The following is a 57,671-nucleotide window of genomic DNA, read 5'->3' on the forward strand; positions in this document are numbered from 1 at the left end:
CTGCAGCAAATGCGGAAAGATCAAGAAAGAATTGTCACTGTCAGAACGGATCTATGAATGTGGGTGCGGGAATCGGATGGATCGGGATGTGAATGCAGCGATCAATATCCGAGAAGAAGGAAAAAGAATTTTATGCGCATAACTGCGGCTGAAATATGCCCGTAACCGGGCAGAAAAGAACCGCGGGGCACGCGGAGATAGCTTATTGATACTTAGCCCTATCGGGCTATTGAGTAAGAAGCCCCTACTTCAAAGCTTTAGGGCTTAAGTAGTGGGAGCATGTCACGAATTCTTGTTGCTGTTCTTTTTGCCAGCTTTCGAATTGAGAAAGCAGATGTTTGTGCATATGGATTTCTTGTAAAAGTGCTTCTCGCGTGTGTAAAAATGGGAATAGAGTGTGCAAATTATTTGACATAGGCAAATCCTCCTTGGTAAAAAATAATATTGTTTGTTTCATCATTAGCGGGTTATTGCCTCGAAAGGGAAGCACCGAAAATGAGATGCCTTACGGCGAGAAAAATAGCAGGTAGAATCCTGCTGTGTTTTGATAAAGTTAGAATAGCATGAGTAGATGGAAAGTGCAAGATATACAGAAAAGTAACAGCTGGAAAAATACAGCTCTCCGCATTGAGTGCTTGTGATTCTTTTTCAAGTATGTTACCATTATTTATGGAAAAATCATGAAACACTGGGGCAAGTTTAGAATATGAAATATTTAGCACATATAAATGCCAAACATGATGAGCAATTGTTAAAAGAACATTTAAAGAACACAGCAGAGCTTGCTGGGAAATTTGCAGATAATTTTGGTGCATATGAATGGGGATATTGCTGTGGACTTTTGCATGACATAGGAAAATATTCCCTAAAATTCCAGGAAAGACTTCATGGTAATGAAGAAAAGGTAGACCATTCTACGGCCGGAGCAAAAGTGTGTTGGGATAAAAAAGGAGCACATCAGTTTTTGAGTTATTGTATTGCGGGACATCACGCAGGTTTGCCTGACACGGGTGGCATTAGTGATATGAGTACACAAGGAACAATGCTGGGGAGACTTAAAAAGAGTCTGGAAGATTACCAGAGATTTACGGAAGAAATTGAAATCCCCGAATTAAAGAATTTGCCTTTTCAACCAGTTGAAGGAGAAAATCTGGATTTCTTTGCAAGTATGTTGATAAGAATGATTTATTCCTGTCTTGTTGATGCGGATTATCTTGATACAGAACGATTTATGGATGGGGAAAGTATCAGAAATAATGGGGAGCCTATAGAAAAGTTATTTGAAAAGCTGGAATCACATATTTCCGGATGGCTTGATAACGATGATTTAAACACAATAAACGGGAGAAGAACAGAAATTCTAAAGCATTGTTTAGAGATGGGGAAAGAACAAAAAGGGATTTTTCGGCTTACTGTTCCGACCGGAGGCGGGAAAACGGTTTCTTCGCTTGCGTTTGCTTTAAAGCATGCAAAAGAACATCATATGGAGCGAATCATATATGTGATTCCATATACCAGTATTATTGAGCAAAATGCAAAGATATTTGCCGATATACTGGGACAAGATAATGTATTAGAATGTCATTGTGCCGTTGATTATGAATTGAACGAGGAATTGAAACCGATGCAGCTTGCGACGGAAAATTGGGATAAGCCAGTCATAGTAACTACGAGTGTACAGTTTTTTGAGTCCTTATTTTCAAATAAGCCATCTAAGTGCAGAAAATTACATAACATGACTAACAGTGTTATTATTTTTGATGAAGCGCAAATGATTCCAAATGATTATCTGAAACCATGTATAAGTGTACTGGAACAATTATTGCGTTATTATGGCAGCAGCATTGTATTATGCACAGCAACACAGCCTGCGTTAAAAGAATTATTATCACCGGAAATAAAGATTAGGGAATTGTGTGCGCGAATGGATGAACAATTTTCTTTTTTTAAACGTGTTTCTGTGAAAAATCTCGACAAGATAACGCAAAGCGAATTGATTCAAAGACTGGAACAGGAAAATCAAGCACTCTGTATTCTAAATACAAAAAAACGTGCCCAAAATATTTATCAGCGTATAAAGAGAGAAGGCGTTTATCATCTGTCAACAGCTATGTATCCTGTTCATAGAAAGAAAGTGCTGAATGAAATCAGAGAACGGCTGCAGAAACAGGAAAAATGTATTGTGGTATCTACAAGTCTTGTGGAAGCTGGGGTGGATCTGGATTTTCAGACGGTATACAGACAGCTGGCTGGAGCAGATTCTATTATACAGGCAGCAGGCAGATGTAACCGAGAAGGTAAAAGAACGGAAACAGAATGTTTTACGTATATTTTTAAACTGGATCAACAGGAATATGTGCAAGGGCAGAGACAGCAAATGGAAGTAACAGAAGGTCTGCTTGAAGAAAACAAAAATCTGGAAGAGTTGAATACGATAGAACAGTATTTCGAAATGTTGTATCACTTCCGCGGAGATAGTCTGGATAAAAAAGGAATATTGAAAAAGTTTAGAAAAGGAAATTTTCAGTTTGCTAGTGCCGCCAGAGAATTCAAGTTGATTGAGGAAAAAACAAAATCTATTCTTGTCCCAAAAGAAGAGGCAGCGCAGATACTATTATCACAAATAAGAATCAAAGGCTTCACGAAAGAACTTGTGCGGAAAATGGGACATTATTGTGTCAATGTTTATGAAAATGATTTTAATAAGATGTACGCGTTAGGAATGCTGGGTGAAATAACAGAGGATTCCAAGACGGATTGCTATGTTTTGAATTCTCTGGGAAAATATACAGATGACATGGGGCTTACATTGGATAGTGAATATGGTGAGGCAATATTAATATGATGGAAAGGGAAGTGCAATATGCACTTCCCTTTCCATTAACAGTTAATGATAAATAAAGATATTTCAATCCACAATTGGGAAAAACCAAAAGACTCTTTCACTATATCATATGATATTAAAAAATGAAAGAACAAATAACTTGTCAAATGGTAAAATAGATATTGACAATATTTAGAATTGTATTGTAGTATTATGTTAAATTAAGATGAAAAATCGTATTAAGGAAAGGAGATATTATGATTTTATATCATGGAAGCAAAGAGGTAGTAGAATATCCAGAAATAAGGAAAGCTGTATTTAACAAGGATTTCTATTTTGGCTTTTATTGTACTGAATATAAAATGCAGGCGGAACGGTGGGCAACTAGATATGGAAACAAAGGGTACGTAAATAAGTATGATTATGTACCAAATGCGGAATTGAAATATTTAAAATTTGATACGATGACGGAAGAGTGGTTGGATTTTATTGTTGCATGTAGATTGGGAAAATCACATACCTTTGACATTGTAGAGGGACCAATGGCGGATGATGCAATTTTTAATTATGTTCAAAATTTTATTGATAAAAAAATTTCGCGAGCGGCTTTTTGGGAATTGGCAAGATTTAATCATCCGACCCACCAAATAAGTTTTCATACGATTTCAGCTTTAGATACATTAACGTTTCTTGGAAGTGAGGAAGTATATGGGCGCAAAAAATAATAATAAATTGTTTTATACATGCAGTCTGATTGAATATATAGGAAGAATTCAGAAGAAAAGGAGAGAGGAAATCCTTGACGAACTGGGGCAAAAAACTTTAGAAAGAATTTACGAATATTCAGATATATTACACTGTGAGCCAATAGAAAAGGTCGCATACGAATTTATGAATGAATGTCAGATGACATCAGGAACCTTTGATAATGTCGGAGAATGTAGGTTTCGGATACCGGATTATTGGGCGATAGGAGAAGTCTATGAAAGACTGATTGAGGACAGCTATTCAGATGAGGATATAGTTGAGGGGATCTGGGAAGTATATCATTCGTGGATTGATGAGAAAATTTCTGATTACAACACAGACTTTTATTTTCAGCCACGAGATTATATTGCGGCATGTTATAGAAAAGGGGAGATTTTATAGTAAAAGGAGATGAATGTCCATGGCAAAAGGTGTTAGAGTAAAAGTATGGGGCGACTATGCATTATTCAGTAGACCGGAGATGAAAGTGGAAAGATGTTCTTATGATGTCATGACACCTTCGGCAGCCAGAGGAATTCTGGAAGCAGTCTATTGGCATCCTGGGATGAGATGGATTATTGATAAGATTTATGTAAATAAACCAATACAATTCACAAGTGTCAGAAGGAATGAAGTAAAGAGCAAGGTATCGGCTAATAATGTATTACCAGTGTATAATGGGAGTCCTAAAAGGCTTTATCTTAGCAGTAAAGCAGAAATTGTACAAAGATCTTCCATATTGCTTCGAAATGTGGAATATGTTATTGAAGCACATTTTGAAATGACGGATAAGGCAAATATCAGTGATAATTCTGGGAAATTTAAGGACATTATTATGCGGAGATTAAGGAAAGGGGAGTGTTTTCATACGCCGTATTTTGGATGCAGAGAATTCCCGGTAAGATTTTGCTTGTGCGAAGAAGAGGAAATTCATACAGCTTATTCGGATGAGGATGAACGGGATTTGGGATTTATGCTCTATGATATGGATTATTCGAATCCAGAGAATATCCAGCCTATGTTTTTCAGGGCAATTATGAAAAAAGGAGTGATCGATTTGAAAGACTGTGAGGTGATTCGATGATTCTGCAGGCATTGGTGAATTATTATGAAGCGTTATTGGATAATAACAAAGTCGCAGCACAAGGATGGTGTCAAGCGAAAGTGTCCTATGCTTTGAATCTGGATGTAAATGGAAGAATAAAAGGAGTGATAACTCTAAAACAGGAGATGGAAAGAGGAAAAATAAAGGTACTGGTACCTGTATACAGAACGGTTCCACAGACAGTTTCCCGTTCTTCAGGGGTACTGGCTAATTTCCTTTGTGATAACTCGAAATACATTTTGGGAGTTGACACATCGGGAAATGGGAAAAGAGTGCAGGAATGTTTTGAAGCTTCTAAAGAAAAGCATTTAAAAATATTGAAATCAGTGAGCGGAGAGATGGCAGAAGCCATAAGAAATTTTTTTTGTACATGGAATCCGGAGAATGCAAAAGAGCATGACAAGCTAAAAGAAATATGGGAAGACATTACGGATGGAGGTAATTTGATTTTCGTAATGAATGAAAACGAAGCACAGGATGATGGGGCGATACATACGGCATGGGAAGATTTTCTGAATCAGGAAGAAGGAAAAATGTCGGGGACATGCCTTGTTACAGGAAAAAAAGATGAAATTGCAAGAATCCATTCGACGATAAAAGGTGTACAAGGAGCACAATCCAGTGGAGCGGCGCTGGTATCTTTTAATGCCCCTGCATTTGAATCTTATGGAAAAGAGCAGAGTTACAATGCACCGGTAGGAAGATATGCAGCATTTGCTTATACGACAGCGTTAAATTATCTTTTGGCACAAAGAGATTATGTTTTTCAATTTGGAGATACAACGGTTGTGTTTTGGGCAGAAGATGGAGAAGAGGTATATCAAGATCTGTTATGTGGATTCTTAGAACCACGAGATGATAATCAGGAAATAATAAAAAGTATTTTCAAGAATTTAAAAGAACGACGGGCAATTGATGTAAATGGAATCAAATTGAATATCAATCAAAAATTTTATGTTTTGGGATTGGCGCCTAATGCAGCCAGATTGGCAGTCCGCTTTTTTTATGAGGACAGTTTTGGAAAGATACTGGATCATCTTCAAAAGCATTACAATAGAATGAAATTGGTAAAACCGTCCTGGGAAAAACGGGAATATTTAGGTGTTGGAAGCATGTTAAATGAGACTGTTAATCAAAAAGCTAAAGAGAAAAAGCCGATACCGAATCTTCCGGGAGCGGTTTTAAGAGCAATCCTGGAAAATGGAAGGTATCCTGAAAGTCTATATAACGATATATTGATAAGGGTTAGAGCAGAGCAAGGGAGGATTACATGGGGACGAGCTTCGATTATAAAAGCATATTTAATTCAAAATAAGGCATTAGAAAAGGAGGAGGATTTTGTGGTATTGAATCAGGAGGCAAATGATACGGCATATGTGTTGGGGAGAATTTTTGCAATACTCGAATACATACAGAAGGATGCCAGCCCGGAGATTAATTCAACGATAAAAGATAGATATTTCAATTCAGCTTGTTCAAATCCGGCTTCAGTCTTTCCGATTTTGATGAAACTAAAGAACAGCCATCTTCGAAAAATAGGAAGACAAAAAGAATGGAGAAAGGCATATTTTGAAGGTGTACTGGCAGAACTGCTGGGGAAAATAACAGAATTTCCTAAAAGTCTTACACTAGAAGAACAGGGGCATTTTATTTTAGGATATTATCATCAAGTACAGAAATTATATGAAAAAAAGGAGGAAGAATAAATGAGTGAGGTAATTAAAAACAGACACGAATTTGTAATTTTATTTGATATTGAAAATGGAAATCCAAATGGAGATCCTGATGCGGGCAATATGCCGAGAATAGATCCTGAGACAGGATATGGACTGATTACGGATGTGTGCTTGAAACGTAAAATAAGAAATTATGTTGAGACAGTAAAAGAGGATGAACCAGGTTATAGTATATATATTAAAGAAGATGTTCCCCTTAACAGAAGTGATAATAAAGCTTTTGAATATCTTGGGGTAAATGAAAAGACAGTGAAAGAACTGAAGAAGAAAGATCCCGATGCCGATTTAAAAATCAGGGATTTCATGTGTCGAAATTTTTATGACATTCGAACATTTGGAGCAGTCATGACTACATTTGTAAAGGCTTCATTAAATTGTGGGCAGGTAAGGGGGCCGGTGCAACTTGGATTTGCAAGGAGTATTGATCCGATTGTAAGTCAGGAAGTTACGATAACCAGAGTGGCAATTACTACCGAAAAAGATGCTGAGAATAAAAGTACAGAAATGGGACGTAAAAATATTGTTCCGTATGCTCTGTACAGAGTAGAAGGATATATTTCGGCAAATCTTGCAAGAAAAGTGACAGGATTCTCAGAGGATGATTTAGAACTTTTGTGGGAAGCGATTATTAATATGTTTGAGAACGACCATTCCGCAGCACGGGGAAAGATGGCTGTTCGCGAATTAATTGTGTTTAAGCATAGTAAGGAACTGGGAGATTGCCCGGCATATAAATTGTTCGACTCTGTGGAAGTGAAAAGGAAGGAAGAGGTTGTATATCCGAGAAAATATCAGGATTATACGATCAATATATGCGAAGATATGATACCGGATACAGTGGAATTGATAAGGAAAATATAATGGAATACAGAGAAGATGAATATTTGATGATTTCTGGGATTCAACATTTTAGCTTCTGTAGAAGACAATGGGCCTTGATCCATATTGAACAACAATGGGCAGAAAATGAACATACAGTGATTGGAGAATTAATGCATAAAAAAGCGCATGATCCATACTTGACAGAGAAGAGAAAGGATGTGCTTATTACAAGAGCACTTCCGATTTCTTCACGTTTACTCGGAATAAGTGGAGAATGCGATGTAGTAGAATTTCACAAAAAAGAGCAGGGAGTAAAGTTGTATGGGCATAGAGGATTTTTTGAAATATATCCGATAGAATATAAAAAAGGAAAACCTAAGGAGTCCGAAGAAGATATTTTGCAATTGACGGCACAGACATTGTGTTTGGAGGAAATGTTCTCTACGGATATTTCAGAAGGCGCACTTTTTTATGGAGAAACAAGAAGAAGAGAAATTATTCAATTTACCGGCGAATTAAGGAAACATGTAAAAGATATGGTAAAAGAAATGCATCAATATTATGCAGATAAGTATACACCAAAAGTGAAATATAGTAAAAGGTGTAATTCTTGTTCATTAAAGGATATATGTATGCCCAAAATGGAGAAAGCATCTACAGTAAGTGAGTATATTGAGCAGGCATTGGGGGATTTGCAGTGAAAAAATTGTTGAATACATTGTATATTACATCAGAAGACAGTTATGTGTCTCTTGATGGGGAAAATGTAGTTGTTTCAGAGAACGGGTGTGAGAAAGGAAGAGTTCCACTGCATAACTTAGAAGGAATCGTTTCGTTTGGATATAAAGGGACAAGTCCGGCGCTGATGGGAGCATGTGCAGACAGAAATATTTCTTTATGTTATTTGTCACCTCAGGGGAAATTTTTGGCAAGAGTAAGTGGAAAAGTCAAAGGGAATGTGATTTTACGTGAACAGCAATATAGGAGTTTTCTGAATGATGAAACCAGCTTGAATGTTGCAAAGAATTGTATTATTGGGAAAATATATAATGCCAGATGGGTGTTAGAGAGAGCAACGCGGGATCATGGTTTACAGGTGGATGTTGAGAAAATGAAAAAGGCATCAGAAAATCTGAAGAATTCATTAAATGATGTACGCGATTGTGGGGCAAAGGAACAGTTACGTGGATTTGAAGGGCAGGCGGCTCAAATATATTTTGGCGTTTTTGATGAATTGATTCTTCAACAGAAAAAAGACTTTTTCTTTCAAGGAAGGACAAAGCGGCCTCCTACAGATAACGTAAATGCATTACTTTCATTTGTGTATACGTTATTGACCAATACTATTACTTCTGCATTGGAAACGGTTGGTCTTGATCCATATGTGGGATGTCTTCACACTGAACGCCCCGGACGAGTCTCGTTATCTCTGGATTTGATCGAAGAATTGCGTCCGGTTCTTGCAGACCGGTTTGTAGTATCTTTGATAAATAAAAAAATGATCTCGGGAAAAGGATTCAAGAAAAAGGAGAATGGTGCAGTTTTGATGGATGATGAAACCAGAAAAATTGTATTAGTGGAATGGCAGAATAAAAAGCGTGAGACTCTCACACATCCTTTTCTAAAGGAAAAGGTTGAGTGGGGAATGGTACCTTATGTTCAAGCTATGTTGCTGGCAAGATATTTGAGAGGAGATTTAGATGCGTATCCACCTTTTTTATGGAAGTGAGGGATTAGTTTATGCTGGTATTAATTACGTATGATGTAAACACAGAAACATCTGCGGGTAAAACTAGATTAAGAAAAGTTGCAAAGCAATGTGTGAATTATGGTAGACGTGTACAGAATTCAGTATTTGAATGTGTGCTTGATAATGCCCAATGCATCCAGTTAAAATCAGTGTTGTCGGATATTATTGATCCAGAAGTAGATAGTTTAAGGTTTTACTATTTAGGAAATAAATATAAAGCAAAAGTTGAAAGTATAGGTGTAGAACGCGGAATTGCAATAGACGATGTACTGGTTCTGTAGTTATTAGTTGGTGCGAATTATCAGTGAACAAGAAAATACTAGTTGATTCGCACTTGAAAATGATTGCAAAAAACATATAATTAAGTAGAAAAAGCTATAATTTGTAAGCGTTATTTGCAGATTTTGACAAGATTCACATAATTCCCTGAAAAAATATTGCGAATGTGTGCAATTTTGCTGTCGCTCCCCTCGCGGGAGCGTGGATTGAAATACTGTCTGACAACGCCATAACACTTGCGGTATTTGTCGCTCCCCTCGCGGGAGCGTGGATTGAAATTCTCTGCTCATCGTTATCACCTCCCTCTAGTACCGTCGCTCCCCTCGCGGGAGCGTGGATTGAAATATGTTTTCCACATCTGACAGATACTTGACCAGGAGTCGCTCCCCTCGCGGGAGCGTGGATTGAAATGCTATCCAATCTCTGTATATGTCAATCAGATCGTTGTCGCTCCCCTCGCGGGAGCGTGGATTGAAATGCTACATGCATATGCGGGAGGAGACGGGAAAACGGTCGCTCCCCTCGCGGGAGCGTGGATTGAAATCTTGAAAGTAGGTGGAATGAAATATGGAGACCAGGTCGCTCCCCTCGCGGGAGCGTGGATTGAAATGATCAGATATCGGTGTTTGGAAGCGGAACGATCGTCGCTCCCCTCGCGGGAGCGTGGATTGAAATGAAAATATCAGAATATGCTGAATACAACGAGCATCGTCGCTCCCCTCGCGGGAGCGTGGATTGAAATTTCTAATACATATGTACGCTCAACTACGCTGTTAGTCGCTCCCCTCGCGGGAGCGTGGATTGAAATAGTCAAAAGCAATCATCAAAATTATGTCATATAAGTCGCTCCCCTCGCGGGAGCGTGGATTGAAATCCATCGGAGTAGCACTGATAGAATGCGTCAACCAGGTCGCTCCCCTCGCGGGAGCGTGGATTGAAATTGCAATCAGTTCGATAAAGTGTGTACGGAACTGGGTCGCTCCCCTCGCGGGAGCGTGGATTGAAATCGTGGAAATTCGTCTCCAGTTACAGCCGGAACGGTCGCTCCCCTCGCGGGAGCGTGGATTGAAATCATAAAACTGCTGAATGAAAGTGAATATATCTCGTCGCTCCCCTCGCGGGAGCGTGGATTGAAATAAATTATTTACCGAAGGTGTTGTACAGAACCCGGTCGCTCCCCTCGCGGGAGCGTGGATTGAAATAACGCTTCTGCCACATCCTTACCTACAAAGTAGGTCGTCGCTCCCCTCGCGGGAGCGTGGATTGAAATCTCTTACTTCTGTAATAACTCTCATTACATATCAGTCGCTCCCCTCGCGGGAGCGTGGATTGAAATCAATCAAAAGAACAAAAAATCTGGAGACCGGAGAGGTCGCTCCCCTCGCGGGAGCGTGGATTGAAATATTTTTCGGATTTGTAACAGCTGGAAGCTGGTCCGTCGCTCCCCTCGCGGGAGCGTGGATTGAAATAGAATCGTTGGAGATATCAAGCTTTTTGAAACACGGTCGCTCCCCTCGCGGGAGCGTGGATTGAAATTATATATACATATGTTTGTGTGTGGGTGTGAGTGACGTCGCTCCCCTCGCGGGAGCGTGGATTGAAATTTCGAAGGGGTTGCGATTATCTGCGAACAGACAAAGTCGCTCCCCTCGCGGGAGCGTGGATTGAAATTCTCAGAAAGATATTGATGAGTTTATCGAATTTGGTCGCTCCCCTCGCGGGAGCGTGGATTGAAATTAAAAGCGTCTGCATTTGATGTTGCGGCGATTCCGTCGCTCCCCTCGCGGGAGCGTGGATTGAAATAGCAGGTAGTGATGCAAGTTTTAGTGGTGGTGCTAGTCGCTCCCCTCGCGGGAGCGTGGATTGAAATGTTGTGTATTCTGGGAAAAAGGATGGATTGTAGATGTCGCTCCCCTCGCGGGAGCGTGGATTGAAATATTCGGTATTCGAGAATGCTCATAGCCCCCATCGGTCGCTCCCCTCGCGGGAGCGTGGATTGAAATCAGTTAAGTCAGTGTTGCTGTGACATCATGCAGAACGTCGCTCCCCTCGCGGGAGCGTGGATTGAAATATCACATTCTGGTTGTCAAATCCTCTCTGTACCTCGTCGCTCCCCTCGCGGGAGCGTGGATTGAAATATTCTTGCTTCGTTCATTATGTCAGCACCCCACTGTCGCTCCCCTCGCGGGAGCGTGGATTGAAATTGGAATACTTGCATCCATTTCGTCAAGGAAGAAGGTCGCTCCCCTCGCGGGAGCGTGGATTGATACAATGAAAGCGAGTACCGCTGTGGTAAGTGTGTATTGTATAATTTAACAAAGAGACATTCATTTTGTTACGATGCTTGGGTTAAAAGCCTTGTATTAAAAAAATGTATTAATTGTTTATAAACATAGCTTTTGACACCAACCCCTGCCACGACCAGCGCCCCTCGGCTTCAGAGCCGTAACTATGTACCCGTCCCCCAGTCATCCTATTGTGATTCTTATTCAAATATGTTACCATGATTTATGGAAAAATCATGAAACACTAAAGGAGATCAAAGAAATGAAGTTTTCACAAATGCCTTATGAGCGCCCGGATCTTGAGGCGGTTAAGGTGCAATTAAATGAGTTTAATGAGCGTCTGGCAAGGGCGGAAAGCTATGAAAGTGCGAAGGCTGTTTTTCTTGAGAGGGAAACGTATGAGAAGCATGTAGATACCATGGAGTCACTGGTATCCATCCGCCATTCTATTGATACCAGGGATGAATTCTATGATGACGAGATGAAGTTCTGGAATACATCGGGACCGGTTCTGGAAGAATACCGTCAGGAATGGAATAAAGCAATGCTGGAAAGCCCGTTCCGTCCACAGTTCGAAGAAGAATACGGTAATGTAATGTTTATAAAAGCAGAAATGGCTAAGAAGACATTTGCACCGGAGATCATCCCGGATCTGCAGAAGGAAAATGAGCTGGCGACGACGTATGAGAAGTTGCTTGCATCAGCGCAGATTCCGTTTGAGGGGGATGTTTATACTCTTTCGCAGATGGCACCGTTTAAAAATGATGCGGACGATGACAGACGTCTTGCAGCATGGAAAGCGGAGGGGCAGTGGTACAAGGATAATCAGAAGGAACTGGATGATCTGTATGATCAGCTTGTTCATGTGCGTGACCAGATTGGAAGGAAGTTGGGATATGACGGATATACCGAACTTGGTTATTATAGAATGCAGAGAAATTGTTATGGGAAAGAAGAGGTTGGTCGATTCCGTGAGGCGGTTGTGAAATATCTTGTGCCGGTAGCGGATGCGGTATGCAGAGAGCAGGCGAAACGTATTGGAAGGGAATATCCACTGAGTTTTGCGGATGCGGCGCTGAAGTTCCGTTCCGGTAATCCAAAGCCGTGCGGAGAGCCGGAAGATATTCTTGCACAAGGCAAGAAATTCTATGATGAACTGTCTCCGGAGACCAGCAAATTTTTCAACACCATGTTGGATCAGGAACTTCTTGATGTATTATCAACGCCTGGAAAAGAAGCCGGAGCTTACTGCTCAAGCATTGCTGACTATGGAGTGCCGTTTATTTTCGCGAACTTTAATGGTACCCAGGGAGATGTGGAAGTCGTGACACATGAGGCGGGACATGCATTTGCGGCCTGGCTGAATCGCGACCGGGTACCGTACAGCCAGATCTGGCCGGGAATGGAAGCTTGTGAAGTACATTCTATGTCTATGGAATTCTTCGCATGGCCGTGGGCTGACGGGTTTTTTGGTGAAGACACCCGTAAGTTCAAGTACAGCCATCTCGCCGGTGCACTGACATTCATTCCGTATGGAACGATGGTGGATCATTTCCAGCACATTGTGTTTGAAAAACCGGATATGACACCGAAGGAAAGGCACGGAGTATGGAAAGAACTGCTGGGAATTTACATGCCATGGATGAAACTGGACGGCGAGATTCCATTTTACAGTGAAGGAGAAGGATGGCAGAGACAGCACCATATTTATTCGCTTCCATTCTATTATATCGATTATTGTATTGCACAGACGGTGGCTCTGGAGTTCTGGGCAATGATTCAGGAAGACCAGAAGAATGCGTGGGAACACTACATGGCATATACCAGACAGGGAGGAAGCCGTGTGTTTACGGAACTTCTGGAGCATGCGGGAATGGTAAGCCCGTTTGACGAAAACTGCCTGAAGAAAGTGGCGGAAGCTGCAAAGAAATGGCTGAGCGAGTTCGATTTGGGAGGGATTCAATAAAAACAGACATTGCTTTAGCGTGTTTATTTTTGTTTTTCATTGGAGGGTATTCTGCCGGTTTCCCTTTTATAAGCGCGGGAAAAATAACTCTGGCTGTTAAAACCAAGCTTTATTGCGACAGAAGACACACTTTCTCCATCCTGAAGGAGTTCGGAAGCGGTCTTCATTTTGAGTTTGATCAAATACTTATGGACGCCGATTCCCGCAAACTTCTCAAAAATGCGTTTAATTCCTGCTTCGCTGATGTTGCAGAACCTGGCTATTTCTGATATGGACGGCTGGCGATGGATATTGCTGTTCAGGTAACTGATTGCTCTGCTGAAGCATACCGCATCCGGTGCGGAGGAAGTGGAGGATACGACTCCATTTTCGGACAAATGAAGAATCAGTTGCTGAATGTAGGTACTCACTGTCTGAAAGTAAGCGGGGGAGTGAACGAAAGACTCCAGGTAGTCAATGCCTTTAGAATTCGAAGAAGAGAGATTATCTGCCTCGGATCTCATATAAGAGAGCATCCGGCAAATAATCTCTTTTTCGGATTCGGACAGAGCAAATACTTTGTTTTTGAGAAATGAAGTAAGTGATCCTTCGGCAGAAAATGAGAAAATCAGCAGATCGGCACCGACTTCCCCATGAATAAGAAATTTATGAAATTCCATCGGTTTATGAAATACGATATTACCGCGTGTAAGGTTGTAAACACGCTCATCTCCGGAGACGCAGACTTTGCCGTCCATGACGTAAAGGCATTCCCAGAAATTGTGGGTTTCCCCTTGAAAAGCATACCCATTGTTATAATGCATTTCAAATAATGAATAAAGACTATTTATTTTAATTTGCTCTTCAATATGATAGGCCATCCAGACTATGTTTTCTTTTTGCATACCGATATTCTCCCGTATCTGTGTCAGATTCTGCATTTGCATGCTGCGATTTAGTGTTCCCATATTCTTTGTATATAAAATGAGCTAAAAATACATATATATGAGCTAATGAGCTATAGATATATCTTTTTTATGGTGATATTATAGCATTGTTCAGAAAAATTGAAAAGTGAATCTTATGGGGATAAAGGAGGAGAATGATATAATGGATATCAAGATTGGATTTATTGGACTCGGAAGCAGAGGAGCCAATTTGTTGGAAGACATTGTGCTTGGACAGGGAGAACATGTGACGGCGGTTTGTGATTCCTACGCTGACCGGGCGGAAAATGGAGCGGAACTGGTGACAAAAGCGGGTCAGGACAGACCTCATGTATATACAGATGCGGAGGATGTGATTCGGGATGAAGAAGTGAATACGGTGATCATAGCATCTGCGTGGGAAAGCCATGTGGAGATTGCGATTGCTGCCATGTATGCGGGGAAAGCGGTGGCGATGGAAGTAGGTGGGGCCTATACATTGAATCAGTGCTGGGATCTGGTAAAAGCCTATGAAGAGACAAAGACACCGTTTATGTTTTTGGAAAACTGCTGTTTTGGAAGACGCGAAATGATGGTACTCAATATGGTACAGCAGGGCGTATTTGGCGAGATCGTGCACTGCGCCGGTGGATACCAGCATGATCTCAGGAAGGAAGTTACATTTGGAAAAGAGAACAGGCATTATCGCCTCAGAAATTACCTGTCAAGAAACTGTGACAACTATCCGACACATGATCTGGGACCGATTGCCAAAATATTGAATATCAATCATGGAAATCGTATGCTGACACTGACATCAACGGCTTCAAAGGCGTCCGGACTTCGTGATTACATTTTAAAGAATAAACCTGAAGATGAATTTCTGAAGAACCAGATTTTTACACAGGGAGATGTCGTGACGACGGTCATTAAATGTGCAAAGGGTGAAACGATTGTGCTGACACTGGATACAACTTTGCCGCGATATTATACCCGCAATTTTACAGTACGGGGAACCGCGGGAATGTATGAGGAAGTGACAGATTCTGTATTTCTGGACCGAGAAGAGGATATTGCCCATGATTTTGACTGGGGAAAGACAAATATAAACAATGCTCACCTTTATGAAGAACAGTATGAGCATCCGGTCTGGAAGGAGTATCTTGCCGAAGGAGTTCAGGGAACACATGATGGAATGGACTGGTTGGAATTTAGGACTTTCTTCCGTGCACTTCGAGAAAATGCACCTATGCCAATCGATGTTTACGATGCCGCTTCGTGGATGGCAATTACTGTACTTTCGGAAATGTCTATTGCCAGAGGCGGAGCAGTGGTGGATATTCCGGATTTCACAAATGGAAAGTGGGATAGTGAGATCCTTCCAAGGGAGTAATTGTTACCGGTTTATCATTCTTACGAAAAACAGATTGTATTTTCCTATATTTTTTGTAAAAACGTCAATTGTGCTTTGCTATTATTTTTCTTATAATTGCATTTGTGAATTTTGAAAGAAAGCGGCCGCTCTCCGATAGCACTTGAAAAGCAGGAGGGCGGTCGCTTGAACGATAGCAATATATGAGAAGGGGAGCAAAAGAGCATGGCATTACAGAAAGATATGACAACAGGAAGCCCCGGGAAGATTATTTTTGAATTTACACTCCCGGTTTTTATTGGAAATGTATTTCAACAGTTTTATAATATGGCGGATACGGTGATCGTCGGGAAGTTTGTGGGAACAGGTGCTCTGGCGGCAGTGGGAAGCACCGGAACGATCATGTTTCTGATCCTTGGTTTTGTGATGGGGATGACGGCCGGATTTACGGTGCTTACTGCACAGAAATTCGGAGCCGGTGATATGAAAGCAATGCGCCAGACAGTAGCGAGTGCGACGATACTTTCTACGTTGATGTCTGTACTTCTTACCGTGGTCAGTATGGCATTTATGAAGCCGCTCCTACGGTTTATGAAGACACCGGAGGATATATTTCAGGATGCTTATGTCTATATCATGATTATCTGTGCGGGAATTTTTGCACAGATGCTGTATAATCTGCTGTCGAGCATCTTAAGAGCGCTGGGGAACAGTAAGGTTCCGTTGTATTTCCTGATACTGGCGGCACTCCTGAATATCGTGTTGGATCTTGTGTTTATTATTGTATGTAAAATGGGAACGGCAGGGGCCGCATGGGCAACCGTGACAGCGCAGGGTATCTCGGGGGTTTTATGCCTGGTTTATATTGTGAAAAAGGTATCTGTTTTACATTTGAAACGAGATGACTTCCGGTTCAAATCATATTTGATATGGAATCAACTCAGAGTGGGTTTCCCGATGGCACTTCAGTATTCCATCACAGCGATCGGAAGTATGATGGTACAAACGTCATTGAATTTGCTGGGATCCGTGCAAGTGGCAGCATTTACCGCAGCAGGGAAAGTGGAACAAATTGCAAATCAGGCATATGTGGCGATGGGAACAACGATGGCGACCTATTCGGCGCAGAACATCGGTGCCGGAAAAGTAAAAAGAATCCATCAGGGATTTCGCTCAGTCACAATGATGGGATGCGTTTATTCGGCAGTGATTGGATTGCTCATAGCGTTCTTTGGAAAATATATGACATATGTTTTCGTTTCTGATAACGTCAATACGATTATGCAGTCGGTGGATATTTATCTGAAATGTGTGGTGATGTTTTTTGTCCCGCTTATGATCGTGAATGTATACCGAAACGGAATCCAGGGAATGGGATATGGACTCATGCCGATGATGGCAGGGGTGGCGGAACTGATCGGAAGAGGAGTAGTCGCCGTGGTCGCTGCCGGAAGAAAAAGCTATGTGGGTGTGTGCCTTGCAAGTCCTGCCGCGTGGGTATTGGCAGGAAGTCTGCTTCTGGTGATGTATTTCTACATTATGAAGCATGACATGAAGAAATTCGAACAACCTGTGTCGGAATAAATTTATCTTGAAAGAAGATAAAGACTCGGCGTACTTGAATTTTGGAAGAATGGGGAAAAACTCCGCTGAATAGACTTGTAATAAGGAATTCAAGCGGAGTTTTTTATGCAGTTTTTTCTCTATATGAGCGATTTTATTGTACCGTTTCTGATTTTGGGGATTGTGATCTATGGGATCAGTATGAATGTGGATGTTTATGATACCTTCATCAAGGGAGCCAGAAGCGGATTCCTCACGGTGATCAAGATCATGCCGACGCTCATCGGGCTCATGGTGGCGGTCGGGATTCTCAGAGCGTCCGGATTCCTGGAATACATATCCGGACTTCTGGGACGAGTGACACAGTATGTCGGATTTCCGGGAGAACTGGTGCCGCTTACGGTTGTGAAAATGTTCTCTTCTTCGGCGGCAACCGGCCTTTTGCTGGATATTTTCCGGGAATATGGAACGGATTCAAGAGTGGGTCTGATCGCTTCCATCTCGATGTCATGTACAGAAACGATTTTCTATACCATGTCCGTGTATTTCATGACGGCGAAGGTGACGAAGACCAGATACACATTTGCCGGGGCGCTCGTGGCTACGTTTGCGGGGCTGGCGGCAAGTGTGGTGTTGGCCGGGATGATGTGAGAAACGATGTCTTGCTGAAAACAGTTTTTTGAAGGAGGAATCCTGCAACCGGTACTAGTATAGCGTCCCGAAAATAACTGGACCACTCACTTGCCTCCTTCTCCGAGTGTGCAGGTCCAGTTATTTATCGGACGCTATACTAGCCTGCCGGAGGATCCTCCTTTTTTAGTTGTCTTTGTTCAATTTGAAAGTGCCTTTCTGACAGATTCATACACAATATCAAACGGTGCAGGCCCCACATCCAGTACGGCCTTATGAAATTCTTTCTGCGAGAAATCGTCGCCCTGTGTTCCCGCGATTTCTTTCTTCAGATTCAGAAATTCCAGATAACCAAGATAATATTTCAAATAGTTCGCCGGATCACCGACGATGAGTTCATAGAGATTCTGGATCGCTGCGAGGTCTGTGATCCCATAGTCTTTGAAAAACACAGCGGTATCGATCAGCGTCCACCCGTCGTAATGGATTCCGATGTCGGCAAGTGTATAGAGCCCAAGAAGAACAGAAGTATTCTTCTGGTACAGGCTGGCTTCCGGTTTGGAAATCGGTGCCATGTAGTAGGACATCATTTCTGCGTAGGTTGCCCAGCCTTCTACATAGCCGCCAAAATCGAGGAGACTGCGGATCGGATCGGCGTTCTGTGAAGAAAAATATACAGTCTGATACAGGTGACCGGGATAGCCCTCATGAGCCAGTGTGGTGTAGAGGGAAAGTCCGCCGGAAGTCTGCCCCTGATTGATGTAAATCACGTTTTCGGAAATATTATCGATTGCAGGAATCATGTAAAATGCAGGACTTAAGTAATCCTCCAGAGCGGTCGGGACATATTTGACAGAGGTCTCTACGTCCGGAATCTCTGGAAACGCACCGTTGATCTTCTGCCTCAGGTCATTTAACATCGAAGAAGGCGCCATGGAATCCAGAACCGACAGAAGCTGATCGGAATAAAGAACCTCTTCCATGGCAGTCAGGTCTTCTATGATCTGTTTTTGAGTCATTTTCTTCAGATCTTCGATGGAATCGGAGATGCCGGTTTTACTGCGGACCAGGATCTCATAATAGGTTTTCCCATCGGGTAAATAGCAAAGCCCTTTCTCATTCGTTCCGTTTCCTTTTAATGCATTTAAAGAATCGGCAAGTTCCAGATATGCAGGGAAAATCACATTCTGAAGCGCTGCGTCGTTCTGTGAAATAAGGCTGCTCCGTTCCTCATCGGAAAGCTCCAGAGAATCCAGCCGTTCTTCAAATGTTTCGTACAGATAATTATCTTCTCCCATTTCTACAAAGGAAATGCATTGGCTCGTAACAGAATCCACCTGATAATCCGGCATAAACATGCCGACGTCGATACGGGCATTTTCAAATGCAATCAAAGAATCAAAATAGTCATCGGTATCTTCCAGAAGTTCCAGATATGTTTCGGCATCTTCGACACTGTAAAACTGAAATTCCGAGAGCAGGACAGGAAGCTGGGCGTGAATGCCGGTGATTGGCGATAGAGGATCCTGGTAAAGGAGATATTCCGCCATTTGTGAGGAAGTATCCAGATAAGAGTCCAGAATTTCGTATGTCAGCCGATTCTCCTCAGAAAGAGAGGCGGGATGAAACTGATGAAGCGATGCCTGGCAGTTCTCAATCGAAGCCAGAGCAGCATCCGGATCGCTGGGAAAGCTCCCGTATGTAACGGGGCAGTCCGAAATACCGTAATCGTCCGGGTTGCGAAGGGTGTAGTGAAGGCTGATCGTGTTGGAAGAAACTTCACGGCAAAAAAGATCGTGGGTGAATTTACGAAATGCTTTATCTTCATTGGTTGAAAAGCTGATCTGACTGCAGCCGTTCAGCATAGTAAGAATTATGAAAAAGGGAAGAATGAGAGAAATTCGTTTCTTCTGGGAGTGAAGAAGGTGATAGGACATAGAGACTCCATAAGATTTTTTATTAATATATGAAGAAATAGGGAAAAAAAGAAATAAAAGATATTGACGAAATGCGAAAAATGTGGATAATATTCATAGAAACGACAAGTGACAAGACAGATGACAAGTGATGAGATGACATGCCGGATGGCAATGGAAAATGGAGGGTTTATGAAAGAGTTTCTAAAGAAAAAGAACATTATTTTCTCTGCAAAGAGATATGGGATCGATGCACTCAGTGCAATGGCCCAGGGGCTGTTTGCGTCTCTTCTGATCGGTACGATCATCAGTACGATTGGAGAACAGACCGGAATTGAGATCCTTGTGACGGTGGGAGCTTATGCAAAGGGAGCAACCGGTGCTGCGATGGCGGTATCCATCGGATATGCGCTGCAGTGTCCTCCGCTGGTATTATTTTCACTGGCGGCGGTAGGTATGGCGGCAAACGAGTTGGGAGGAGCAGGCGGACCGCTTGCGGTTCTGGTCGTGACGATTTTCGCTGCTGAATTTGGAAAACTGGTTTCCAAAGAAACCAAAATTGATATTATTGTAACACCGATGGTGACGATCGGAGTCGGCGTTCTGCTCAGCCTCGGATGTGCGCCTGCAATCGGCAAGGCGGCGAGCACCGTAGGAACTGCAATCATGTGGGCGACAGAACTGCAGCCATTCTTTATGGGAATTCTGGTATCTGTGATCGTAGGAATTGCACTGACACTTCCGATCAGCAGTGCGGCAATCTGTGCGGCTCTTTCTCTGACAGGGCTTGCCGGAGGGGCGGCAGTGGCCGGATGCTGTGCCCAGATGGTGGGATTTGCTGTGATGAGTTTCAAGGAAAATAAATGGGGCGGACTCTTTGCCCAGGGAATCGGAACTTCCATGCTTCAGATGGGAAATATCGTTAAGAATCCGAAGATCTGGCTCCCGCCAATTCTGGCTTCAGCAATCACAGGCCCGATTGCCACCTGTATCTTCCGCCTTCAGATGAACGGAGCAGCAGTTGCGTCCGGAATGGGCACCTGCGGCCTTGTGGGACAGATCGGTGTGTACACCGGATGGGTGAGTGATATCGCAAACGGAGCGAAAGCCGCGATCACAGTAATGGACTGGATCGGCCTGCTCCTGATCTGCTTTATCCTGCCGGGACTTCTGTCATGGCTGATCGCGATTCCGATGCGCAAGAAAGGCTGGATCGGAGAAAACGATCTGAAACTGGATCTGTAAAAGAAGATTTAGACGAATACATATAAGAAAAACGAGTAACCAAACCGGATCGAAGAGGTTACTCGTTTTTTTACTTGTTATGAATTGCTGTGGCTTTTGACAAAATCAAGAAACCGAAGCGTTGCTGGGGCTGCGGCTGCATTTTCAGAATAAGCGACACCCAGAACACGCGTATAGTGGCTGGAAAAAGAGCGGACACAGACGTCAAAAGGCGCATTGGTCAGCAAAAGACGCGGAAGTACGGTAATACCGAAACCTGCTTCCACCATTTTCAAAGTGGCAAAATCCTCGTTCAGCCGGTAGCGGATCTTAGGGGTAATGTTGTTCATGGCGAAAATATTTCCCATCTCGTAATCCAGACCATCAGAGGAAAGAATAAAGTTCTCATTATCGATATCGGCAAGAGATACTTCGGCCTGAAATGCAAGCGGGTGGCCGGCGGGGGTGACCAGCATCAGCTCATCCGTTCCCACCGGAATAAAGGAAGCTTCCGGGACAGAATAGCGGGAGACGAAGATACAGTCCAGTTCGCCGCTGTGGAGACGTTCTTTCAATCCGCTGAAACCATCGACCGTAAGTTCAAAGTTGATATTCGGATAGACGGAAGAGAATTCCTTCAGAATATCTGGGAGCCAGTGATAGGCGATGCTCTGGATTGTACCGATCCGGATATATCCGGTATCCAGTCCGTTCAGTCTCGCCGCAAGCCGGTTGATCTGCTGCTCTTCCCGGCAGATGATCCGAAGTGATTCAATGATCTCCTCGGTGCCAAGCAGAAGATCCATGCCGGATTTGGAACGCTTGAACAGGGGAAAACCAAGCTCTTTCTCATAACTTCGGATCGCCTGGCTGATGGCAGACTGCGTATAATTCAGTTTTTCGGCCGTTTTAGAAATACTGTGTGTCTCGCAGACATCCAGAATGATTTCATATTTATTCATGCGAACTCCTTCTATTAAAAAAAGTGATACTACCTATTAAAATAATTTGCTTTTCGAATTGCTTTTTATCTTTTATTATAAACATGGATGAATGTTTTTTGTCAAGAGGGGGACGGGTACATAGTCACCCAGTCACTGCCTCAAATGCATACTAAATAGGAGGAGAAATTTATGGGAACAGAATTCTGGAATGGAGCAGAAGCGGCACATAGACGAGTGATGATGAAAGCGGCCGGATATTCAGATAGTGATATCCGCAAGAAACCGCATATTGGTGTACCGAATTCATATATGGAGGGATCACCGGGATCCGCACATCTGCGCCAGATCGCGGCAGCAGTCAAAGAAGGAATCTGGGCAGCAGGAGGCGTGCCGGTTGAATTCGGAATTCCGGCAACATGCGGAAACATTGCAAATGGAGCGGAAGAACTGAAATACGAACAGGTAGGACGCGACATCGTGGCCATGTCGGTAGAATTTGTCAGCCGTGTCCACAATTTTGACGGGCTGGTTATGGTTGCATCCTGTGATAATATTATTGCCGGCTGCTATCTGGCGGCAATGCGCCTGGATATCCCTGCCATGGTGGTGACAGGGGGATCTATGCAGCCGGGACAGTATTGCGGCAAAACAGTCGTAGAAGCGGATCTGGATGCAGCACGTTTCTCAGGCGCCGATGAGAGTGAACTGATGGAAATGGAAGACAATGTCTGCCCGTCATTTGGTGCATGTCCGTCCATGGGAACAGCGAATACGATGCAGATGCTGGGGGAAGTATTGAATCTGGTACTTCCGGGAACGTCAACGATCCCTGCAACCGATAATGCAAAACTTCGCAAAGCCCGTGAAGCAGGAAAATATGCGGTTCTGATGGCAAAAGCAGGAAGAAAACCTTCCGATCTGATCACGAAGGAAGTTCTGGAAAATGCAATCATGTTTGACATGGCGGTAGCCGGATCAACCAATGCGGTACTGCATCTGCTGTCTTATGCATACGAACTGGGAATCAAATTGACACTGGAAGACTTTGAACATTATGCCAAGGAAATCCCGTGCATCAATGCAGTCGTACCGAGCGGCCCGTATACGGTAGTAGATTTTCACTATGCCGGAGGCGTACCGAATGTCATGAAAATGCTGGAGAGCAAACTGCATACAGACGCACCGAGCATGTACGGATGTCCATGGAGCGAAGTGCTGTCCAAAGTAACTGCACAGGAAAATAAAGTAATTCATTCTCTGGACCGTCCGCTGTTCCATGAACCGGGACTTAAGATCCTTCGCGGAAATCTTTCCCCGAACGGAGCGATCGTACGTCCGACAGCGGTTTATGACGAAGTGAAGTACATGAAAGGCAAAGCAAAAGTATTTGAAAATGACCGTTCCGCATTTGAAGCAATTCAGGGTGGACAGATCGTGCCCGGCGATATCATTGTAATCCGCTATGAAGGATGCAAAGGCGCACCGGGAATGAAAGAACTGATGCTGAGCATTGACGCACTGATCGGACTTGGATTACATAAGAGTGTAGGCCTGATTACCGACGCCAGATTCTCCGGATTTAACTTCGGTGCTATTATCGGACACGTTTCACCGGAAGCATATGACGGAGGTACGATCGCACTGGTGGAAAATGGAGATGAGATTGTGATTGATATTCCGAACGGTGAAGTATCGCTTCTGGTATCCGATGAGGAACTGGCAAAAAGACGTGAAAACTGGGTATGCCCGCCGCTTAAGGAAGAGAAGGGATGCCTGAACATTTACGCAAAGATGTGCCGCCCGGCAGAAGAAGGCGGAGCGATGCAGCCGTGGGGACTGGACGCGAAATTCAAATAATAAAATTTTAGGAGAGTGAAAAGATGCTGTTATTATCAAGAGAAGATATTAAAAAAGTATTTACTATGAGGGATGCAATCGAGGCGGATAAGGAGGCGTTCCGTCTGGTTGTTGAGGGAAAATGCGATTCCCCGCTCAGAACAAATATCCAGGCGCCGAAATATGACGGATGTTTTTTGTTTATGCCGGCCTATGTAGAAGAAATGGATACCGCTGCGGTGAAGATCGTCAACATTTTTCCGCACAATATTGACCAGGGAAAGCCGTCCTCTCCGGCACAGGTTCTTCTGATTGACGGAAAGACCGGAATCGTTACGGCTGTGCTTGACGGAACCTATGTGACCCAGATCCGTACAGGTGCGGCTTCCGGCGCGGCATTCGACGTATTGGCGAAGAAAGACTGCCGGATAGGTGCACTGATCGGGACCGGAGGACAGGCAGCGACTCAGCTGGAAGCAATGCTGGAAGCAAGAAAACTGGAGGAAGTCCGGGTTTATGACCTGAATTATGAGCGTACTGCCGCATTTGCAGAAAGAATGCAGGAAGAACTGAAGGCATACGGAGCAAAGATTATTCCGGTTCATTCTTCCGATGAAGCAATCGATGACGCGGATCTTCTGATCACCGTGACACCATCTTCCAAACCGGTGTTTGACGGAACAAAGGTGAAAGCCGGAGCGACCATTAGCTGTGTCGGAGCATACCAGCACCACATGCAGGAGATGGATCCGGCAATCCTGCCGAGAGCATCCAAGATTTATTTCGATTCGAAAGAGGCGGTGCTGTCTGAATCCGGAGATATTCTGATTCCATTAGAAGAAGGAATCATCACCGAAGAAGACTTTACAGGAGATCTTGGAATGGTACTGAAAGGGGAACTCGTAGGCAGAGAAAATGATGAGGAAATCATTGTTTTCGAGACCGTAGGAGTTGCGGTTCAGGATCTGGTGGCTGCCAAGAAGATCTATGAAAAAGCGGTGGAAGCAAATGTAGGAACTGAGTGGAAATAGAATAAAATAGATTCAAAAAAACTTTCAGAAATTGTGTTCTCATTGATAAAATGCCACAACCGTGATCCGGCAGGGAGATGTTCTATGGGTAATGGGAGCGGAAATGAATGTTGAGCATCTGGAAGCGTTAAGTAAAGAATAAAAAATAAGCAACCAATGGTAAAGCGCCGTTTCAAGAGATAAAATACTTGAAACGGCGCTTTTTTTCATTGTTTTACAAAAGAAATGAATAAATTCGTTACAATGAAGACAGAGGGGAACAAAATCAATTAATTGGAGGGTGTAAAAATGGGAGAAAGAATCATAACGGAGGAAATCATACAATCTTTTCATCAATATTTAGTTCAGGAAGAAAAAAGTACGGCAACAATCGAGAAATATCTTCGCGATGTCCGGACCTTTTCAACGTATATCGGTTCCAAGATTGTGACAAAAGAACTTGTTATGGACTATAAACAGAATTTGCAGGTGAAAGAATATGCAGTTCGCTCGATCAATTCCATGCTGGCAAGTTTGAGCAGTCTGCTGGACTTCCTGGGATGGTCCGAATGCAAAGTGAAAAATATTAAAATGCAGAAACAAGTGTATTGTGCCGAAGAAAAAGAATTGACCAAGGCAGAATATTTCCGGCTTCTGGAAGCGTCAAAGAAAAAACCACAGCTACAGTTGGTCATGCAGACAATATGCGGAACCGGAATCCGTGTTTCAGAACTGCAGCATTTTACTGTGGAGGCGGTAAAACAAGGAGAGGTCATCGTCAATTGTAAAGGAAAGACCAGAACGATCCTGATTCCCGGGAAACTGCGGAAACGGTTGCTTGATTATGCCCGGAAGCAGAAAATACAATCCGGAACCATTTTCCTGAGTCAAAAGAAAACACCGTTAAACCGGAGTTATATCTGGGAACAGATGAAAGGACTTTGTAAGGAGGCGAACGTGAGTCCCGGAAAGGTATTTCCGCATAACCTGAGGAAGCTTTTTGCAAGGACATTCTACGGTATCGAAAAGGATATCGCCAAATTGGCCGATATTCTGGGACACAGCAGCATCGACACGACCCGGATTTATATCATGAGTACAGGGGCAGAGCATCGAAAAAAGATCGAACAGCTTGGCCTTGTCGTGTGAATATAAAAAACTGACATAATTCACATTATGTTATTTAACTGATAAAAAAATGAATATGTTTCAGGTATATTAGGGGTATTTTTTCGGATTTTTGAGTACACGAAGAAATATCCTCCTTTTTGATTTTACAGAAATCTTGACTGGGGATCATCTTCCTTTGCGCTTCGACGGATTTCGACAGAATTCTTGCTGCCTCTCCCTACAGGAATCGCATTTTTTCGAGCGCATTGCTTGATTTTTCGACTGTTTTATGCTATACTTTCGTTGATAAATTTTAGATACTTATGTGGATTAAATCTATTGTACTGACATAATGTGAATTATGTCATAAATTATATATTTATAGAATATTTTGATTCCATTTCAGCGTGGATTTTCAAGTATAAGGAGGTACGGATTTTGAACTATAAGTTATTAAAGACATTTCGAAAAAGGCATGGTTTCACACAGGCAGAAGTCGCAGAATATGCAGGTGTAAGCCGTCAGGCATTTTCCAACTATGAGAGGGGCTTGCGGGAGCCATCTATAAAAGTGCTGATCATGCTTGCGGATTTGTATCACATCAGTCTGGATGAATTAGTCGGAAGAGAGCAAAAATAAGAATTTCAAAACGCATTGTTTCAGGTGGAGGAGTACCGGAGACAATGCGTTTTGGTATAGCCAATTGATTTATAAGCAACTAGTTATTTCATAAATACCAGGAGGAAGCGTAGCTTTGTGGACGGAATAATAGGATGCATGAGAAGACAAAGTGAAAAGTAAATAATGAGAGACTTTAGAAAAAAGATTGTTAAAAACAGAGAGATGTTTTTGAGGAGTATGGCGCTTCTATTTATGGATATAGCAATCATTATTATCAGCATGGGGGGAGCGCTTTGGATTCGGTGTGATTTCCAGTTTAGTAAGATTGACAGTATTTTTTTGGAATCTGTGCATGATTATATGCTCATTAATATTACCTGTACAGTATTGATTTATTCAATTTTGAGATTATACAGCAGTTTGTGGCGCTTCGCAAGTATAGAAGAACTGAAAAATGTCATTATCGCCGTGTGCTTATCATCGGTGGTGCAGACCGCCGGGATGAAACTTATGGGGTGCGAGGTGCCGAGAAGTTATCCGTTCCTTTACCTGCTGTTGCTTGCGCTTTTGACGATCATAAGCAGATTCTCCTATCGGTTTCTGCGGATTGCCATGCACAAGTACAGAAAAGAAAGAGAAGCTGCGCCCATTCAGACGATGATCGTAGGTGCCGGATCCGCCGGTTATATGATTGTTCGCGAGATGAACAACAGCAAGCATCTGAATCGGAAGATTCCCTGTATTATCGACGATGATCCGGCCAAACTGGGAACGTATCTTCAGGGAATACCGATCGTCGGAAAGAAAGAAATGATTCCCTATTATGCTGAAAAATACGGAATCGAAGAGATTGTCATTGCGATTCCGACGATATCCAGAGAAGGGCAGAAAGAACTGCTGGATATCTGCCAGAATACATCCTGTAAAATCATGATTCTCCCGGGAATCTATCAGCTGGTCAACGATGAAGTCAGTGTATCCATGCTCCGCGAGGTTCAGATTGAGGACTTGCTTGGAAGAGAGCCGGTCAATCTCGAGATGGATGAAATCATGGAATATGTCCAGGGCAAGACCGTGCTGGTCACAGGGGGCGGAGGATCTATCGGAAGCGAAATCTGCCGACAGGTGGCACTGCATAATCCAGGACTTCTGATTATCCTGGATATCTATGAAAACAATGCCTACGACGTACAGAATGAACTCCTTGCAAAATATCCGGATATGAACCTGAAGGTTCTGATCGGGTCTGTGAGAAATAGAAAACGGATCGATTCCATCTTTGAACAGTATCGTCCGGAACTGGTTTTCCACGCTGCAGCACACAAACATGTGCCTCTTATGGAAGACAGCCCGAATGAGGCGATTAAAAATAATGTATCCGGGACCTGGATCGTGGCCCGCGCTGCAGATGCGTATCGGGCGAAGAAGATGGTTCTGATCTCTACCGATAAAGCAGTGCGCCCGACAAACATTATGGGAGCGTCAAAAAGAGTATGCGAGTTGATTGTGCAGAGCTTTGCACAGAATTCGCAGACAGAATATACAGTCGTGCGTTTTGGAAATGTACTGGGAAGCAACGGAAGCGTTGTCCCATTGTTCCGAAAGCAGATCGAAGAGGGAGGTCCGGTGACGGTGACTCATCCGGAAGTGATTCGGTATTTTATGACGATCCCGGAGGCCGTGAACCTTGTCCTGCAATGCGGCGCCCTCGCCAAAGGAGGAGAAATCTTCATCCTGGATATGGGGGAACCCGTTAAAATCGTAGAACTGGCTGAAAAAATGATTCGTTTATCCGGATATGAACCGGATGTCGACATTCAGATTAAATTTACAGGACTGCGCCCGGGCGAAAAACTGTATGAGGAACTTCTGATTGATGAGGACAATCTGAAAAAGACGGATAAAGACCGCATTTTCGTTGCCCAGCAGACGGGTGTCGATTCTGCAAAAATACAGGAGACCGTCCAGAAACTGATCGAAGAAGCATACGACGAGACGCAGGACATGCGCTCTTATATCAAAGAATTGGTACCGGAATATGCTCCGCAGGGAATTGTAGAAGAATAGAGAGATACGTATTTAGGGGATGAGGGTGGCTATGAAAACGGAAGAAAGACATCAGAAGAATCCGTATCATAAGCTTACGGAATATCAGAAACGTTACATGAAGGTGAAGGATATATTGGACAGAGTACTAGCTATCATAGGACTTTGTATATTATCACCACTGTTTCTGATCATAATCGTTATGTGTAAATCAGAAGATGGATGGAATGCACCAGTCTTTTTCTCACAGAAAAGGGTGGGCATTCATAAAAAGCATTTTCAGCTATATAAATTCCGCAGTATGAAACTGGATACGCCGCACGACACTCCAACCCATCTGCTCGCGAATCCGGAACAGTACATAACCAAAGTCGGGAAAATGCTTCGGAAAACTTCACTCGATGAATTGCCGCAACTTTGGAATATCGCCAAAGGCGATATGGCTGTCGTCGGACCGCGCCCGGCACTTTGGAATCAGTTTGATCTGATTGAAGAGCGGGACAGATATGGTGTTCACCAGATTAAGCCGGGCCTCACCGGCTGGGCACAGATCCACGGGCGGGATGAACTGGAAATCAGAGAGAAAGCTAAGTTAGATGGGTATTATTTGAGACATTTAGGATTTGTAATTGATATAAAAGCCTTTCTTGGAACGATTGTCTCCGTGGTTAAGAGCGATGGGGTTGTAGAAGGTGGTACAGGGGCAATTCGTGGGAAGGGAGAAGAGAAGACCGCTGAAGAGAGGACTGAAAAGAAGACCGCATTAATTGTGACGAATCATTCTTATATGCTCTGGCAGTTCCGGAGAGAGCTGATTGCTGAATTGATGAAAAAATACCATGTCATCATCAGCATGCCTTTCGTGGGACACGAAGAAGATTTCAAAGCCATGGGTGTGAAATGCATTCAGACCAATGTGGAGCGCCGGGGGATGAATCCGGTAAAAGATATGTCTCTTATCAAAAGCTACTTTAAGGTGATCAGGGATGAAAAACCGGATATCGTTCTTACCTATTCGATTAAACCAAACATTTATGCCGGGTTCGTGTGTGGAGTGCTGAAAATACCGTTCTTCGCCAATGTGCAGGGGATGGGAACCGCATTTCAGAATCCAAGGTTGGCAAGATTTGTTTCGATGCTGTATAAAGCGGCGTTCCGAAAAGTCAAAGCAGTCTTTTTCGAAAATGAGGCAAATGCAGAAGAATTCTGTAAAAGACAGATTATCGAAAAAGACAAAGAAGTTGTACTTCACGGAGCTGGCATTAATCTGGACTATTATTCCCTGCAGCCGTATCCGAAGAATGATAAAGTTCATTTCCTGTATCTTGGAAGAATTATGAGAGAGAAAGGGATGGATGAACTTTTCAAAGCGGCAGAAAGGCTTCATGAGGAGCAAGAATCATTTGCACTGGATCTGGTTGGTTTTTTTGAAGATGAATATAAAGAAAAGGTGGAAACGCTGCAGAAAAAAGGTGTTGTTATATTTCATGGATTCCAGAAGGATCCAAGACCTTTTTATACGGCGGCTGACTGTATCGTAATGCCAAGCTATCACGAAGGGATGAGCAATGTGAATCTGGAAGCGGCGGCAATCGGAAGACCGGTTATTACATCCGATATTCCCGGATGCAGGGAAGCAGTGGAGGATGGGAAGACTGGGTATTTGTGTAAAGCGAAGAATGCTGAAAGTCTGTATAGGGTGATGAAGAAAGTGTTGGAATTGCCAGTGGAAGAAAGAGAAGCTATGGGAGTGGCGGGACGTCGGAAGATGGAAAGGGAATTTGATAAAGGGGAAGTTGTGAGACGGACGATAGAAGAGATTGAGAGACGGGGATAGTGAGTTGGATAGATAGAGAAAGTCGAAGGCGATATGAAGGGAGAGAATTCATATCGTTTTCGCGTATGCTGGTTTTTGGGATGAATTGGGCATCGGGGGTGGTGGGGATGCGGGGGAAGAAAGGGACACAGATATGACATTAACGAATTATTGGTGGCTGCTGATATGGCTTTTTGTCGCCGGGGGGATTTTGACAATTGCGGTGCCGAAAAGGCCGGAGCGAGTGTTGGGGAAGACGGAGAATAGATGGAGCTGGGGGGCAGCAATCTTGCTGGCATGTCCGTATGCTGTATGGTGTATGAACAGATCGAACTTCGGAGACACCGAAGTGTATAGAACGACATTTCTAAATGCCCCGGCAGTTATTTCACAGATCCCAGTGTATTTAGCAGAACATACGAAAGATCGTGGCTTTTCTGTTTTGATAATTATAATTAAATCAATTATCGGAAATAGCGATAAGTTGTTTTTCCTATTGATTGCAATATTCCAAATCTTTTGTGTTGTATATTTTTTTAGAAAATATTCTACAGATTTTCTGCTATGCATGTTCATGTTTGTGGCTTCTACAGATTATTTGTCCTGGATGTTTAATGGTATGCGTCAGTTTATTGCTGTAGGTATTATCTTGTTAAGCTTTGGACTTACTTTAAGAAAAAAATATATCCCCGCGATATGTTTGATTTTGTTAGCTGCTACCATTCATGGATCTGCGCTTTTGATGTTGCCTATTTTATTTGTGGTTCAAGGAAAAGCGTGGAACAAACGAACACTTCTGATGATGGCTGGCGTTTGTGTGGTAATTTTGTTTGTGGATCAGTTTACTACAATTCTTGATACCATGTTGGCAGAAACACAATATAGTGATTTGATAACAAATGAAATATGGACAAACGATGATGGAACGAATATGCTTCGCGTGTTGTTTTATTCTATTCCGGCTGTTTTGTCTCTTGTTGGAAAACGATATGTGGATGCGGAAAATTCACCAGTTATAAATATGTGTGTAAATTATGCTTGTTGTACTTGTTTGATATATTTTTTGTCCGCATTCACTTCTGGAATTTACATCGGAAGAATTCCAATTTTTATGACGCTGTAGCCCATTGTCAAGATAGGAACAAAAAAATTATTGCAGATTTATTCACACTCGAAAGAGTGCTTTTTTTTTGCGCTTTTCCGGGTTGCCTGAATTTTTGCAAATTTCTCCCAGACGCTTTTTTGTCCCTATTATATCTATAGGGGTCTACCTTTATTATTGAGGTTATTCATATTATCTCACGCCCTGAATCTGGGGCATATTCCAAATCCCTATGGCAATAGGTGTCATAACCCTTTCGGGCTCGGGGTGCCAGCCCGCCGCTCTTGCTTTGCGGAAGTATCATTATCATCTACAGATTATGGCTCAGAGGAATGCCGGTACCTCCTTAGATCATCTATGATATCGCTGCGTATAATTTCGCCTCCCTTCCCGGTCATGGCGATAGAATATCCTGGCTCCTTGTAGATGGTTGTTTTGGAATACCGATATTAAGATGTCAAGGTGCAGGTAGAGGGCAGAATTTGCCTTTCTGATTTTATATCGTTTTTAGAGGGAGATGCGTAAAAGAAATGTGTTGAAGCTAAGTAAAGATTATTCCTCAGAGTAAAATAAGATTATAGTTGAAAAATAAGTGCATCAACATTACAAGCATTGATGCCGAACATGATATCTCAATGCGTGAAGTATAGCGCCGCCATTAATGTAAACGATGCCCGGAGTGCCAAAAGGCTCCCCGGGCATCAGTGTTTGGGATTATTAAGTTTAGCGGCCATTCATCAGTCAAGTTAGTCTCCGAAAATATCGTTTTCTAATTCTTGATAAACAATCATATCTGGAGTAATTAGTTTTGCCAGTGTATCACGCATGATCATTTCACCAGTATTACCACAACCGGTAATACCAAGGAGTTTTTTCCCTAATGTGCAAATATCGTTTCCTGCGGACTTGATATCATCTGGGGCATTTCCACGAGCAACACTTTCTGCAATCTTTTGCGTTTTGATGGCTAACAAATCATTCGCCTTATCAGGTGAATTAGCAGCTTGACACCATTTCTTTAAAACGGAATCATCCAAGATATAAGATTCAATGTGTCGACGGGAAATTACTTTAACTCCACTGGCTTGTAGGTCTGCAATTTCCTCAGGACTTCTATCATCTCGATCCACAAGACGAACTATGGTCGAAGAAGGAGAAACACTGGTTATGAAATCAATAACAGATTGTTTGTTTTCAATATCGTTGCAACTTCCGAGTGAATAAAAAATGGTGTTTGGATGTGTACTCTTGAAAATGGTAGAGTAGCAGCGAGCGTCAAAATCTTTTCTTTTTCTACCCCGCGTGGTTCCTTCACAGAAAACAATTGTCTCAGGAGAAAGAAAAGGTGCGTAATCGTCCAGTGTAATTTCGACCATTTTATTCCAGAGAGATGTGTCACAGCTACTTGGCTCTAACGTAACATTTTCATCGAAATCATATCCGTCGAAATTTAAGAAAACAACTTCTCCGGGATGCTGTTCTAAAAGTTTTCTGGCTTCTTTTAACATACCAAAAGAATGGGTAGCAATCCATAACTGAGACTCATTTGGAACAAGCTGAAAAAGTTCAGTAAGAAGGCGTGCTTGTAAACTGGTATGAATGTGTGTTTCGGGTTCATCGATACAGAAAATGGTATCTTTATAGAATTCACTTTTAACAACCATATCTAAAAGCAAATCAAAGGCAGCTTTTTCTCCACCAGATAGTTTTTCGTAGCCATATTTGGTCGTTGTTCCTTTAGAAAAATAAAACTCAGCTTTATCCGTAACCAAACCAATTTCTGTTAATATTAAATCAGGAAAAAGCCGTTTGAGTGGTTCTCTGATTTTATTAAGCATCGCATCTCTAAGTGCCTTGACAGTTTTTGTGTCGTTTTTCTCGTCGTATAATTGCGAAATGGTTTCTGAGATGAGTCGTTGATAGTTATCATTAACAGTAGAGTCATTCTGAATCATCATACCGTTGTCTACTGTTTCTAATGGAGAATTTAATTTTTGCAAAGTAGTTACTGATATATTGGGTGAGTTTCTGTATGCTGTTCTAAAATAGAAAAACTGACGAAATTGTTCCCGTGATAAGTTCGATATGTCACTATGGAAGTCAATGCTGACCAATTGATAGCTACGTCTCCGATCTGTGGTGTCTTTTTTACAATAATCATCATTAGCAGCATTATTATATCCCTTATTCAAATGCCACGTTTTAAACGAATCAAATAAGGAGCTTTTTCCACAGCCATTAGGACCTACTAAAACAACAAGTTTGGCTGTAGACGGTATGTTTTCTATGGTCAGATCGGTAAACCGCTTAAATTTTTGTAATCTTATCTTTTTAATTCTCATATTCTCACTCCTGTTGTGGTTTTAAAATCAAATTATTATTTCTCAAATTGATGAGCACTTTTTAGTTCCAAGTGTAAAAACTTCTACTAATTAGAGTATACATCTTCGTTGGAATATTATCAACCAGCATTCGACGCATATCGAAACAATAAAAATTACTATTTGGAATAAATATAAACTGTCGTTTGATTTATTTATCTGCCTGATTATGTGTTAGAAGTTTTACAGGAGTGGAAAGAGATGTTGAAACCGGTCAAGCAAAATCAGCTGGATTTGATTCTTCGATATTCTAACGGCAGACCGCTCTCGGAGGAAACATTGCTCTGTTTGCTGGAAAAGCAGTTACTGCAACAGGGACTTCCGGTCATGCTCAGGCGGAGATGATCACGGAGCGTTACGGTTATATCATTGATACTTGCCGTAAGCAGTGCACCCAGGACTTTGAAAAAGAATTCTATAAAGGGATGTAAAAAGAGCCGCCCTTCCGCATCGGGAAGGACGGCTGCATTTATGAAGGAAATGAAAAAAAGAAAAGGAGGAGCTTATTTTGAATGGGGAGGATGAGAAGTAGGAGTTGTCGAATCATCAGTTTCCTCAGATTCCGATGATTCTTTGGCTGAAGTGGAAGGATTGGAGGTATCACTGGCGGTTTTATTGTGGAAGGCAATTGCCTGGATCAGTACGATGATTGCTGCAGTGACCTGATCTGATAACTGGTTTTTACAGTAATAGTCCGGTTTTTTGCCGCTATTCATGGAGTTCAGGAACTGATCAAGGCATTTGAAGCATTCTTTGCCATCAGAATATTTTTTCTGACTTTCAATGGCGCTTTCACAGGATACCTGTACATAGCCATGGTATCCTTCGTCTGTGATGTAATCGGCATACTTTTTCAGTGGGAGAGAAAGTCCCTGAGTCCGGGAATACATTGCCATGAGATTCCAGACCGCATTATGGAGATTGAAAAGCAGTAATTCCTTCCACATGGAGGAAGACAGGTTATCACGATCAGGGTGATTGATGAGGTCCGCTATGTGGCTTAAAGATTCCAGGGCGTTACTGCATCTCATGTAATACCAAGGTGCATAGTCTTTTACATCGTCACTCAGGAATAAGATGGGGCTTTTGGTGTTTGGCATGTTGAATACCTCCTTGGATTATGAGGAAAGCAATGCTTGTCCTCTATTATCTATCGTCTGAAAAGGAAAGTGCGTAAAGTACAAGGGTATTATTTTAGATTTTCTCCGGAAAATGACGCAGAAAATTTGACATGTCGTGGATTACTTTGATACTTTCCGGCATTTCCGGTTCAAAAACACTGAAGGCATGTGTCAGTGCTTTATTGGCAGGAAAATCCTGCAGGTGGTAAGGGGAATTATGCTTTTTGAGTGCTTTGGCAAAGTTCAATGTATAGTGCTGGAGCATATCATTCTTGCTGGTAACCAGATAGCAGGGCGGCAGATTTTTCGTAATTGCCGGATGTTCCGGATTGGTATACGGTGCAAATGAAGTTTTACGATATCTGGAGCCGTAAAGAAAGCTGGGAAGAAATAGTCCGATTTTATCCAGCTTCCGGGTGTAGAACATGCCGCTGATCAATCCCATTGCCTGAATCTGCAGGGTGGATGGATGAACGTGGGCGGCTACTGCCAGTTCCGGAGAATTCTGCATGGCAACTGCATAAACCGCTAAGTAGGCTCCGGCACTGTCCCCAACCATGTAAACCTGGTTCGGATTACCCTGGTAACGAGTCATGAGAGATTTTACAGCATCCATTGCCCTGGATATATCGTTGAACTGTTCATAAACAGTCACATCGGGGATCAGGCGATATTCGACGCTGAAAATTACGAAATTCTGGCGGCAGAGCTGGACGCAGAATCGACGATTGAATTCTTTGCTTCCTTCCATCAGTCCGCCGCCATGCACATTGATGATAACCGGACGTGAGGGAACAAGTTTGGCGGGGCGGTAGATATCCATTGTATGCGCAGGGCATCTATCGTTTAAATAAGGAACATTTTCCACCAGTTTGATATCATCCGGAATTTGAAATTTTGCGTTTCTCACTTTTGTTTCCTGATCAAATTCTTCTCTCTGTTTCAGAAACATTGATTTCATAAAATTGTGCATAAGGTACCTCCTAAATAGTAGTGAAACTGCAGTTGGATAAAACACAGCCTTCTACTTACAACCGATATCCAGGGGAAGTGCGTAAAAAAATCTCTATATTTTTTCCGGCGTTTGAATTCTGTCGATGGACATTATTGTTCGAAAAAGAAATCAGAATGTACATGCATGTCTTTTTCCAAAATATTTCGCAGCTTTTTTAGAATTTTGTCCCGTCGATAACGGATAGTTCCTTCAGATACACCAATACTTGCAGCCAGAGGCCGCAAATGAATCTGATCAATATAAAGGCGGCGAATCAGGCTGCGTTCATCTGCAGTAAGATGTGCCAGTGCTTTGCGTAGATATTTGCGAGTGGTTTCTGCAAGCAGATTTTTATCAATCTGTGAATCCGGACAGGAAACATAAACTGCGGTTGGTAAATATTGATCGTCATTTAAATAGGCGCAGTAAGTATGTTTTTGTTCAATTTCAATAGAATTCTGAAGCTGTCTGTAATAACGACGGATAGTACGGATAAATTTTGGCTGAACGCTTCCATTCACAGTGCCGTTTAAGAGTTCTCTGGAAATTTCATTTTTCTTATAAAGGTATTGAGCTGTTTCAATCAGGATGGCTTTGTCAAGCTGTGGCAGAACTTCCGGAGTAATCAGGTGTTTTTTTACTGTAGTCAGTACGTCTTCAGAGATTAGATTTTTGCTGTAAAGTTTTTCTGTTTTCCCGATCAGCTTGTGATGATAAATCTGAAAAAGTATTTCAGAGGATACGGATCCGCTTTTTATCAGGGAAAGAATGTCAGATGGTTGTTTCCCTTCCTGAATCTGGTCGCAGATCCGCTTTATCAGCCGTCGCTGGCGGCAAAAATCAAAACAAGTGTCTTTCCCCTGCCTTTTAATAATTTCTTCCTGTAAAGACAGGGGAATCGTGCCATTCTGCAGTTGAATGATCGTATCCTGATCAATGCTGTACCGCATTCCTTCAATGAGAAGAGAGATAGTTGTTGTGTTCTCCATATAAACTTCCTCCTGATTGACTGCACAAAAAAAACCCGGAGAACAAAAAGTTCTCCAGGCCGTAGGCAGTATTTATTTTTGGAAAAACAGCAATAAAAAAACCCTGTCCTGTGAATAGGACAAGGTTTAAAAAATGATATTTTTGCCAGTATATATAGTCTAAACTATTGACAATCGGAAGTCAGTAGGGACTTAGTCGGGGATTTCCAGGAAAAAGTCGGGGATATGATTGGGGAAATGGTCGGGGTGTCAGATACGGAGTTGTTGGGACAGATTACCGGAAACCATATCGAAAAACTTTTCTTCTTTTATTCCCAGAGTTGATACACGTTCATAAGTGATGAGTGCTGTGGGAAGAACATATCCCCAGAGCGAAATGCCGAAAAGAAGGATTGCTTCTTTTTTTCGCTCATAATAAGTACTTCGCTCTAATGTTAATATTTCAGCTACCTGATTATCTGTACGGGGAGTTGCATCCATAAAACGAAGTTGGAGAAGGCGGGTGTATTCATCTCCGAATATTGGATACTCATTGACAAGGCTAAGAGCAATATCGGCTAATTCAATCAGCCATTTACTTTCAAAGAGATGATTTACCTGGATTTCAAAACAGGAGCAAGTTGCGGTAGGCGCCAGATCGGAAAGATAGAGCAGAGCTGTATTCAGTTCCATTCCGTATGTACCGGTAATTTCTTTCCGCAGATCTATTGCTCTGTTTTTTATTGCCCAGATTACTTGATGATAGAAAAGCAGTAAGGTCTTTGCCTGCTCATATAAGGATTTCAGGTTAAAACCCAGAATATGGCATTGTACCTTTATAAATTTCATCGTTCTTGATTCTGTTCTCATTCATTCTTCCTCCAGAGTTCTTGATAATGTTGGCGCCTACCATTATAACAGGCTCTGGTTTAATGAATGACTCATAGGTGGTTTAATATGAGTTTTTTTTCGGTTTAATTTCGGTTTAACGAGGGTCATTGAAAAGGCTGTTTAATAGCTCTTTTTGCTCTTCGGTAAGGTATTGACCGTACTGTAAATAATGCTTTTGTGCAATATCAAAGCCGCCTAAACATATCATAGACCGGATATGCCAGAAATGGATGTCTCCATTGCCGGATTCCATATTCAGCGCAGCGCTGGAAACACTGTACATTTCTGAATATGCCTGTTCCTGATAGAGCAGTGGAAGCAGTTCCAGGATTGCTTTTATGTAAGACAGGTGATAGTAGGCTCGCATATTATCCAGCCAGGAATCTCCTACGTAATTGGGGAGAAATTCATGTTCGTACAGGTTTGCTGCCTGACGCAAATAATGAATCTTTTCTTTACGTGTGGCGGATGGCAGCATTCCGTTTCGGCATAAACTGTCAAATAAATCGGCATCCGTCACAAGATTAATGTTCGGATTCAAGTAATAGTTTCCGACTTTATCTGAAATAACAAGATTATCAGGGAAAATCGGGCTTAATATATTACGGGCACGGTGTACAACATTTTTAACCTGTTTTGACGGAGAATCTATTTCTGCATTTGGCCATAGTGCATCTGTCAATTCCCGTTGAGATACTTTTCGGGTACGGTAGATCAGCAGATAGGTGATCAAACGGACTGCCAGAGGAGAAGTAATCTCACTTTCTGTCAAGGTACCAAAACGGGTTGTAATGGAAAGCCCCCCAAATACCTTGATAATTACATCACGGTCAGTCCGGCATTCTTTCTGACTTGTGATATTCAGACGATTCATCAACTGGAATTCGTTTCGTTCCGCTGCGCAGACATAAGAAAGTGCCTGCAGCATACCGTATAAACCGATATATCTTCTTGGATTTCGGATATAAATATAACCGCTGGTACGTTTATAATAGGGAGCGACAGCAAGAACCTGAATTCCCATTTTATGCATCAGTCCATTTTCATAAAGTGAAAGCATTGAAGAATCTTCAGGTTCACGGACATCAAAAACATCATTGTGAATAATTTTACCATAGAGATAAGGTGTTTCTTCAGGGGTGATATTGATTACGCGACCCTCATAGCTGCGAATATTGTTTCTGCAATGTTCATTTACACAGACTCCATAGCCAAGTTCAAAATTTGTTTCTACCAGAGCAGCACTGTCACAATCATAAAAGGCCAGAGCGATTTCCAGACATTTATCTACAATCACTACTGGATTACCGCTGCCTCGCAGGCCGGCTTCTAATCCGGTCAGGGTTGCCTCAAACTGTTCTACATATTCCTGATATTGGGGATGATTTTGCTTCTCTTGTGGTGTAGTGAGCATTAGTATAGTATCTCTCCTTCTTACTGTATTCTAAAAAGGCGGCAGAAAATCTCAGAAGAGATTGGAACTGTCGCCTGAATTTTTATGTTCCTACTTCATGATTCATGCAGGTGACATCATACTATTTGTATCAGAAGATGATACTATTTAAGCTGACAATGAGCAAAAGTGTTGTATATGAAGTAGATAATATTTTGCTGTTTCCGCTTCAGTAGCAAAAAGGAAAAATTTTCCATTTAACTAACATAAAGTATAAAAATGCAAGCATATTATATCATTTGTAAAAAAAATGTGCACTTGTTTTTCATCGACAAAAAGTACGATTTTACGTGCTTTTACGACAAAAATAGTGATTTTGATTTACATTAATCGAATGCTTGATCAAAAAAGATGATTGATTGCAAAAAGGTTAATCATCAGGCGGTGTGTTACTGATAGAGTGGACGAATGGAGTATGATAACATTCCCCGGTAATGAGAAAATTACCGGGGAGATTATTATGCGGGTTCTTCATATGGTATGATGAAACGGAGAAGATTTTCTTTTTCTTCCTGGTACATCAGGGTAATGAAACATTTATGGTCAGGAGAGATTTCAATCCGTTTTACTAAGTGTTTTACCAGTTCTCTGTCAAGAACAAAATCTTCTGGTAAGCTGCCGAATCGGGTAAGCCATTTATTGGGTTCCGTGAATTCGGATATGAGTTGATCTTTCTGTTTCCTCAGTATGGAAAACTCTGTCCGTAATAATGCCATATTCTGTTCAGAATCGTTACCAGCAGATTTTGAATCCATGACCTGATCGAGCAGTATTGCTATCTGACTGGAAATTTGTTTGTCTGCAGCAAGGTAGGCGGGACTGTGGGTTCCATTGGCAGTTTGCAATGCGGCGGCTTTTGCAGCGGCGCGTTCTTCTAAAATCGCTTTTTTTACTTCTAATGCAATATCTTCCGTTGGGTGCAGAATACGGGAGCAGGCATTTGGAAGTTTCTTAGGCGTACTGCAGCAAACATAAGCGGATGAAGCATTGGGAGAATCATGATTACGGCAGACATGAATCATGTTTCTTTTGCAGACTGCGCAGAAAATATTGTTACGAAACAAAGAGATTGGATGTTTCCTTTTTTGCGTTTCGGTTTGTTTCCGGCTTTCACGGAAAAGCTGTTCCTGACATCGCAGGAGGATGTCTGCCGCCTCAAAATCGTCTTTTGATATCAGCGGGGGATGGTGATCGTGAATCACGCTTCCGGAAGGAATTGGTGTTTCTGTCATTGCCTGCTTTTTTAAATCTTTTGGCATTTTCGGGATACGGTAAATGTGGTCCCCGATATAAACCGGATTTTGAAGAATCTTTCGAATGGAGACGGAAGACCAGTAATCATTGGCAGGAAGTCTCTTGTAAGAATATCCCATCTGGATACGGCGTTTGCCGGGTGTTGGTATCTTTTTCTTTGTCAGTATTCTGGCAATGTGATTAACTTCAAAGCCGGATAAATATAGGCCGAAAATCTCCTGTACAACAGGTGCTGTTTCAGAATCGATCTTCATCATGCAGGGACTGTCCGGATCGTACAGGTATCCATATGGGGAAAAAGCCGTGTTTTTCCCATGTTCTCCGGCCTGTTCCTGAAGCAGGGGATGATTCCAAAGCTGTTGGATTATGGGGTTTTGCGGCGGTGGATTGCACGTAATTTCGTTCCAAGTCTGTTTCAGGAAAGCCATTTTATAGCAGGGCTTTTTTAGAGCAGCATTTTCCAGACTGCTGTCGTAATGGTTTTTTATGGCAATGACGCGTGTGTGGCAACCGTCAATCAGAGAAGACAAAAGCAGTTCCTGTTCCACGGAAGATATCGCCAGATGAGAAAAGTCCGTGATAATGATGCAGGAGAGTTCTTGATTTTCAGCATCCTGCAGCATCTTTTGAAAAGAAAGACGGTTCACATGCTCATCCGGTGTCTCGTTGTCCCGATAGATTTTTGTGGGGAATGAACGAAAGTCGGAATGCTCCTGAATATAGTCGATAATCAGTTGCTGTGAGCAGGAGAGTTCTTCTGGTTCGTTATTTCCGGTTCGGATATAGATTGCAATGTTTTGATTCATATGTATGGTTTCTCCTCTTCCTGTGATGGAACGATAGAATCATGATTTATCTGGGTTTGACGTGCCTTTTGGAATTGCTCCGACAAAGCAGCAAATAATTCTTCGTGTTTCCATTTGATCTGGTATTTATCAGGTCCAAAGATTGTAATGGTTTCAACGTAGGTCTGTAATAAATCTTCTGTCAGTTCATTGACTGCCAGATATTCCCTGGCCGTTTCAGCCAGATGAATCAGTTCATCAGAAATAGACTGCTCTGCCAGTTTTTCTTTTTCCTGGTACAGGTTGGTTAAATCTTGCTGTATAGAATCTATATTTTTCTGCAGAGAGCTTTTTTGTGAATCGAAAGCATTGGGAGAGAGTGTACCGTCTGCCATTAATTCAAACAGTTTTCGTTTTTCATTTTGCAATGTGTTCAGCCGATTATTCAGGAGCGTAATTTTGGCCTGATATAGCTTCATCTGTTTTTGGGCTTCCTGTATCTCTAACTCCTGTTTTTCTTTCATGAGAATCAGCTGACGGAGAGCAAATGTTATCTGCTGGTACACAAACTGTTCAAGTTTATCTATGGGATAGTTCGTACCGGGACAGATGGAATGCTTCAGCTGAGAAGAAAGACAGAAGGCGTTTTTACCGTCATTGCGAAATCGAAGGGTCATTCCACAGAATCCACACTGTAATTTTCCCTTTAGTGGTGTAGTTACAGGAGGTATTTTCTTTTTGGGGCGAGTGGAAGGCGGACGTTCTAATGCTCTGTGGGCAGCATCATACAGTTCCCGGCTGATAATCGGTTTGTGTGCATGGGTACGAATCAAACGTTCTTTCGGTGGAACCGATACGGTTTTGTTTTGCTCTGTCAGGGAAGTATGTGTCTTTCTCATTTCCAGGTCTCCAAGATACGCAGTATTGGACAGGATGCGGGAAACCATCGTATATTTCCAAAGAGGCTGAGTGGTTTTCCAGTATTTTCCCGATTTTCCGTGTTCGGGATGGGATGCATTATATTGTGCCGGTGTCAGGATTTTTTGACCATTTAAATAGTTCGCAATGGCTGTAGGGCGCATTCCCTGTGAAGCCAGTGTGAAGATCAGCTGCACAACCGGGGCAGTTTCCGGATCAATTTCATAACAGTGTAATTTCCAGTTGCTGATATAGCCATAAGGAGCCGATCCAATGAAAGTACCGCTTTTCATGCGATATTCCACACTGGAAGCGCGTTTTTTAGAGAGATCCTTGCTGTAATAGGAATAAACCAGTGACTGCAGCGCAATATTCATGGTTTCCAGATAAGAATTCGTTTCCTTGCTGTCATAATGGTCATTAATGGAAAGAAAACGGATCCCGAGCATAGGGAAAATCTGCTCTACGTAGTCTCCGAGTACCAGGTAATCACGGGAAAAGCGTGACAGGTCTTTTACGATTACCGCATGGATTTTTCCTGCTTTGGCCTGGGCGATCAGTTTTTTAAAAGCAGGCCGTTGTGTGTTTGTCCCAGTATAGCCATCATCTACAAATTCACGGTATTTCATCGCAGATAAATCCGGATGTGTCAAAAGATAGTTTTTGATCAGGGTTCTCTGGTTGGAAATACTGTTGCTTTCATTTTTTTTGGAAAGATCACCGTCTGCCTTGGATAATCGAAGATAGGCAGCTAAAGTAAAGGAAGCCATGTCATTCACCTCCCATCAAAGTATCATAGAGATTGCAGAGGAGCAGGAACCAGGATTCTTCTTTAAAGTGAATCGTCACCTGTTCCGAATAATTAAGTTCAATTCGTTCAATCAGCTGATGTACAGTCGAAGAATCCAGTTTATGAGGAGCCGGAGTTTGGGTAAACAGGATCAGCCATGGATTCGAAAGGGAAAGTGCCTGTTTTACTTGAATCAGGGTATTTGCCTGTTGTGCAAGTTCTGAAGAAAGAATACGACTTTGGGAGCGCAGTTGTTCCAACTGAAGACCGAATGTTTCATCGTCAATCTGAAAATCGGCATGGGATTCAAAGGCATCTGCACGGTTTTCTGCCAGGATGCAGGACTGCTGGTGAGTCTGATCCAAAACTAACTGTAAGGAAGACAGACAGGCAGAAATTTTGTTTTTTCCTTCAGACGACAGCATCCAGTGCTTAAACCGGGCAGCGACCCGAAACTGATTCTGCAGTTGTGCCAGAACGATCACATCCAGCAGTTTTTTACTGATATGATTTTGCGGATGGGGATCCAGTACGGAAGACCCGGCACTTTGACAGGCGTATCCCATCACAGAATCAGCAGGATGTTCTGCATCGGCGCCGGTCATTTGAATTTTGTGTCCGCATACCTGGCAGAAAAGAATCCTTTTATAAAAATTGGGCTGATTCTGGTAGATGGCAGCATTTTGTTTTACCGCATTTTTGTAATGCTTTGTGGTCTGTTCAAAACGTTTCTGAAGTTTGTCAAAATCTTCGTGGGAAATATAAGCCGGATGAGCATTGGGAATAATAACCCATTCTTCTTCCGGAATGCGGGTGCGTTTATTATAGGGATCACATTTACGGTTATAACATTTGCCGCATACAAAATCACCTGTGTAAACACGGTTGGTCAGAATAAGACGAACAGAGGTGGTACTCCATAAAGTGGAACCTTCATGCTTTGTCTTTCCGCCGGAACGCAAAAATTCCACGCGTTCCTGAGTCGGTGCTTTCATTTCCCGAAGTCTCATGGAGATGGTATGGGTGCTGACTCCTTCTATTCCCCATTGAAAAATCAGTCGGACGAAATGCGATACATTGGGGTCGAAAGTCAAATATCTGGGCTTTTCCGGATCAAAAGTATATCCATAGGGAAATCCTTTACGAAAGACACCCTGAGCTTTTCTCAGATCATAGCTGTCAGAAAATCTGCGCGAGAGATCACGGCTGAAAAAGTCATTCAGAATGTTTTTCAGGATAATAGGAAGCTGAGAGGGATCGGAGGTATCGCTGTCAAATCTATCGTTGATTGAGATATACCGAACACCCATCATAGGGAAGAGGATTTCCAGGTAATAACCAGTTTCCAGATAATTTCGACCAAGGCGGGACAGATCTTTGGTTACGATACAGTTGATCTTTCCTGACTGGATATCCTGAATCATCCGTAAAAAGCCGGGGCGCTGGAAGTTGGTGCCGGACCAGCCATTGTCAATATATCGTTCTACCAGATTCAGTTCCGGATGGTTTTCCATATATTCTTCTAACATGGATATCTGGTTTTGAATACTGTCCCGGCAGACGTGATTCATATCATACAGAGATAACCTGGCATAAAGTGCTGTATGATTCACTGGAAGGACGGATTCCGGTTTGACGGATTTGTAGTTCTTGATTCGCTGAATTTGTTCATTCTGGCGGCTTTTTCGTGCCATAGAGTTTCTCCTTTCCGGCTGTTGCTCCGTCTTTTATCAGAGAAAAGTAGAAGAGCAGCAATTCCTTTGATTTTTCTTCCTGACAGGTGACAGTAAGCGGTGCATCCCGGAACAGGTTGATTTGAAAAATCAATTTCTGGGACCATTCTTTTGTTATTTCAAAGTTTTCGGGTACCTGGGTAAAAAGAACCAGCCAGGGATTATCCAGGTTGAAATCTTTCCGAAATTGTTGTTTTGCATCCAGTATTTTCGTCAATTCTTCGCGGAGTTTGTCAGAACGATCCTTTACAGAATCATGAGTGAAAGAACCTTCAGGATTCTGGTTAGTCTCCAAAATAGAAAAATGTTCCGTATTGGTTTTAAACTGCTCTAATACATCATTAATTTTGTCCTGAAAGTATTGTTCAATCTGAAGATAGCAGGTACTTTGTTCTCCATCTTTCATTTGTTCTGCAATAGACATAGCAAGTTTCCGTTCCTGTTCAATGGCTTCCTTTACTCTGGGGATTATTTCATCCAACCGGAAACTCTGCTTTGGGCAGGCATCCGGAAGCTTCATCCGATGGCTGGAACATACATAAGCAGAATACGGGTGCCGGTTGCTCATGTGCCGGACAACGTACATGGATCGTCCGCAATGACCACAGCGTACGACGTTCCGAAACGGAGTGGGAGGAAGAAGCGTACCGGGACGTTTCCCGGCATTGGATCGATTTTCTTCGAAAAGAAGCTCAAGCATTGTTTGCGTCCGTTCAAAATCCTGCCTGGAAACAAGGGGTTCATGATGGTTTTCAATAATCTGCGTTTCCCCGGTCCAGTGACGTTTCCTGCATTCGTGAAATACATACATAGCGGAGCGCTGTTGTCCGTATACCAGATCGCCTGTATAGGCACGGTTTTTCAGAATATAGTTGACGCTTCCAAATGTCCAGTAATCTTTGGCGTCCGGCTTGGTATAGGTGATTCCCAGCTGTTTCTTTCGCAAAGATGGGCTCGGTACGCCCATCTGGGTCAATTGTTTGGCGATATAACTGCGTTTGGTACCGGAAAGAAATTCTTTAAATATGTATTGTACATAAGGTGCAGTTACCGGATCAATATCCAGATTGGAGGGAGTATCCGGATTATAGAGATAACCAAATGGTGTAAAAGTCAGTTCCAGGAAACTGTTTGCTTTTTTTTGTCTGGCTGTGGCAGCAATGGAGCGTGACCGGGCGTACTTATCCACCATGATGATCAGTTCCTCCAGTTTTTTATATTCACCGGGAACTGGTTCGGAATGCAGACTGTCATAATTGTCATGGACAGAAATAATGCGGATTTTCATCATGGCAAGGAGATTGAGAAGGTAATAACGATTTTCTATATGATCCTTTCCAAAGAGTTCAAAGCTGCTGACTACAATACAGTCGTACCTGCCATTTTGGATTTCTGCCATCAACCGGTAAAACTCCGGGCGCGGGCTTTCCTGCTTCAATCTGCGGCTGTCCATGTAAATACCACTGATCTGGATATCCGATAGATCTGCAAGAAAGGTTTTCAGTTCTTTGATCTGGGCAGTGGCAGTTGGATCCGGTTCATCCGGCTGGACGACATCAGAAAATTTACGCCGGGCATAGAGAGCAGCCTGATAAAGTCTTTCTGTATGGTTTTCGGATGGAAGCATGGGTTAATCCTCCTTTATCGGTGTGGTCTGGAACGGGTTGTCCAGGGGTGTTTCCTCATTTTCACAAGATTCTTCGCTGTCTTCAGAAACTGTCGGATCTGAGGAAGTATCTTCATAAGTTAAATGCCTGGTACGAATCGGCATATAGAGGGTTTTCAAAAAGTCCTCTTTTTCTTCCATCCTTGCCAACGTGATCACAGGTGGCTTGTCGGGGTACAGATCAATACGTTCGATAATCTGTTTGAACAATTCCGGATCAGCAGAAAAATCCGGTTGTTCCGAAATGGAAGAATATAGTGTAATCCAGTTGTTTGTCTCAGAACAGGTCGCCCGGAATTTGCGAATCTGTATCAGTGCTGCCATGACCTGACGTTCCGAAATCCGGTTTTCTTCTTCTATCTTTTGCTGTCCCTCCAGATATTCTGCTTCGGAGAGCTTTTTACCGTTATAACGGGCTTTCAATCGACGGAAGGCGGACAGATTTTTCCGTACAGAATCAACTGCCTGATCAATCTGCCGTTGAAGAAAATTTTCCACACGGGTATATTGGACACTTTTAGATTCTCCGCTTACCATGTCCAGATATTTGAGCGCTTCCTTTCGTTCTGCGGATACCAGTGGCTGGACAGAGGTTAAAATTTCGTCCAGCCGATAGAACCGGCTGGCGCATTTGCTTGCCTGTTGAAGAGAAAAACTGGAACAGGTATAGGCGATGAAACTGGTGCCATCTCCGGTAAAAATTTCATTCTTATGCATTGCCCGTCCACATTCACCGCACCGGAGAACGCTTCCAATGGAAAAATGTGTCTGGTTAGTGGCATTCTGGCGAACCGCCTGCTTCCTGGATGTTCTGAGAGAACGGTCCTGCAGATATTTGAGAGAAGCACGTTTCATATCATCTCTGGAAACTAAGGCTTCGTGATGATTTTCTTCTACTGTTGGGAGTTGGATACCTGACGGAGCCGGTTCACCACTGTATAGATAAACAGCATCCCAGACTCTGCCGCTTAAAATCCAGTCCCCGACATACATGGGATTGAAAAGAATCTGGTTCAGGGAAGGCGCATTCCAACGTTCTGTATCTTTGCCGAGACGATCTTTCTGGCCAAGCTGACGTTTACGCAGGGCAGGATTGGGTGCACCCTGTTCATTCAATTGCTTACAGATCTGCGTCAGTGATATCCCTTCCAGATATTGATGGAAAATAAATCGTACATAATCAGCGACTTCCGTATCGATCATGACAAGTGCAGTAGAATTCGGGTCATAGCGGTAACCATAGGGGATCCAGGTGGCAGTATAAACGCCTTCCGGAGGAATCTGATGCCTCCGGCCTCTATCTTTCTGTTTCATGTGTTTTTACTCCTTCTTTTCTTTATTCTTTTCATTTTGATGTTTTTGCAGCTGTTCCCATACATCCTGATATTTCCATCGGATCTCATAATGTGTGTCATAAAGAAATATGGCATCTACAAAAGTTGTGACCATTTCCCGGGAAAGAGCGCTGGCATGTTGGAATTCTTTTGCAGATTCTGTGACGGTTTGCATCTCATGGGGAATGATTCCGCTGCTGAGAGCTGCTTCCTGAGTCTTCAGGTTTTCGATTTTCTCATGACAGGCATTTCCCTGACGATTCAGTTGAGCCTTTCTCTTATGGTATTCCTCCAGAGAAATCGTGCCTGCGGAATAATCTTCATAGGCATCCAGTTTGAGCTGCTTTGTACGTTTTTCTTCATATTCTGCCTGAGCAATTTCTTTTTGATACTGTGTCAGATAATCATTGGCAGAATCAGGAGCGTTTTTCCTTTGACTCTGCTTCCATGTGGAAGCGGCAAGCTGCAGCATGGGCTGAAGCACTGAAAAAATAGTTTGTTCGATCTCAGAAACGGGAAATTCCTTTTTCGGGCATTGGGAATGTTCCATTACTGCATGACGGCAGAGGAAAACAGTTCCGTTTTTCTCCCTGGGCATTGCACGCCTGCATACTCCACAGCGGACGACTCCTTTCAAGGTATATTCTCTGGTTTGATGTCGATGTTTGTGAGGACGATAATCCGGCAGAAGCTGTTGTACCTTGTCGAAGTCTTCCCTGCTGATAATCGGAGGATGAGCATCCTTTATTACAATTTGTTCTTCGGGTCTGGCTTTCCGGCGTTTTTTTGATCCCGGGATGACTGCCACATTTTTGCGAAGCACCCGATCTCCGCAGTAGACAGCATTCCGGAGAATAGGAAGAAGCATCGAAGGTTCCCAAAGAGAATGCTCCGTTACGGTATGGGGTGCATTATGGAGGTTATTGTTGTAACGCTGGTTAAAGACAGCCGGGGTGGGTATTTTTTCAGTGTTCAGGATATTGGCGGTTTCTTTCCGGCTTTTCCCTGCAAGCGTCAGTTCAAAAATGCGCTGGACGATTTTGGCTGCCGGCGGATTGATTTCAAATGCGACCTCCTCTTTAGAACGCAGATATCCGAAAGGTGCCGGACCTTTAAAGGTTCCCTGGCGCATCCTCTGATGAAAAGCAGAGGTGATCTTCCGGGCAATGTCTTTGCTGTAGTAGGCGTTGAGAACAGATTTCAAGACCATACTCATGTTGTCTTCGACAGTGGTACTGCTGGCACTGTCGTATCCATCATTGATCGCAATGAAGCGAACTCCCAGGAATGGGAAAACCTGTTCCAGATAATCCCCGGTAATGATATAGTTTCTGGCAAAACGGGACAGATCTTTTACAATGATGCATTGGATCTGCCCTTGTCTGGTTAACTCCATAAGGCGTTGAAAATCCGGCCGTTCATCGTTTGTTCCGGTATATCCATCGTCTACAAATTCATGAATATTCCAGCCGGAAAACTCCAGATGAGTTTCTATGTATTTTAAAATCAGATCGCGTTGGTTTTTAACGCTGTTGCTTTCGTCTTTATAAGCGCTGAGGTCGCCATCAGCTAAAGATAAGCGAATATAATAAGCAAGGTTATTGGCCATTCGTAGTACTCCTTTCGCAGGAATCGTCAGTTTCTTCGATTTGTTTCAGTTCTTCGATACAGTTTTGCAGTTTATACATCCAGTCTGTACATCCAAAGACAATTCGTACCTGATTGTCATGCCATAATTCAATCCGCTGGATCAGCAGATGGACTGCCCGACTGTCCAGTTCATCAGAAATGCGGGCATTTAAAAAAGTCTGCAGCCATTTGTTATCCGGCGTAAAGTAGGTCGAAACATCTGCCAAACGCTGTTTGGCCCGGGAGATATCCCCCTCCAGCCAGTTTTCTTCTTTTTCCAGTTTTTCGATCTGTAAAGAGTAGGTTTCCTTATCCAGAATCCCGGAAGCAAGATCTTCGAAAGCTTTCTGTTTTTTGCCGGTAATAGCGGACTTTTTGGAATAAAGCATTTGCAGAGCGGCAAATCGGCGGCTTTTCAGTTTTTTCTGTGCATCTTCCAATGAAAGTCTCTTTAAAAATGCATCTGCATCAATGGCAAGTTTCAATTGTGTCTGCAGGTTATAAAGTATGATGGTTTTCAGTTTGCCAAACTCCATTCGAAAGGGGGAATGGCCGACGTGGGTTCGGTTGGCAGCACCATTGCATTTGTAGTATTTTTGCCCATCCTGATTACCGGTTTTCATAAGACGCATAGGACGTCCGCATTCACCACAGAAGAGGATCGAAGAAAATGGATTATCCGGGTTTTCAATCTGTCTCCGGTTCCTTTTGATACACCGCTTACGCTTTTCTGCCTGTGTTTTCAGGTGTTCTTTCAGCGTCTGGAATGCTTCATGGCTGATATAGGCTTCGTGGGTATCCGGATAGATCATCCATTCTTCCTCCGGAATCATGCGCCCGTTTGCCGGGTCATATTTTCGAAAATAGCTTTTGTTGCTGACGAAATCACCAGCATAGGTCTGGTTCAGTACCATTTTTCGGATTACACCGCTGTTCCATATGGCGGGATAATTGGTCTCTGTATCTTTATCTTTTTTGCTTTTTCTTTCATAATGCTGTTTCGGAGTCGGAACATTCATATCAGTCAGGTTCATGGCAATCTGGTGGAAACTGACCCCTTCCTGGGCCCACTGGAAGATCAGATGAACAAATGGAGCCACTTCTTTATCAATTACATAGTGCTTTGGACCATGTGTACTCATTTCATATCCATAGGGTGGAGGCCCTAAATAGTGTGGCCCGTTTGCCCGTTTCGTATCAATGGTTGCAGAGATTTTCCTGGAAATATCTTTACTGTAATAGTCATTGACGATATTTTTCATGCTGACCAGCATGGAATCAGGATCAGAAGATTTACTGTCATATCCATCGTAAATTGCAATAAAGCGCAGCTGCAGGGAAGGAAAAACTTTTTGCAGATAATATCCGGCATCCAGATAATTCCGACCCAGTCGGGATAAATCTTTTACAACGATGCAATTGATTTTTCCGGTCTTTACATCCTCCATCATATGGTTGAATTCCGGGCGCTGAAAGTTGGTACCGGTCCAGCCGTTATCTTCATAAACCTCTGTCAGTTCCAGTTCCGGATGCTGGATCACATAGTCACGGAGCAGTGCAATCTGCGTTTCCATTGTATCGCCATCTTCGATCCCAAGATCTTTTAAAGAAAGTCTGGCATAGATTCCCGTTTTATACAGAGATGGTTCAGAGCTGGAAACAGATGGGAGGATATTATTGTTTTTCTGTATTTGTGCAGCCTGTGCTGGACGACGGCTTTTTCTTGCCATTTCCATTACCTCCATCCCTGATATTTAGAGCGGGAATAGAGGAAAGATACTGTTGTACCCGCTCTATTTGGTCGGCAAATTTAAAATGAATCGTCAGCTCTTTATTTTCATGTACTTCAATAAAATCAATCAGTTCTGCCAGCATAATACGGTCCAGTTCATTAACGGTATGATATTTTTTAAAAGTAGAAAGCCATTCACTTTCAAGGGGCAGATTCTTCAGACCATCCCTCTCAGCTTCGACATTCAGTCTGGCCTGACGGGAATCATGGATTCGGACATCGTAGATTGCAGACAGTTCCTGGTAGTCTTCACGGGAGATGATCCCCTCATTCAGATTTTCGATCAGTCTGACTTTCATATCCTGATTCCGTTTGATTTCTTCATCCAGCCTGGCAAGCTGTACATCGAAATGATGCCTGCTGTCCGGATCATCCGGAAGGTTCTGGGCATATTTTAAAAGCCGTTCCATATCCAGAACAAGATTGCACTGGTGTTTGATGGCAGCCAGAACGGAATCGTAGAGCTGCCGTTCGCTGATCATGTGAGAATTACAGCCGGATTTTCGCTTGTAGCCGGAACAGGAATAGTAGGCATAAACCGTATCTTTATATTTCCTGCGGCTTCGAATCATATTCATTCCGCAATCTCCGCAAAACAGAAATCCGGAAAACAGATAGAGCTGTTTTTCATCCGGCGAAATCCGTGTATCCCGCAGAAGGAGCGACTGAACGACATCAAAAATATCTTTATGAATAATGGCTTCGTGCGTACCTTCTACGCGGTCCCATTCTTCTTCCGGTTTTTCAATCAACTTACGAATTTTATAGCTGGGCGTGGTCATCTTTCCCTGTGTCATGACACCGACATAAATCTCGTTTTTCAGGATACGCAGCACGGATTTTGGTGCCCATTGTGCTTTACCTTTGGTACGAAAATTTGTGGAAACTTTCATCCCCATGCTGCGTTTGTATTCCATCGGGCAAAGGATTCCCAGGCTGTTCAGACGTTCTGCAATCCGGTCAGCGGAAAGCCCCTGTATTTTCCAATAGAAAATTTGCTGAACTACTCCGGAGGTTTCCGGGTCGATAATCAGTTTGTTATGGTTTGCCGGATCTTTCAGATATCCATAACAGGCAAAACTGCCGACGTACTGGCCATTTTTTCGTTTGATGGCAAGCTGAGAGCGAACCTTTGTTGAGATATCCTTACAGTAAGAATCATTAAACAGATTTTTAAAAGGAAGGATGAACTGTTCGGCATCACTTTGTTTCCTGCCGGTGTCCATATCATCGGTAATCGCAATGAAGCGGACACCTAAGAATGGAAATACCTGTTCCAGATATTTCCCGGCTTCAATATAGTTCCTGCCAAATCGGGATAAGTCCTTAACGACGATGCAGTTGATACGCCGGTTTTTTACTTCTTCCATCATCCTTTTGAAATCCGGGCGGTCAAAATTGACCCCGGAATAACCATCATCTACAAACTCATCGACCAGTTCCAGATCTGGGTGATCTGCGAGATAATCCCGTATTAAAGCTTTCTGATTGGTAATGCTGTTGCTTTCGTCCTTTCCGCCGTTACCGGCATCCTCGTCTTCTTTGGAAAGACGGACATAAGATGCGCACAGCCAGTGTTGCCCGTTTAGCGGGGCCTGAAGTTCTTTAGAATAAAACAAGCCTTTGACCTCCTGATAACATAGTTGTGCTATCAAGAAACCAAAGGCTCCAGATTCTTCTTTATTCATTTAACCCACAGTTTGATGATAGCACGGGAACCAGGCTGTTGTCGAGCCTGGGTTTTGCAGTTTTACAATCGGATTTTGCAGTTTTTACAGACGAGTATGTTCTGCAAGCTGACGTTGGCGGATAAATTGCTCCAAAGCGTCTTCAAACGTAATTGTTGTATCGGCGAAGGCAATTTTTACAACAACATTGCCGCAGCGAAAACAATAGGGATTTCCAATCTGATCCAGATAATCTGCCAGACGTTCCGGCAGGGGAAGCCGGGTATTGACTGTAACATCAGCGATATCTGTCAGTTTGCCGGGATCTACCGTTTTTGGATCAATATTTTTCATTTCAGCAAATGTCATGGCTATCAGCTCCTTTTCCAAAATCAAAAGATTGCATCATAGGGCAGCCCCATTACTTCTTCAAAAATCGTGCGGAGCCTGCCAAGAATCATATTTTTCTTATAGCGGATTGTTCCTTCTGAAACGCCTTCCATGCGGGCGATTTTTCTCATGGAAATCCGTTCAAAAAATATGTAATGAATCAACGTGTAGTCTTCAGCGGAAAGCCATTCCAGTGCTTCCATCAGATACTGGCGGTTCTGCTCTGAAAACAGCATGGAATCCGGCTCTGTTTTGGAATCGTTTATGGACTCATAGCGAAAAAGGTGTCCTTTCTCATCCGGATGTTCATGAAATGAATGTTCAGATTCTACTTCGCTGAGATAGCATAATTTCCGGTAAGATCTGCGAATGACCAAAAGGTATTTGGGGTCGATCGTACCGTCATTAAACCCATTCAGAATTTCCCTGCTGATTTCTCCCTTTTCGTACAGGTAGCAGGCAGTATCGGAAAGAAAAGCCCGTTTTAATTCAGGAAGAATTTCAGGAGTCAGAAGCTGCGTATGAATCACTTTAAGCGTATCGTCAGAAAGCAATTTTTTCTTGTGGAGTTTTTCTGCTTTTCCGATCAGTTTCTGCTGGACGAGTTTAAACAGAATTTCAGAAGGAACAGAACCACTGGAAATCAAATCTGTAAGGGAAGCAGGAAGGATTCCTGCATGGATCTGATCCAGTGCCCGCTTCATCAAACGCCTTTGGCGACAGAAATCAAAGCAGGTATCATCGCCCTGTAAGGAAGAAATCTGTTTTTTGAGTTCTGCTGGTACGATTCCCTGATTTAACAGGGCTTCTGTTTGGGATGAAATGTTATAAGGAATGTTGTCTACCCATACAATGGGGGTGTCAGATTGGTGTTTGGCTGTCATGTTTGTCCTCCTTCCGCGAAAACAAACAGGCACATCTCATTCCACCCATTCGGTTTCATGGGAGTGTGCACAATTGTTTTCGCTGCTTTTGCGGTTATTCAAGTGAGTGGGAAGGGAGCGTGTTCATCCCTTCTACCTGCAACCGTTTTGCGGGGAGGACTGCGTAAAAGAATCGCAGAAGAAAATCAGAAAAAGAAAAAAAGAACTTCCATCAGCTGTGACACGTCGAAAGTTCTTTTCAGGCTAAAATGAGTGAATGATTTGCGGCATAAAGTGTGAGAACGGTAAGAAAATAAGGAGCCATGCGAGAGCGGGAAGCCAAGAGCAAGATTCGGCTTGTAATACATCTGTGTAATACGCAGAATGTAATACACGGAAAACAGAGCTGTTTTTCGCCGCCGTCTCTTGCTGGGGATTCCGATTCCCCAGTCCCTCGGTGCAGTGCCGCAGGCACTGATGCTGAATGCCTGTTTGGTTCACGTAAAGAGACCGAAACAAACGGTTCAGCACAGGATTTTCAGACAGAATGCAGGGCAGTTCTGTGTCTGAAAATGTCACTTCTTTTTATGGCTCCGCATTAAATTCAGTGACAGAAAGGAGTCTTTTTCCATGAAGAAAAAAGCCACATATCATCCCGAACACCGCACGCATGTTATAACGGTCCGCATGAATGAGGACGAGTGGCAGATGTTCCAGCAAAGGCTGCAGGATTCGGGTATGATGCAGTCTGATTTTGTCAGACAAGCTGTTGCTACGGCAAAAGTGGATGTTCATATTCATCCGGTTTATGACAGTGAAGTTCTTGACCGGATTGCAGCCGAACTGGGGAAAATCGGCAGTAATATGAACCAGATTGCCAGACACGTAAACCAGGGCAATCCTATGACAGCACGGCTGTCAAAAAATCTGAATCATTGTTTTGCAGATTTAACGATGCTAAAAACAAAAATTGAGGAGATGGCAGGTGAAATGTAATGGCGGTTTTGAAGCATATTGCCAGCAAAAATGCGGACTATACCGCAGCGGAACAGTATCTGATCTTTCAGCACGATGAGAGCAGCGGCAAACTGCTTTTGGATGAAAGTGGATATCCCATGCTGCGGGAAAAATATATACTGCAGGGAATTAATTGCGATGCCTATAATTTTGCATCGGAATGCCGGAAAGCCAATCGAAAATATAAAAAGAATAAAGGGAAAACAGAAATCAAAACGCATCATTACATCATCAGTTTTGATCCCAAAGATAAAGTCGAACCTGGCCTTACGATTGAAAAGGCACAAGAAATGGGGATGGCATTTGCAGCGGAACATTTTCCGGGACATCAGATGCTTGTGTGTGCCCATGAGGACGGGCATAATGGGGCTGGTAATATCCATGTTCATATCGTCCTGAACAGTCTTCGGATACAGGACATCGAGCCACTTCCCTATAAGCAGCGCCGCTGTGACTGCAGGGCAGGCTTCAAGCACAATTGCACGAAAGAGTTCATGTCTTATCTCCGAACAGGCTTGATGAAACTGTGCCGGGAAAATGGGATGCATCAGGTTGATTTGACCCAGTCCCGGAAACGTGTAACCAATGAAGAATATCGGGTTGAACAGCGTGGGCAGGAAGCATTGGATCAGGAAAATGAGATGCTGATTCAGAAGGGGCAGAAGCCGGAGCGGACAAAATTTGAAACGGAAAAAGAGAAGATCCGGCAGACGATTCTGGATACAATCTGTGTCAGCCATTCACCGGAAGAGTTTCAGAAAATCCTTCAGGAACAGTATGGGATTCAGGTAAAAGAAAGCAGAGGCAGATGGAGCTATCTGCCTCAGGGCCGGACGAAACCAATTGCCGGAAGAAAACTGGGAGACATTTTTGAAAAAGCAGCAATCCTTGAAACCATCCAACGGGAAAGGAGGGCACCGGAAACAGCAGTTTCCCTTCCGGGTGCGCAAAAAAATGCTCCAACTTCTGTCCATGGTGGACAAAAGTTAGAGACAAAAACAAGAGACGAATTAACAATTGAAAATCGGGCAGAGAGAAGTGATCTGAGCGGGGCACTGAATCTGGGACAAATAATTGATCTGGAGAAAAATGAGAAAGCAAAGAACAGCGATGCATATGCCCGTTGGATAAAAATTCATAACCTGCAGGTTCAGGCAAAGACATTCAGTTTTATGTCAGAACACGGTTTGTTGAATAGTACCGAACTGGATGAGGAATATGAGCTTATGACAAAGCAGTTCCGGGAGTGTCGTTCTCAAATGAAATCAACAGAAGCTGAATTGAAAGAAGTAAATCATCGTCTTCGTCTGCTGGGACAGTATTTCAAAGGAAAAAGAGCATATCGGGAATACTGTCGATGTGGTAAGCAACCCGCTTTTCTGAAAGAGCATCAGGCAGAACTGGAACTGTATGAGGCTGCTTCCAGAGAACTTCGGGAAATTTATGGTGATCAAAAACTGCCTGGTGTGAAGGAACTGAAAGAACAGAAAGTAATCCTGCAGAGCCAGAAAGATGCACAATACGAAGCGTTCAAAGCAATCAGGAAGCAGTGGATGGATCTTGGAAAAGTGATCCGAAATCGAGACAGTTTTCTGAAAAAAATGCCAGGACAGTACAAGGAGAAAAAGAAGACTGATGATCTGGAGTAAGACACTTCTGAAAGAAGAAAAATTAAAAAATAAAGATTTATTTAGATGGGAAAATCAGAGAATTATTGGATAGAAAATATAGAAATTCAGGCATAATACCATGATCCTGTTTCAGAATCAATCCGTTTTCGGATTTGTATATTGTAAATATATAAATTAAGACGAATATTTACGCTCATATATACATGTAAGTTCGTAAATAGTAGTGAAAAGCAATCGACAGAACATCTGAAAAGTGTTATAATAAGGTGCTGAGGTAGTGTATTATATGCTGATTCTATAGAGCGTTTCCGGACTTTGAAGTGAAGACTCTAAAATGGCTTATAATATGGAAGAGCTTATATACACAGGTTCTTTTTTACGAGTAGTATGGTGGATGGGGCGTGTGGATATAAGCTGTTTTTATATTCAGCAATATAACACTTGTCAAATGAGTACCGCTTTTTAACAAGAGAAAAGAAGCTGCTTTTGACATTTGTAACGTGCGATGATTTAGAACATGAATTGATTCACTCAGATGATGCGTGGATTGGATTATAAAATGAAACTGGAGAGTACAATATGACATTGACAAATTATTGGTGGTTGCTGATCTGGATGTTTACTGGGGGGATTTTATTGGAGATTCTTGTTCCACGGAGGAGGGAATTAGTTTGTGGAAAAATGGAAGAACGATGGGATACGGTCTCCGCATTAATTTTGGTAATCCCATACATTATTTGGGCAGGATATCGGACGGATGCTTTCGGTGATACGAGGGCATACAG

Annotated in this window: 46 protein-coding genes and 1 CRISPR repeat array (1 of these 47 running past the window's edge); of the genes, 26 read left to right on the plus strand and 20 right to left on the minus strand. The window is 42.8% G+C overall.

Annotated features, from left to right (window positions below; genetic code table 11):
- A partial coding sequence (locus ACTNB3_RS10705) for a zinc ribbon domain-containing protein (protein WP_441017401.1) occupies positions 1-142 on the plus strand: 142 nt, incomplete at its 5' end.
- A 102-nt stretch (positions 143-244) separates the two neighbouring features.
- Here ACTNB3_RS10705 and ACTNB3_RS10710 read toward each other — a convergent pair.
- Complete coding sequence (locus ACTNB3_RS10710; RefSeq protein ID WP_441025534.1) at positions 245-415, minus strand: hypothetical protein; 171 nt, start codon at positions 413-415, stop codon at positions 245-247.
- Between the two features lie 291 nt (positions 416-706).
- On the opposite strand from ACTNB3_RS10710, the gene cas3 reads away from it, so the two are divergent.
- The 10 genes from cas3 to ACTNB3_RS10760 all read left to right on the plus strand — a co-directional run bounded on the left by cas3 (position 707) and on the right by ACTNB3_RS10760 (position 13,514).
- Positions 707-2,845: a CRISPR-associated helicase Cas3' gene (gene cas3, locus ACTNB3_RS10715; protein WP_441017278.1), complete on the plus strand. Its 2,139-nt coding sequence runs from the start codon at positions 707-709 to the stop codon at positions 2,843-2,845.
- Positions 2,846-3,081: 236 nt separating this feature from the next.
- Positions 3,082-3,549, plus strand: a complete 468-nt coding sequence (locus tag ACTNB3_RS10720; protein ID WP_427820657.1) for a DUF3990 domain-containing protein — start codon at positions 3,082-3,084, stop codon at positions 3,547-3,549.
- Positions 3,533-3,973: a hypothetical protein gene (locus tag ACTNB3_RS10725; protein WP_427820658.1), complete on the plus strand. Its 441-nt coding sequence runs from the start codon at positions 3,533-3,535 to the stop codon at positions 3,971-3,973. The genes ACTNB3_RS10720 and ACTNB3_RS10725 overlap by 17 nt, the downstream gene beginning before the upstream one ends.
- 19 nt (positions 3,974-3,992) lie before the next feature.
- Positions 3,993-4,655: a type I-C CRISPR-associated protein Cas5c gene (gene cas5c / locus ACTNB3_RS10730; RefSeq protein WP_427820659.1), complete on the plus strand. Its 663-nt coding sequence runs from the start codon at positions 3,993-3,995 to the stop codon at positions 4,653-4,655.
- Entirely contained in the window at positions 4,652-6,382 is a 1,731-nt protein-coding gene (gene cas8c, locus ACTNB3_RS10735) for a type I-C CRISPR-associated protein Cas8c/Csd1 (RefSeq protein ID WP_427820660.1), read from the plus strand. The genes cas5c and cas8c overlap by 4 nt, the downstream gene beginning before the upstream one ends.
- Positions 6,383-7,273 carry a type I-C CRISPR-associated protein Cas7/Csd2 gene (gene cas7c / locus ACTNB3_RS10740; RefSeq protein WP_427820661.1) on the plus strand — a complete coding sequence of 297 codons (891 nt, stop codon included), beginning with the start codon at positions 6,383-6,385 and terminating at the stop codon, positions 7,271-7,273.
- Positions 7,273-7,935: a CRISPR-associated protein Cas4 gene (gene cas4, locus ACTNB3_RS10745; protein WP_427820662.1), complete on the plus strand. Its 663-nt coding sequence runs from the start codon at positions 7,273-7,275 to the stop codon at positions 7,933-7,935. Before cas7c ends, cas4 begins: the two co-directional genes overlap by 1 nt.
- Positions 7,932-8,963, plus strand: a complete 1,032-nt coding sequence (gene cas1c / locus ACTNB3_RS10750) for a type I-C CRISPR-associated endonuclease Cas1c (protein ID WP_427820663.1) — start codon at positions 7,932-7,934, stop codon at positions 8,961-8,963. The genes cas4 and cas1c overlap by 4 nt, the downstream gene beginning before the upstream one ends.
- An 11-nt stretch (positions 8,964-8,974) precedes the next feature.
- A complete protein-coding gene (gene cas2 / locus ACTNB3_RS10755; RefSeq protein WP_427820664.1) occupies positions 8,975-9,265 on the plus strand; it encodes a CRISPR-associated endonuclease Cas2 in 291 nt (96 codons plus the stop codon).
- A 179-nt stretch (positions 9,266-9,444) separates the two neighbouring features.
- A CRISPR array of direct repeats spans positions 9,445-11,533; the repeat unit is 32 nt; unit sequence GTCGCTCCCCTCGCGGGAGCGTGGATTGAAAT.
- Positions 11,534-11,810: 277 nt separating this feature from the next.
- A complete protein-coding gene (locus ACTNB3_RS10760) occupies positions 11,811-13,514 on the plus strand; it encodes a M3 family oligoendopeptidase (RefSeq protein ID WP_441025537.1) in 1,704 nt (567 codons plus the stop codon).
- Positions 13,515-13,537: 23 nt separating this feature from the next.
- On the opposite strand, the gene ACTNB3_RS10765 is transcribed toward ACTNB3_RS10760, so the two are convergent.
- Positions 13,538-14,398: an AraC family transcriptional regulator gene (locus ACTNB3_RS10765; protein ID WP_441025540.1), complete on the minus strand. Its 861-nt coding sequence runs from the start codon at positions 14,396-14,398 to the stop codon at positions 13,538-13,540.
- A 205-nt stretch (positions 14,399-14,603) separates the two neighbouring features.
- On the opposite strand from ACTNB3_RS10765, the gene ACTNB3_RS10770 reads away from it, so the two are divergent.
- From ACTNB3_RS10770 to ACTNB3_RS10780, 3 genes are all read left to right on the plus strand, one after another.
- Complete coding sequence (locus ACTNB3_RS10770; protein WP_441025543.1) at positions 14,604-15,812, plus strand: Gfo/Idh/MocA family protein; 1,209 nt, start codon at positions 14,604-14,606, stop codon at positions 15,810-15,812.
- A 204-nt stretch (positions 15,813-16,016) separates the two neighbouring features.
- Positions 16,017-17,375, plus strand: coding sequence for an MATE family efflux transporter (locus ACTNB3_RS10775; protein WP_441017266.1), 1,359 nt, complete (start codon positions 16,017-16,019; stop codon positions 17,373-17,375).
- Between the two features lie 105 nt (positions 17,376-17,480).
- Complete coding sequence (locus ACTNB3_RS10780; protein ID WP_441025546.1) at positions 17,481-18,005, plus strand: spore maturation protein; 525 nt, start codon at positions 17,481-17,483, stop codon at positions 18,003-18,005.
- Positions 18,006-18,184: 179 nt separating this feature from the next.
- Here the strand turns inward: ACTNB3_RS10780 and ACTNB3_RS10785 are convergent, their stop codons facing one another.
- On the minus strand, positions 18,185-19,921 hold the full coding sequence (locus ACTNB3_RS10785) for a DUF885 domain-containing protein (RefSeq protein WP_441025549.1): 1,737 nt from the start codon (positions 19,919-19,921) through the stop codon (positions 18,185-18,187).
- A 171-nt stretch (positions 19,922-20,092) separates the two neighbouring features.
- On the opposite strand from ACTNB3_RS10785, the gene ACTNB3_RS10790 reads away from it, so the two are divergent.
- Positions 20,093-21,145, plus strand: coding sequence for a PTS transporter subunit IIC (locus ACTNB3_RS10790; protein ID WP_441025651.1), 1,053 nt, complete (start codon positions 20,093-20,095; stop codon positions 21,143-21,145).
- Positions 21,146-21,222: 77 nt separating this feature from the next.
- On the opposite strand, the gene ACTNB3_RS10795 is transcribed toward ACTNB3_RS10790, so the two are convergent.
- Complete coding sequence (locus ACTNB3_RS10795; protein ID WP_427805930.1) at positions 21,223-22,086, minus strand: LysR family transcriptional regulator; 864 nt, start codon at positions 22,084-22,086, stop codon at positions 21,223-21,225.
- A 171-nt stretch (positions 22,087-22,257) separates the two neighbouring features.
- On the opposite strand from ACTNB3_RS10795, the gene ilvD reads away from it, so the two are divergent.
- From ilvD to ACTNB3_RS10830, 7 genes are all read left to right on the plus strand, one after another.
- Positions 22,258-23,925, plus strand: coding sequence for a dihydroxy-acid dehydratase (gene ilvD, locus ACTNB3_RS10800; protein ID WP_427805929.1), 1,668 nt, complete (start codon positions 22,258-22,260; stop codon positions 23,923-23,925).
- Positions 23,926-23,948: 23 nt separating this feature from the next.
- Positions 23,949-24,935 (plus strand): ornithine cyclodeaminase family protein, encoded by a 987-nt coding sequence (locus tag ACTNB3_RS10805; RefSeq protein ID WP_441017255.1) that lies wholly within the window; start codon positions 23,949-23,951, stop codon positions 24,933-24,935.
- A gap of 288 nt (positions 24,936-25,223) precedes the next feature.
- A complete protein-coding gene (locus ACTNB3_RS10810) occupies positions 25,224-26,063 on the plus strand; it encodes a tyrosine-type recombinase/integrase (protein ID WP_441025552.1) in 840 nt (279 codons plus the stop codon).
- A 399-nt stretch (positions 26,064-26,462) separates the two neighbouring features.
- The gene (locus ACTNB3_RS10815; RefSeq protein ID WP_427820075.1) at positions 26,463-26,663 is read left to right on the plus strand and encodes a helix-turn-helix domain-containing protein; all 201 of its coding nucleotides are present in this window, start codon (positions 26,463-26,465) and stop codon (positions 26,661-26,663) included.
- A gap of 219 nt (positions 26,664-26,882) precedes the next feature.
- Positions 26,883-28,712, plus strand: coding sequence for a polysaccharide biosynthesis protein (locus ACTNB3_RS10820; RefSeq protein WP_441025556.1), 1,830 nt, complete (start codon positions 26,883-26,885; stop codon positions 28,710-28,712).
- Between the two features lie 31 nt (positions 28,713-28,743).
- Positions 28,744-30,528 (plus strand): sugar transferase, encoded by a 1,785-nt coding sequence (locus tag ACTNB3_RS10825; RefSeq protein ID WP_441025559.1) that lies wholly within the window; start codon positions 28,744-28,746, stop codon positions 30,526-30,528.
- 133 nt (positions 30,529-30,661) lie between these two features.
- On the plus strand, positions 30,662-31,630 hold the full coding sequence (locus tag ACTNB3_RS10830; RefSeq protein WP_441025562.1) for an EpsG family protein: 969 nt from the start codon (positions 30,662-30,664) through the stop codon (positions 31,628-31,630).
- A gap of 725 nt (positions 31,631-32,355) precedes the next feature.
- Here ACTNB3_RS10830 and ACTNB3_RS10835 read toward each other — a convergent pair.
- On the minus strand, positions 32,356-33,951 hold the full coding sequence (locus ACTNB3_RS10835) for an AAA family ATPase (RefSeq protein ID WP_441025565.1): 1,596 nt from the start codon (positions 33,949-33,951) through the stop codon (positions 32,356-32,358).
- A 240-nt stretch (positions 33,952-34,191) separates the two neighbouring features.
- Here ACTNB3_RS10835 and ACTNB3_RS10840 point away from each other — a divergent pair, with 240 nt between their 5' ends.
- Positions 34,192-34,335: a hypothetical protein gene (locus ACTNB3_RS10840; protein WP_441025568.1), complete on the plus strand. Its 144-nt coding sequence runs from the start codon at positions 34,192-34,194 to the stop codon at positions 34,333-34,335.
- Positions 34,336-34,493: 158 nt separating this feature from the next.
- Here ACTNB3_RS10840 and ACTNB3_RS10845 read toward each other — a convergent pair whose 3' ends face one another.
- The 15 genes from ACTNB3_RS10845 to ACTNB3_RS10915 form a co-directional block, all read right to left on the minus strand.
- Positions 34,494-35,090 carry a hypothetical protein gene (locus ACTNB3_RS10845; RefSeq protein ID WP_441025570.1) on the minus strand — a complete coding sequence of 199 codons (597 nt, stop codon included), beginning with the start codon at positions 35,088-35,090 and terminating at the stop codon, positions 34,494-34,496.
- A gap of 94 nt (positions 35,091-35,184) precedes the next feature.
- Positions 35,185-36,084 (minus strand): alpha/beta hydrolase, encoded by a 900-nt coding sequence (locus ACTNB3_RS10850; RefSeq protein ID WP_441025573.1) that lies wholly within the window; start codon positions 36,082-36,084, stop codon positions 35,185-35,187.
- A 131-nt stretch (positions 36,085-36,215) separates the two neighbouring features.
- Complete coding sequence (locus tag ACTNB3_RS10855) at positions 36,216-37,094, minus strand: sigma-70 family RNA polymerase sigma factor (RefSeq protein ID WP_441025576.1); 879 nt, start codon at positions 37,092-37,094, stop codon at positions 36,216-36,218.
- A 249-nt stretch (positions 37,095-37,343) separates the two neighbouring features.
- A complete protein-coding gene (locus tag ACTNB3_RS10860; RefSeq protein WP_441025579.1) occupies positions 37,344-37,943 on the minus strand; it encodes a hypothetical protein in 600 nt (199 codons plus the stop codon).
- A gap of 115 nt (positions 37,944-38,058) precedes the next feature.
- Positions 38,059-39,378 carry an AfsR/SARP family transcriptional regulator gene (locus tag ACTNB3_RS10865; protein WP_441025582.1) on the minus strand — a complete coding sequence of 440 codons (1,320 nt, stop codon included), beginning with the start codon at positions 39,376-39,378 and terminating at the stop codon, positions 38,059-38,061.
- Positions 39,379-39,875: 497 nt separating this feature from the next.
- Positions 39,876-41,477: a recombinase family protein gene (locus tag ACTNB3_RS10870; protein WP_441025585.1), complete on the minus strand. Its 1,602-nt coding sequence runs from the start codon at positions 41,475-41,477 to the stop codon at positions 39,876-39,878.
- A complete protein-coding gene (locus tag ACTNB3_RS10875; RefSeq protein ID WP_441025588.1) occupies positions 41,474-43,144 on the minus strand; it encodes a recombinase family protein in 1,671 nt (556 codons plus the stop codon). The genes ACTNB3_RS10870 and ACTNB3_RS10875 overlap by 4 nt, the downstream gene beginning before the upstream one ends.
- Before the next feature lies 1 nt (position 43,145).
- A complete protein-coding gene (locus ACTNB3_RS10880) occupies positions 43,146-44,858 on the minus strand; it encodes a recombinase family protein (RefSeq protein WP_441025591.1) in 1,713 nt (570 codons plus the stop codon).
- Positions 44,833-46,524, minus strand: coding sequence for a recombinase family protein (locus tag ACTNB3_RS10885; protein WP_441025594.1), 1,692 nt, complete (start codon positions 46,522-46,524; stop codon positions 44,833-44,835). The genes ACTNB3_RS10880 and ACTNB3_RS10885 overlap by 26 nt, the downstream gene beginning before the upstream one ends.
- Before the next feature lie 3 nt (positions 46,525-46,527).
- Complete coding sequence (locus tag ACTNB3_RS10890; RefSeq protein WP_441025597.1) at positions 46,528-47,877, minus strand: recombinase family protein; 1,350 nt, start codon at positions 47,875-47,877, stop codon at positions 46,528-46,530.
- A gap of 6 nt (positions 47,878-47,883) precedes the next feature.
- Entirely contained in the window at positions 47,884-49,506 is a 1,623-nt protein-coding gene (locus ACTNB3_RS10895; RefSeq protein WP_441025600.1) for a recombinase family protein, read from the minus strand.
- Positions 49,496-51,256 (minus strand): recombinase family protein, encoded by a 1,761-nt coding sequence (locus tag ACTNB3_RS10900; RefSeq protein WP_441025603.1) that lies wholly within the window; start codon positions 51,254-51,256, stop codon positions 49,496-49,498. The genes ACTNB3_RS10895 and ACTNB3_RS10900 overlap by 11 nt, the downstream gene beginning before the upstream one ends.
- Positions 51,201-52,937 carry a recombinase family protein gene (locus tag ACTNB3_RS10905; RefSeq protein WP_441025606.1) on the minus strand — a complete coding sequence of 579 codons (1,737 nt, stop codon included), beginning with the start codon at positions 52,935-52,937 and terminating at the stop codon, positions 51,201-51,203. Before ACTNB3_RS10905 ends, ACTNB3_RS10900 begins: the two co-directional genes overlap by 56 nt.
- Positions 52,938-53,090: 153 nt before the next feature.
- Complete coding sequence (locus ACTNB3_RS10910) at positions 53,091-53,354, minus strand: DUF6870 family protein (protein ID WP_441025609.1); 264 nt, start codon at positions 53,352-53,354, stop codon at positions 53,091-53,093.
- 23 nt (positions 53,355-53,377) lie between these two features.
- Positions 53,378-54,259: an RNA polymerase sigma factor gene (locus tag ACTNB3_RS10915; RefSeq protein ID WP_441025612.1), complete on the minus strand. Its 882-nt coding sequence runs from the start codon at positions 54,257-54,259 to the stop codon at positions 53,378-53,380.
- Between the two features lie 609 nt (positions 54,260-54,868).
- Between ACTNB3_RS10915 and ACTNB3_RS10920 the strand changes: the two genes are divergently transcribed.
- From ACTNB3_RS10920 to ACTNB3_RS10930, 3 genes are all read left to right on the plus strand, one after another.
- A complete protein-coding gene (locus ACTNB3_RS10920) occupies positions 54,869-55,234 on the plus strand; it encodes a plasmid mobilization protein (protein WP_441025615.1) in 366 nt (121 codons plus the stop codon).
- Positions 55,234-56,904, plus strand: a complete 1,671-nt coding sequence (locus tag ACTNB3_RS10925; protein ID WP_441025618.1) for a relaxase/mobilization nuclease domain-containing protein — start codon at positions 55,234-55,236, stop codon at positions 56,902-56,904. Before ACTNB3_RS10920 ends, ACTNB3_RS10925 begins: the two co-directional genes overlap by 1 nt.
- A gap of 561 nt (positions 56,905-57,465) precedes the next feature.
- Positions 57,466-57,671, plus strand: partial view of an EpsG family protein gene (locus tag ACTNB3_RS10930; protein ID WP_441025621.1) — the 5' end (the start) only. It continues 904 nt past the right edge of the window; the window shows 206 of its 1,110 coding nt (coding positions 1-206); it begins with the start codon at positions 57,466-57,468; its stop codon lies beyond the right edge, outside the window.

Origin of the sequence: Bariatricus sp. HCP28S3_D3 (genome assembly GCF_052065755.1) — a bacterium.
Classification (GTDB): domain Bacteria; phylum Bacillota; class Clostridia; order Lachnospirales; family Lachnospiraceae; genus Allocoprococcus.

Coding starts and splice junctions, on each gene's coding strand:
- ACTNB3_RS10925 (WP_441025618.1), top strand. CDS start 55,234: ATGGCGGTTTTGAAGCATATTGCCAGCAAAAATGCGGACTATACCGCA.
- ACTNB3_RS10780 (WP_441025546.1), top strand. CDS start 17,481: ATGCAGTTTTTTCTCTATATGAGCGATTTTATTGTACCGTTTCTGATT.
- ACTNB3_RS10875 (WP_441025588.1), bottom strand. CDS start 43,144: ATGGCTTCCTTTACTTTAGCTGCCTATCTTCGATTATCCAAGGCAGAC.
- cas4 (WP_427820662.1), top strand. CDS start 7,273: ATGGAATACAGAGAAGATGAATATTTGATGATTTCTGGGATTCAACAT.
- ACTNB3_RS10890 (WP_441025597.1), bottom strand. CDS start 47,877: ATGAAACAGAAAGATAGAGGCCGGAGGCATCAGATTCCTCCGGAAGGC.
- ACTNB3_RS10830 (WP_441025562.1), top strand. CDS start 30,662: ATGACATTAACGAATTATTGGTGGCTGCTGATATGGCTTTTTGTCGCC.
- ACTNB3_RS10825 (WP_441025559.1), top strand. CDS start 28,744: ATGAAAACGGAAGAAAGACATCAGAAGAATCCGTATCATAAGCTTACG.
- ACTNB3_RS10885 (WP_441025594.1), bottom strand. CDS start 46,524: ATGCTTCCATCCGAAAACCATACAGAAAGACTTTATCAGGCTGCTCTC.
- ACTNB3_RS10720 (WP_427820657.1), top strand. CDS start 3,082: ATGATTTTATATCATGGAAGCAAAGAGGTAGTAGAATATCCAGAAATA.
- ACTNB3_RS10870 (WP_441025585.1), bottom strand. CDS start 41,477: ATGAATCAAAACATTGCAATCTATATCCGAACCGGAAATAACGAACCA.
- ACTNB3_RS10765 (WP_441025540.1), bottom strand. CDS start 14,398: ATGCAAAAAGAAAACATAGTCTGGATGGCCTATCATATTGAAGAGCAA.
- ACTNB3_RS10855 (WP_441025576.1), bottom strand. CDS start 37,094: ATGGAGAACACAACAACTATCTCTCTTCTCATTGAAGGAATGCGGTAC.
- ACTNB3_RS10760 (WP_441025537.1), top strand. CDS start 11,811: ATGAAGTTTTCACAAATGCCTTATGAGCGCCCGGATCTTGAGGCGGTT.
- ACTNB3_RS10915 (WP_441025612.1), bottom strand. CDS start 54,259: ATGACAGCCAAACACCAATCTGACACCCCCATTGTATGGGTAGACAAC.
- ACTNB3_RS10840 (WP_441025568.1), top strand. CDS start 34,192: ATGTTGAAACCGGTCAAGCAAAATCAGCTGGATTTGATTCTTCGATAT.
- cas8c (WP_427820660.1), top strand. CDS start 4,652: ATGATTCTGCAGGCATTGGTGAATTATTATGAAGCGTTATTGGATAAT.
- cas2 (WP_427820664.1), top strand. CDS start 8,975: ATGCTGGTATTAATTACGTATGATGTAAACACAGAAACATCTGCGGGT.
- ACTNB3_RS10820 (WP_441025556.1), top strand. CDS start 26,883: ATGGCGCTTCTATTTATGGATATAGCAATCATTATTATCAGCATGGGG.
- ACTNB3_RS10725 (WP_427820658.1), top strand. CDS start 3,533: ATGGGCGCAAAAAATAATAATAAATTGTTTTATACATGCAGTCTGATT.
- ACTNB3_RS10770 (WP_441025543.1), top strand. CDS start 14,604: ATGGATATCAAGATTGGATTTATTGGACTCGGAAGCAGAGGAGCCAAT.
- ACTNB3_RS10810 (WP_441025552.1), top strand. CDS start 25,224: ATGGGAGAAAGAATCATAACGGAGGAAATCATACAATCTTTTCATCAA.
- ilvD (WP_427805929.1), top strand. CDS start 22,258: ATGGGAACAGAATTCTGGAATGGAGCAGAAGCGGCACATAGACGAGTG.
- ACTNB3_RS10895 (WP_441025600.1), bottom strand. CDS start 49,506: ATGGCCAATAACCTTGCTTATTATATTCGCTTATCTTTAGCTGATGGC.
- ACTNB3_RS10910 (WP_441025609.1), bottom strand. CDS start 53,354: ATGACATTTGCTGAAATGAAAAATATTGATCCAAAAACGGTAGATCCC.
- cas3 (WP_441017278.1), top strand. CDS start 707: ATGAAATATTTAGCACATATAAATGCCAAACATGATGAGCAATTGTTA.
- cas5c (WP_427820659.1), top strand. CDS start 3,993: ATGGCAAAAGGTGTTAGAGTAAAAGTATGGGGCGACTATGCATTATTC.
- ACTNB3_RS10850 (WP_441025573.1), bottom strand. CDS start 36,084: ATGCACAATTTTATGAAATCAATGTTTCTGAAACAGAGAGAAGAATTT.
- ACTNB3_RS10790 (WP_441025651.1), top strand. CDS start 20,093: ATGAAAGAGTTTCTAAAGAAAAAGAACATTATTTTCTCTGCAAAGAGA.
- ACTNB3_RS10710 (WP_441025534.1), bottom strand. CDS start 415: ATGTCAAATAATTTGCACACTCTATTCCCATTTTTACACACGCGAGAA.
- ACTNB3_RS10845 (WP_441025570.1), bottom strand. CDS start 35,090: ATGCCAAACACCAAAAGCCCCATCTTATTCCTGAGTGACGATGTAAAA.
- ACTNB3_RS10865 (WP_441025582.1), bottom strand. CDS start 39,378: ATGCTCACTACACCACAAGAGAAGCAAAATCATCCCCAATATCAGGAA.
- ACTNB3_RS10775 (WP_441017266.1), top strand. CDS start 16,017: ATGGCATTACAGAAAGATATGACAACAGGAAGCCCCGGGAAGATTATT.
- ACTNB3_RS10920 (WP_441025615.1), top strand. CDS start 54,869: ATGAAGAAAAAAGCCACATATCATCCCGAACACCGCACGCATGTTATA.
- cas7c (WP_427820661.1), top strand. CDS start 6,383: ATGAGTGAGGTAATTAAAAACAGACACGAATTTGTAATTTTATTTGAT.
- ACTNB3_RS10900 (WP_441025603.1), bottom strand. CDS start 51,256: ATGGCAAGAAAAAGCCGTCGTCCAGCACAGGCTGCACAAATACAGAAA.
- ACTNB3_RS10795 (WP_427805930.1), bottom strand. CDS start 22,086: ATGAATAAATATGAAATCATTCTGGATGTCTGCGAGACACACAGTATT.
- ACTNB3_RS10785 (WP_441025549.1), bottom strand. CDS start 19,921: ATGTCCTATCACCTTCTTCACTCCCAGAAGAAACGAATTTCTCTCATT.
- ACTNB3_RS10860 (WP_441025579.1), bottom strand. CDS start 37,943: ATGAGAACAGAATCAAGAACGATGAAATTTATAAAGGTACAATGCCAT.
- ACTNB3_RS10805 (WP_441017255.1), top strand. CDS start 23,949: ATGCTGTTATTATCAAGAGAAGATATTAAAAAAGTATTTACTATGAGG.
- ACTNB3_RS10880 (WP_441025591.1), bottom strand. CDS start 44,858: ATGGCACGAAAAAGCCGCCAGAATGAACAAATTCAGCGAATCAAGAAC.
- ACTNB3_RS10835 (WP_441025565.1), bottom strand. CDS start 33,951: ATGAGAATTAAAAAGATAAGATTACAAAAATTTAAGCGGTTTACCGAT.